At 49.8% G+C, this 57,399-nt stretch carries 54 protein-coding genes and 1 tRNA gene (1 of these 55 only partly in view); 25 read left to right on the forward strand and 30 right to left on the reverse strand.

Features of this window, described 5'->3' with window-relative positions:
• Positions 1-188: 188 nt before the first annotated feature.
• The 5 genes from V3O24_RS08600 to V3O24_RS08620 form a co-directional block, all read right to left on the reverse strand.
• On the reverse strand, positions 189-629 hold the full coding sequence (locus V3O24_RS08600) for a hypothetical protein (RefSeq protein WP_331306947.1): 441 nt from the start codon (positions 627-629) through the stop codon (positions 189-191).
• A gap of 106 nt (positions 630-735) precedes the next feature.
• Positions 736-2,631 carry an ATP-dependent zinc metalloprotease FtsH gene (ftsH, locus tag V3O24_RS08605; protein ID WP_331306948.1) on the reverse strand — a complete coding sequence of 632 codons (1,896 nt, stop codon included), beginning with the start codon at positions 2,629-2,631 and terminating at the stop codon, positions 736-738.
• Positions 2,632-2,655: 24 nt separating this feature from the next.
• The gene (hflC, locus tag V3O24_RS08610; protein WP_104423087.1) at positions 2,656-3,516 is read right to left on the reverse strand and encodes a protease modulator HflC; all 861 of its coding nucleotides are present in this window, start codon (positions 3,514-3,516) and stop codon (positions 2,656-2,658) included.
• Positions 3,513-4,673, reverse strand: coding sequence for an FtsH protease activity modulator HflK (hflK, locus tag V3O24_RS08615; RefSeq protein WP_104423088.1), 1,161 nt, complete (start codon positions 4,671-4,673; stop codon positions 3,513-3,515). Before hflK ends, hflC begins: the two co-directional genes overlap by 4 nt.
• Positions 4,674-4,709: 36 nt before the next feature.
• A complete protein-coding gene (locus V3O24_RS08620) occupies positions 4,710-5,876 on the reverse strand; it encodes a sigma-70 family RNA polymerase sigma factor (RefSeq protein WP_331306951.1) in 1,167 nt (388 codons plus the stop codon).
• Positions 5,877-5,967: 91 nt separating this feature from the next.
• Here V3O24_RS08620 and V3O24_RS08625 point away from each other — a divergent pair, with 91 nt between their 5' ends.
• Positions 5,968-6,876 (forward strand): MerR family transcriptional regulator, encoded by a 909-nt coding sequence (locus tag V3O24_RS08625; protein ID WP_104423090.1) that lies wholly within the window; start codon positions 5,968-5,970, stop codon positions 6,874-6,876.
• Between the two features lie 12 nt (positions 6,877-6,888).
• Here the strand turns inward: V3O24_RS08625 and V3O24_RS08630 are convergent, their stop codons facing one another.
• A complete protein-coding gene (locus V3O24_RS08630; protein ID WP_331306953.1) occupies positions 6,889-7,323 on the reverse strand; it encodes a helix-turn-helix domain-containing protein in 435 nt (144 codons plus the stop codon).
• A gap of 304 nt (positions 7,324-7,627) precedes the next feature.
• On the opposite strand from V3O24_RS08630, the gene tmpT reads away from it, so the two are divergent.
• The 3 genes from tmpT (at position 7,628) to V3O24_RS08645 (ending at position 10,057) form a co-directional block, all read left to right on the forward strand.
• Positions 7,628-8,269, forward strand: a complete 642-nt coding sequence (gene tmpT / locus V3O24_RS08635; RefSeq protein WP_331306955.1) for a thiopurine S-methyltransferase — start codon at positions 7,628-7,630, stop codon at positions 8,267-8,269.
• Positions 8,270-8,938: 669 nt separating this feature from the next.
• Positions 8,939-9,190 (forward strand): Fic/DOC family N-terminal domain-containing protein, encoded by a 252-nt coding sequence (locus tag V3O24_RS08640; RefSeq protein WP_331306956.1) that lies wholly within the window; start codon positions 8,939-8,941, stop codon positions 9,188-9,190.
• A gap of 150 nt (positions 9,191-9,340) precedes the next feature.
• Positions 9,341-10,057 carry a hypothetical protein gene (locus V3O24_RS08645; RefSeq protein ID WP_331306957.1) on the forward strand — a complete coding sequence of 239 codons (717 nt, stop codon included), beginning with the start codon at positions 9,341-9,343 and terminating at the stop codon, positions 10,055-10,057.
• Positions 10,058-10,140: 83 nt separating this feature from the next.
• Here V3O24_RS08645 and V3O24_RS08650 read toward each other — a convergent pair whose 3' ends face one another.
• The 11 genes from V3O24_RS08650 to V3O24_RS08700 form a co-directional block, all read right to left on the reverse strand.
• A complete protein-coding gene (locus V3O24_RS08650) occupies positions 10,141-10,392 on the reverse strand; it encodes a hypothetical protein (protein WP_331306958.1) in 252 nt (83 codons plus the stop codon).
• 233 nt (positions 10,393-10,625) lie between these two features.
• Positions 10,626-10,701, reverse strand: a tRNA-Thr gene (locus V3O24_RS08655).
• Between the two features lie 37 nt (positions 10,702-10,738).
• A complete protein-coding gene (locus tag V3O24_RS08660; protein WP_331306959.1) occupies positions 10,739-12,910 on the reverse strand; it encodes a YgiQ family radical SAM protein in 2,172 nt (723 codons plus the stop codon).
• Positions 12,910-13,719 carry a spermine synthase gene (locus tag V3O24_RS08665; RefSeq protein WP_331306960.1) on the reverse strand — a complete coding sequence of 270 codons (810 nt, stop codon included), beginning with the start codon at positions 13,717-13,719 and terminating at the stop codon, positions 12,910-12,912. Before V3O24_RS08665 ends, V3O24_RS08660 begins: the two co-directional genes overlap by 1 nt.
• A 317-nt stretch (positions 13,720-14,036) precedes the next feature.
• Positions 14,037-15,710, reverse strand: coding sequence for a formate--tetrahydrofolate ligase (locus tag V3O24_RS08670; protein ID WP_331306961.1), 1,674 nt, complete (start codon positions 15,708-15,710; stop codon positions 14,037-14,039).
• Positions 15,711-15,769: 59 nt separating this feature from the next.
• Positions 15,770-15,928, reverse strand: a complete 159-nt coding sequence (locus V3O24_RS08675; protein WP_331306962.1) for a hypothetical protein — start codon at positions 15,926-15,928, stop codon at positions 15,770-15,772.
• 116 nt (positions 15,929-16,044) lie between these two features.
• Complete coding sequence (locus tag V3O24_RS08680; protein WP_331306963.1) at positions 16,045-16,479, reverse strand: hypothetical protein; 435 nt, start codon at positions 16,477-16,479, stop codon at positions 16,045-16,047.
• On the reverse strand, positions 16,479-17,774 hold the full coding sequence (locus tag V3O24_RS08685; RefSeq protein ID WP_331306964.1) for an AAA family ATPase: 1,296 nt from the start codon (positions 17,772-17,774) through the stop codon (positions 16,479-16,481). Before V3O24_RS08685 ends, V3O24_RS08680 begins: the two co-directional genes overlap by 1 nt.
• Before the next feature lie 87 nt (positions 17,775-17,861).
• Entirely contained in the window at positions 17,862-19,115 is a 1,254-nt protein-coding gene (glyA, locus tag V3O24_RS08690; RefSeq protein WP_331306965.1) for a serine hydroxymethyltransferase, read from the reverse strand.
• A gap of 29 nt (positions 19,116-19,144) precedes the next feature.
• Positions 19,145-20,470: a glycerate kinase gene (locus tag V3O24_RS08695; RefSeq protein WP_331306966.1), complete on the reverse strand. Its 1,326-nt coding sequence runs from the start codon at positions 20,468-20,470 to the stop codon at positions 19,145-19,147.
• 27 nt (positions 20,471-20,497) lie between these two features.
• Positions 20,498-21,355 (reverse strand): NADP-dependent methylenetetrahydromethanopterin/methylenetetrahydrofolate dehydrogenase, encoded by an 858-nt coding sequence (locus V3O24_RS08700; RefSeq protein WP_104423102.1) that lies wholly within the window; start codon positions 21,353-21,355, stop codon positions 20,498-20,500.
• Positions 21,356-21,709: 354 nt separating this feature from the next.
• Here V3O24_RS08700 and V3O24_RS08705 point away from each other — a divergent pair, with 354 nt between their 5' ends.
• The 3 genes from V3O24_RS08705 to fetB all read left to right on the forward strand — a co-directional run bounded on the left by V3O24_RS08705 (position 21,710) and on the right by fetB (position 24,206).
• Positions 21,710-22,690, forward strand: a complete 981-nt coding sequence (locus tag V3O24_RS08705) for a malate dehydrogenase (protein WP_104423103.1) — start codon at positions 21,710-21,712, stop codon at positions 22,688-22,690.
• 78 nt (positions 22,691-22,768) lie between these two features.
• Positions 22,769-23,407, forward strand: a complete 639-nt coding sequence (locus tag V3O24_RS08710) for an ATP-binding cassette domain-containing protein (RefSeq protein WP_331306967.1) — start codon at positions 22,769-22,771, stop codon at positions 23,405-23,407.
• Positions 23,408-23,414: 7 nt separating this feature from the next.
• Positions 23,415-24,206, forward strand: a complete 792-nt coding sequence (gene fetB, locus V3O24_RS08715) for an iron export ABC transporter permease subunit FetB (protein WP_331306968.1) — start codon at positions 23,415-23,417, stop codon at positions 24,204-24,206.
• A 12-nt stretch (positions 24,207-24,218) separates the two neighbouring features.
• Here fetB and V3O24_RS08720 read toward each other — a convergent pair whose 3' ends face one another.
• Positions 24,219-24,347: a hypothetical protein gene (locus tag V3O24_RS08720; RefSeq protein ID WP_331306969.1), complete on the reverse strand. Its 129-nt coding sequence runs from the start codon at positions 24,345-24,347 to the stop codon at positions 24,219-24,221.
• A gap of 92 nt (positions 24,348-24,439) precedes the next feature.
• The gene (locus V3O24_RS08725; protein WP_331306970.1) at positions 24,440-25,384 is read right to left on the reverse strand and encodes a cation diffusion facilitator family transporter; all 945 of its coding nucleotides are present in this window, start codon (positions 25,382-25,384) and stop codon (positions 24,440-24,442) included.
• Positions 25,385-25,757: 373 nt separating this feature from the next.
• Between V3O24_RS08725 and V3O24_RS08730 the strand changes: the two genes are divergently transcribed.
• Together V3O24_RS08730 and V3O24_RS08735 are read left to right on the forward strand one after the other, a co-directional pair.
• A complete protein-coding gene (locus V3O24_RS08730; RefSeq protein WP_104423107.1) occupies positions 25,758-27,926 on the forward strand; it encodes a CHAT domain-containing protein in 2,169 nt (722 codons plus the stop codon).
• Between the two features lie 12 nt (positions 27,927-27,938).
• Positions 27,939-29,492 (forward strand): hypothetical protein, encoded by a 1,554-nt coding sequence (locus V3O24_RS08735; RefSeq protein ID WP_331306971.1) that lies wholly within the window; start codon positions 27,939-27,941, stop codon positions 29,490-29,492.
• A 98-nt stretch (positions 29,493-29,590) separates the two neighbouring features.
• Here V3O24_RS08735 and V3O24_RS08740 read toward each other — a convergent pair whose 3' ends face one another.
• Complete coding sequence (locus V3O24_RS08740; RefSeq protein ID WP_331306972.1) at positions 29,591-30,562, reverse strand: D-glycerate dehydrogenase; 972 nt, start codon at positions 30,560-30,562, stop codon at positions 29,591-29,593.
• Between the two features lie 272 nt (positions 30,563-30,834).
• On the reverse strand, positions 30,835-32,001 hold the full coding sequence (locus tag V3O24_RS08745) for an aminotransferase class V-fold PLP-dependent enzyme (RefSeq protein ID WP_104423110.1): 1,167 nt from the start codon (positions 31,999-32,001) through the stop codon (positions 30,835-30,837).
• Positions 32,002-32,301: 300 nt separating this feature from the next.
• On the opposite strand from V3O24_RS08745, the gene V3O24_RS08750 reads away from it, so the two are divergent.
• From V3O24_RS08750 to V3O24_RS08770, 5 genes are all read left to right on the forward strand, one after another.
• Positions 32,302-33,249, forward strand: a complete 948-nt coding sequence (locus tag V3O24_RS08750; RefSeq protein ID WP_331306973.1) for a CoA ester lyase — start codon at positions 32,302-32,304, stop codon at positions 33,247-33,249.
• A 68-nt stretch (positions 33,250-33,317) separates the two neighbouring features.
• Complete coding sequence (locus tag V3O24_RS08755; RefSeq protein WP_104423112.1) at positions 33,318-34,511, forward strand: malate--CoA ligase subunit beta; 1,194 nt, start codon at positions 33,318-33,320, stop codon at positions 34,509-34,511.
• A 1-nt stretch (position 34,512) separates the two neighbouring features.
• Complete coding sequence (sucD, locus tag V3O24_RS08760; protein WP_331306974.1) at positions 34,513-35,400, forward strand: succinate--CoA ligase subunit alpha; 888 nt, start codon at positions 34,513-34,515, stop codon at positions 35,398-35,400.
• A 108-nt stretch (positions 35,401-35,508) separates the two neighbouring features.
• Positions 35,509-36,870: a Trk system potassium transporter TrkA gene (trkA, locus tag V3O24_RS08765; protein ID WP_104423114.1), complete on the forward strand. Its 1,362-nt coding sequence runs from the start codon at positions 35,509-35,511 to the stop codon at positions 36,868-36,870.
• Positions 36,871-36,959: 89 nt separating this feature from the next.
• Positions 36,960-38,417, forward strand: a complete 1,458-nt coding sequence (locus V3O24_RS08770; protein ID WP_104423115.1) for a potassium transporter TrkG — start codon at positions 36,960-36,962, stop codon at positions 38,415-38,417.
• A 401-nt stretch (positions 38,418-38,818) separates the two neighbouring features.
• Here the strand turns inward: V3O24_RS08770 and V3O24_RS08775 are convergent, their stop codons facing one another.
• Positions 38,819-40,711, reverse strand: coding sequence for a DCC1-like thiol-disulfide oxidoreductase family protein (locus V3O24_RS08775; protein WP_331306975.1), 1,893 nt, complete (start codon positions 40,709-40,711; stop codon positions 38,819-38,821).
• Positions 40,712-40,859: 148 nt separating this feature from the next.
• Positions 40,860-40,991, reverse strand: a complete 132-nt coding sequence (locus V3O24_RS08780; protein WP_006890565.1) for a hypothetical protein — start codon at positions 40,989-40,991, stop codon at positions 40,860-40,862.
• 225 nt (positions 40,992-41,216) lie between these two features.
• On the opposite strand from V3O24_RS08780, the gene V3O24_RS08785 reads away from it, so the two are divergent.
• Entirely contained in the window at positions 41,217-41,603 is a 387-nt protein-coding gene (locus tag V3O24_RS08785; RefSeq protein ID WP_258076578.1) for a hypothetical protein, read from the forward strand.
• 20 nt (positions 41,604-41,623) lie between these two features.
• Entirely contained in the window at positions 41,624-42,052 is a 429-nt protein-coding gene (locus tag V3O24_RS08790) for a hypothetical protein (protein ID WP_104423118.1), read from the forward strand.
• 77 nt (positions 42,053-42,129) lie between these two features.
• On the opposite strand, the gene V3O24_RS08795 is transcribed toward V3O24_RS08790, so the two are convergent.
• The gene (locus V3O24_RS08795; RefSeq protein ID WP_104423119.1) at positions 42,130-42,321 is read right to left on the reverse strand and encodes a DUF2970 domain-containing protein; all 192 of its coding nucleotides are present in this window, start codon (positions 42,319-42,321) and stop codon (positions 42,130-42,132) included.
• A gap of 94 nt (positions 42,322-42,415) precedes the next feature.
• On the opposite strand from V3O24_RS08795, the gene metH reads away from it, so the two are divergent.
• The 7 genes from metH (at position 42,416) to V3O24_RS08830 (ending at position 49,889) form a co-directional block, all read left to right on the forward strand.
• Positions 42,416-46,093 (forward strand): methionine synthase, encoded by a 3,678-nt coding sequence (gene metH, locus V3O24_RS08800; RefSeq protein WP_331306976.1) that lies wholly within the window; start codon positions 42,416-42,418, stop codon positions 46,091-46,093.
• Between the two features lies 1 nt (position 46,094).
• A complete protein-coding gene (locus V3O24_RS08805) occupies positions 46,095-46,334 on the forward strand; it encodes a glutaredoxin family protein (protein ID WP_331306977.1) in 240 nt (79 codons plus the stop codon).
• Between the two features lie 138 nt (positions 46,335-46,472).
• Entirely contained in the window at positions 46,473-47,498 is a 1,026-nt protein-coding gene (locus V3O24_RS08810) for a hypothetical protein (RefSeq protein WP_331306978.1), read from the forward strand.
• A gap of 252 nt (positions 47,499-47,750) precedes the next feature.
• Positions 47,751-47,984: a hypothetical protein gene (locus V3O24_RS08815; protein ID WP_331306979.1), complete on the forward strand. Its 234-nt coding sequence runs from the start codon at positions 47,751-47,753 to the stop codon at positions 47,982-47,984.
• Complete coding sequence (locus tag V3O24_RS08820) at positions 47,981-48,343, forward strand: type II toxin-antitoxin system VapC family toxin (protein ID WP_331306980.1); 363 nt, start codon at positions 47,981-47,983, stop codon at positions 48,341-48,343. The genes V3O24_RS08815 and V3O24_RS08820 overlap by 4 nt, the downstream gene beginning before the upstream one ends.
• A gap of 76 nt (positions 48,344-48,419) precedes the next feature.
• On the forward strand, positions 48,420-48,794 hold the full coding sequence (locus tag V3O24_RS08825) for a DUF3574 domain-containing protein (protein ID WP_331306981.1): 375 nt from the start codon (positions 48,420-48,422) through the stop codon (positions 48,792-48,794).
• Between the two features lie 210 nt (positions 48,795-49,004).
• On the forward strand, positions 49,005-49,889 hold the full coding sequence (locus V3O24_RS08830) for an AraC family transcriptional regulator (protein WP_331306982.1): 885 nt from the start codon (positions 49,005-49,007) through the stop codon (positions 49,887-49,889).
• A 110-nt stretch (positions 49,890-49,999) separates the two neighbouring features.
• On the opposite strand, the gene V3O24_RS08835 is transcribed toward V3O24_RS08830, so the two are convergent.
• From V3O24_RS08835 to V3O24_RS08845, 3 genes are all read right to left on the reverse strand, one after another.
• Positions 50,000-50,314, reverse strand: coding sequence for a hypothetical protein (locus V3O24_RS08835; protein WP_331306983.1), 315 nt, complete (start codon positions 50,312-50,314; stop codon positions 50,000-50,002).
• Positions 50,315-50,687: 373 nt separating this feature from the next.
• Entirely contained in the window at positions 50,688-51,656 is a 969-nt protein-coding gene (locus tag V3O24_RS08840) for a M23 family metallopeptidase (RefSeq protein ID WP_331306984.1), read from the reverse strand.
• Positions 51,657-51,673: 17 nt separating this feature from the next.
• Positions 51,674-51,844, reverse strand: coding sequence for a hypothetical protein (locus tag V3O24_RS08845; protein ID WP_181049849.1), 171 nt, complete (start codon positions 51,842-51,844; stop codon positions 51,674-51,676).
• A 119-nt stretch (positions 51,845-51,963) separates the two neighbouring features.
• Here V3O24_RS08845 and lnt point away from each other — a divergent pair, with 119 nt between their 5' ends.
• Entirely contained in the window at positions 51,964-53,466 is a 1,503-nt protein-coding gene (gene lnt, locus V3O24_RS08850) for an apolipoprotein N-acyltransferase (RefSeq protein ID WP_331306985.1), read from the forward strand.
• Here the strand turns inward: lnt and V3O24_RS08855 are convergent.
• From V3O24_RS08855 to V3O24_RS08865, 3 genes are all read right to left on the reverse strand, one after another.
• Positions 53,453-53,701 (reverse strand): DUF1640 domain-containing protein, encoded by a 249-nt coding sequence (locus V3O24_RS08855; RefSeq protein WP_104423268.1) that lies wholly within the window; start codon positions 53,699-53,701, stop codon positions 53,453-53,455. The genes lnt and V3O24_RS08855 overlap by 14 nt on opposite strands.
• A gap of 421 nt (positions 53,702-54,122) precedes the next feature.
• The gene (locus V3O24_RS08860; protein WP_331306986.1) at positions 54,123-56,804 is read right to left on the reverse strand and encodes a GNAT family N-acetyltransferase; all 2,682 of its coding nucleotides are present in this window, start codon (positions 56,802-56,804) and stop codon (positions 54,123-54,125) included.
• Between the two features lie 75 nt (positions 56,805-56,879).
• Complete coding sequence (locus V3O24_RS08865; RefSeq protein ID WP_331306987.1) at positions 56,880-57,146, reverse strand: hypothetical protein; 267 nt, start codon at positions 57,144-57,146, stop codon at positions 56,880-56,882.
• A gap of 24 nt (positions 57,147-57,170) precedes the next feature.
• Here V3O24_RS08865 and V3O24_RS08870 point away from each other — a divergent pair, with 24 nt between their 5' ends.
• On the forward strand, positions 57,171-57,399 hold the 5' portion of the coding sequence (locus tag V3O24_RS08870) for a hypothetical protein (protein ID WP_331306988.1). Its footprint extends 119 nt past the window's final position; only the first 229 of its 348 coding nucleotides appear in the window; it begins with the start codon at positions 57,171-57,173; the stop codon falls past the right edge of the window.

Below are 57,399 nucleotides of genomic sequence, written 5' to 3' on the forward strand. Positions count from 1 at the left end.
TGATCAAGGCTGAAAAAACGTCTAAAGTCGGTATCAAGATCAAACGGTTAAAGGCCGGATGGGACAATGATTATTTACTTCGTATCATCGGAATAATTTAAGCGCGATTGCCCTGCTTATCCTGCTAAGGATTGAAATAATCGGCCTGGAATTTTTTCGTAGCTCAGGAAATTGTCCGCCAAGCCGGTCTATGTGCCTGAATCAACATCCCGGTATTCAGACATGTTGATAGCCATAATGCCGCCGTAACCCAAATTAGACAGGCCCAAATACAAGAAGAGCCAGCCGTAATCTTCATCTATGGGGATCTGGTTGACTTGGCCGTAGAATTCAATTGACCCCGTAAGCAGCAACCAAAACACGCCTACCGGGACTAAGGCGCGGTAGTTCCGGCTGAAGCTGCAAAAGCAGTACGCGCCAAATTGGCTGAGCGTTAAATAAATCAGCATTAAACGCAGGTTGCCGGCCAATGGCCCGTAAAGTTCGCTGTTGTTGTCGAAAAACAATGAACTGCCGGCGGCGGAAACAAGGCTGGCAACCAGCAGAAAAATAACGGCGACATTAAAATTAACGGCCAGCACCGTGCTCAGTACTTGCAGTTTTTTTGGATTAAAAAATTTGGCGATCATAATCATCTCCAGGGAAAAAAAGATGCCCTCCACAAATACAGAGTTTGAAGGGCATATAGAGGAGGATAGGTGAGCCGGGGGCGAGTCCGGCCTGATTCGGTTTGATTCAGGAAGCCGCGAGCCGCGAGTCTTCCGGGGTTTTACTGCCGCCGTCACCCAGCGCAATCTCGCTGACCAAGGGTTCATCGGCATCTTCAACCGGCTCGGGTGGAGCAATCATCCGCCCTTGCATCAACTCGTCGATCTGGTACTTGTCCAGCGTCTCCCAATCCAGCAGCGCATGCGCCATGTTGTGCAGAATATCGATATGGTCTTTCAGGATTTGCTCGGCGCGTTGATAGTTGGTATCGATAACATGACGGATTTCCTCGTCGATGACTTGCGCCATCTTCTCGGACATCGGCTTGGCTTGCGGCCCCATGTAGCCGCCCTCGCTATCGCCGTAATCCATAGGGCCGAGGCGATCCGACAAGCCCCATTTGGTGACCATGTTGCGCGCCAATTGCGTGGCGCGTTCAATGTCGTTGGACGCGCCGGTGGTGACTTTGTTTTTGCCGTAAATCAACGCTTCCGCAACCCTGCCGCCAAACAGGCTGGAGATTTGGCCTTCCAGCTTGTCCTTGCCGGCGCTGTATTGGTCGCGTTCCGGCAGGAACATAGTGATGCCCAATGCGCCGCCGCGAGGCATGATGCTGACTTTGTAAACCGGGTCGTGGTCGGGTACGATCCGGCCGACTATCGCATGACCGGCCTCGTGATAAGCGGTCATCAACAGGTCGTCCCGGCTCATCACCATCGTGCGTTTTTCCGCGCCCATGATCATCTTGTCGCGGGCCTTGTCGAGGTCGTTCATCGTGACCACGCGCTGATTGCTACGGGCTGCAAACAAAGCACCCTCGTTAATCAGGTTGGCGAGTTCGGCTCCCGAAAAACCCGGAGTGCCGCGCGCCAGGTCGTTGATGTTGACGTCATCGGCCAGCGGCACCTTGTCGGCATGGACTTTGAGGATTTGCTCGCGGCCCTTGATGTCGGGCAAGCCGACCTGCACCTGGCGGTCGAAGCGGCCCGGCCGCAGCAAGGCTTTGTCTAGCACATCGGCGCGGTTGGTCGCGGCGATCACGATAATGCCTTCGTTGCCGTCAAAACCGTCCATTTCGACCAGCAGCTGGTTCAGGGTTTGTTCGCGCTCGTCATTGCCGCCGCCCATGCCGCCGTTGCCGCGATGCCGACCCACCGCATCGATTTCGTCGATAAAGATAATGCACGGCGCACGTTTTTTGGCTTCCGCGAACATATCCCGCACCCTTGACGCGCCGACACCGACAAACATTTCGACAAAATCGGAACCCGAGATCGAGAAGAACGGCACCCCGGCTTCACCGGCGATTGCTCTGGCCAGCAGCGTTTTACCGGTGCCCGGCGGGCCGACCATCAACACCCCGCGCGGTATTTTGCCGCCCAGCACTTCGTACTTGCCGGGATCCTTAAGAAAATCGACCATTTCCACCACGTCCTGCTTGGCTTCTTCGACACCGGCGACATCGGAAAAACGGACCTTGACCTGATCTTCGGCCATCAGCTTGGCGCGGCTTTTGCCGAAGCCCATTTGTCCGCCCGCCCCTCCGGTTTGTTTGCGCAGAAAGTAGACCGTCAAGGCGATCAGAAACAGCATCGGCGCCCAGGAAATCAGGATCTGGGTAAAAGTCGAAGGGACCTGAGGCTTTTCCACCTTGATTTTGACGCCGTATTCCAGCAACTCGTCTATCAGGCGCGGATCGTTGGGGTTGTAAGTGTTAAAACGCTCGCCGTTGCTGCGGCGGCCTTCTATATCAGCGCCGTTGATCACCACTTCCGAGATGCTGCGACTGCGCACGCTTTCGATAAAATCCGAATAAGGCACGGCATAGCTTTCCTCATAATCCGGGGAGGTGCGGTTGACGATGCTGTATAACACGGCGCCGATCACGCAAATGCCCAGGATGCGAAAAATATATATTTTCATGACTTTCGCCTCTCCGCTGAGTCGTTAATTTTCTTTGGAAAAGTATTTGAAAAAATCGGAATCGGGTTTTAGCACCAGCGTATCCTGGGTTTTTTCAAACGCCGTCTGATAAGCCTCCAGACTGCGGTAGAAGGCGTAAAATTCGGCGTTCTTGCCGAAGCTTTTCGCATAAATATCCGCTGACCCGGCATCGCCGCGGCCGCGAATGTTTTCACCGTTGCGCCGGGCATTGGCCAGGATCACCTGTTTCTGCTTGTCGGCCTCGGCGCTGATTTGCTCGGCGGTTTCAGCGCCTTGCGAGCGGAACTCCCGGGCCACCCGTTCCCGTTCGGCGCGCATCCGTTGATAAACCGAATTGCTGACTTCCTGCGGCAAATCGATACGCTTGATACGAATATCGATCAGTTCGATGCCGAACTTGGCCGCCACCGGCGATAGTTTGTCCAGCAAGGTGCGGCGCAGTTCGCTGCGGTCTTCGGAGATCAGCTGTTTGATCGTGCGGATGCCGAACTCGCTGCGCATCGCATCCTTCATGATTTGATCGAGGCGCAAATTGGCCTGATATTCATCGCCGCCGACCGTGGTGTAAAAAAGACCCACATCACCGATTTGCCACATGGCAAACGAGTCAACAATTACATTCTTCTTTTCAGAGGTAAGAAAACGCTCGGACTTGGCGTCCAAGGTCAGCACACGCGCATCAAATGTACTGACTTTATTGATGATGGGGGTCTTAACATGGAGTCCGGGCTTAAAGTCTGACGAGACCATTTCGCCAAGACGAAACAAGATGGCTTTTTGATGTTCCAGGACATAAAAAACCGATAGATAGGCCAGTATTAACAGGATGAAACTGGCGGGTAACAAAATGTGTGTTCTGCTCATGGTTTACTCCGGCTTGGACGTAAGCTGTTGGCGGCCGTTTTTGGGCCGTGGTTCTTGTCAATTGCGGCGGCTTCGGCAGTTGCTTCCGCTTGCGGTGCTTTGCTCTCCGCCGCCGGATGCGAAACCGGATTTTGCAAAGGCATGTACAGCTGCGGTGCGCTTTGACCGGCATCGACAATGATCTTGTTGGTGCCGCTGAGCAGCTTTTCCCTGGCTTCCAGGTACAAGCGCTTACGGGTAATGGCCGGGGCTTTTTCATATTCGACCAGCAGTTGGTCGAAGCGCTCGGTTTCGCCTTTGGCTTTGGCTATTTTTTCCGCTTCGTAAGCTTCCGCTTCGAGCAGCAAACGGGACGCCGCGCCGCGCGCTTTGGGGATAATCTCGTTGCTGTAGGCTTCGGCTTCATTGATCAAGCGCTGTTTGTCTTCCCGAGCGCGGATCGCGTCTTCGAAAGCGCCTTGCACTTCTTCCGGCGGCTGGGCGTCCTGCAAATTGACGCTAGCAATAATGATGCCGGCCTTGTAGTCATCCATTGCCGCCTGAATGTCGTTTTTGATCCGGGCGACAATTTCGCTACGCCCTTCGGTCAGCACATAGTCCATGTTGCTGGCGCCGATCACCGCGCGCTCGACGCTCTCGGTCAGCTGCTTCAGCGTTGCTTCGTTGTTCTTGACGTTAAACAGATAATCACGGGCGTTATTAATCTGGTATTGCACGGCGAGATGCACATTAACGATGTTTTCATCGGTCGTCAGCATCAACGATTCTTGAGCAATGCTAGCCGCCTTGCTGCCTCGGCCGCTGTCCCGGTAGCCCACTTCGATAAAACGTTGCTGCTCGACATTGACAATCGCGACTTTCTCGATCGGCATCGGCAGATGCCAATGCGGACCCGGTTGGGTGGTTTCGCTGTAAGCGCCAAAGCGGGTGATCACGCCGCGATTACCCTCATCAACAATGTAAACGCCGCTCGCCAGCCAAATCAGCGACAAGCCGCCGCAGGCAACGCCAGCGATTTTCGGCAGCGAGAATTGATTTTTATGGCTGGTAAAATAGCCGACCGACTTTCGGTAGCATGTTTTCCAGTGTTTTTCAAACTCAAACTTCCAGTCCGGTTGCTGGGTTGGTTTGGTTGTATTGTGCTTTTCTGATGACATAACCCCTCCTCAATGTTGCTGTGGCGCGATCTGGTTTTAGTAGCTGTCATTGGGTTCAAGGAACAGCATCAGGTCGTAACCAAACTGGTTTTTAAGTTTTTTTAACGCTTCGTTTTGTATCTGCCTGACTCTCTCCCGGCTTACCTGTAGTTGATCCGCAATGGCCTGCAAGGTCATTTCCGTGTGATTTTTTAACCCGAAGCGCATAGTAAGGATCGCCGCTTCTTTGTCCGGCAACGTGGCGACCACCTGATCGATATATTGGCTCAAATTGCTGTCAATCAGCTCATCGAGCGGCAGCGCAAATTGCTGTTGCTTCATGCCGGCCATCAACGCGAGTCCTTCATCTTCCTCGGTTTCCGCATCCAGCGAATGGTTGGCTTGGTAATAGCTCCTGATAGATTTGATCTCGTCTTCGCTTAAGTCGCAGAGCTTTTTTAATTGTTCGATACTGGGCCAGCGCTCGGTTTGCAGATAAGTGATGCGCATCGCTTCAAATACCGCGCCGGCTCTTTCCGCCAACGATACCGGCAGGCGAACGATTTTTTCCTGTTTAACGATCAGCCGGGATATGGCCTGTTTTATCCAGGGCATCGCATAGGTGGAAAACTGGAAGCCGCGATAAGGATCGAAACGATCGACCGCCTTGATCAATCCGATCACGCCTTCCTGAAGCAAGTCGTCGAAACTCAGTACTGTGGTTTTGTTTTTATGCGCGACAAATGCGACCAAGCCGATATTGCCGGCAATCATTTGCTGTCTAAGCCGTTGCAATGATTGGGCGGCTTGGGCAAGCTCCAGCCGGTAACCTTTAATAGCCGGACGATGACTAACCGTGGACAAGAACAAACCGGAGGCTTCGATTAAAAAACCCGGTAAAAAATGCAGGCTGCGCAACGAAGACCAGTCGGTGGAGTTTTTCAGTAAATAGCGGAAATCTTGAACAAGATTAGGCTGTACAAAATCGGATCCTTGTACAATAATCGCGTCAACTGTTTTGTCGCTGATTATTTGGCAAATATCCAGGTCATTGTCCAAATGAGACAGGCAGTGCTTGATCAAGAACGTCAACGTTTCATCATCGGCCAACAACAGCGACAGCAGATGCTGCCTGGCCTGCTCCAGGTTTATCGCAAGCGAAAGCGGTTCGGTTTCGCTAACCAACGTGGTTGAATTCGCTGCATTGAGTACGGCTTCTGTCATGGCTTGGCCTGTTGTTATGTTTTTAGCTTGGAACTAAAATTACTGCAATGTACAATATTTGTCAAATAAAATTATATACAAAACATAAACAATGTATTCGATAAAAGCAGTCACCACTTTGACCGGACTGAGCGCCGAAACCCTGCGTGCTTGGGAGCGCCGTTATGCGGGCATCACCCCGACGCGCAGCGATAATGGCCGCCGCCTGTATTCACAGCAGGATCTGGAAAAGCTCACATTGCTTGCCCAGCTGACGCGCAACGGCCATACCATCAGCAAAATCGCCGGTTTGAATTGCGAGGCCTTGCGCGACCTGCAACAGCGGGCTCAAGGCGTGCAGAAAGACTCGCCGTCTCCGTTGCTGGATCAGATTGTTGAAGCCGTTCTGGACTATCGGATCGACCGTTGCGAGCTGTTATTGAAGCGTGCCTTGCTGGCCAGCGAGCCGCTGGATTACGCCCGCAACATTTTGTTGCCGGCCCTGGAAAAAGTAGGCGATCTTTGGCATCAAGAGAAACTGAGCATAGCCCAGGAGCACATGTTTTCCAGTTGCGTGAAACGCATCGTGTTGAGCATGGCCCACAGCTTGTACAACACGTCAAGCAGCGGCCCGGCCATGCTGTTCGCCACGCCGAGCGATGAACCGCATGAATTCGGTATTTTGCTAAGCTGCCTGCTGGCGGCCGCCCAACAGTACCGCTGCTATTATTTGGGTGCTAATCTGCCCGGCAAGGATATTGTCGAAGCTGTCCGGCATTTAAAACCCGATATTGTCGTTATCGGTATGACGAAAACGCCGCCTGAACCTGCAACCATTGAACAGCTGCAAATTGTCGTCGAGGCAAAAGAAACCGCTGATTCGGCGGTATGGATAGGGGGGAATGGCGCGGAACATTGGAGCCGGCATTCGGTGCCGCCATCACAAGGCTGCGAATTGATTACAGACATCAGCCATTTTTACAGTAAAGCTCAGCAGTGGCGGATGCTGGATAAGGTCTGATATTGCATGGCGTTAGGGCAAATAGGTTCGCACTTTTCGCTTAAGTTTGTTATTTGCTTGCCTAAACCGATTTTTACCGGCAACACGGAGGAGGCGAAGAAATTTTGGACATTCAAAATGGTTTGGCGCATTGCAGGCCGCTGCGTGACGGAGCCCATCACGCATAGAGGTCAGTTCTTTAATTTTGCTGTCCAGCTCATCCGCCTTGGCTAAAAGCAACGTTCTATTAATGTCAGGCCCTTCAGGGGTAAACATTTCACCAATCTCATCAAGCGAGAAACCGGCGCTACGTCCCAAAGATATTAAAGCCAGACGCGCTATAACATTGGCGCTGAATAGACGGCGCAAGCCAAAGCGGCCGTTTGACTGGATCAGTCCTTTTTCTTCATAAAATCGTAATGTTGAGGCTGGTAATCCAGATGCCTTTGCAACTTCCGCTATATCCATTATTTCACCCGTCGTAATTAATGCTTGACTTCAAGTTGACTTGAGCTTTTATCCTAGCTCTGAACACAACTTAGCACAACATTTAGGGTACGGTCGTTAATAACTTCCTAATATGGATCGGGTAAAATTTTTCCGTTCGCCCTGAGCCCTTCGACAAGGCCTTTCGTGCTGAACGTAGCCGAAGGGGCAGTACGAAAGGCTTGACGACAGAAGACAGTGATTTCGGGACGTTATTTTTAACCAAACCCTTAAGCCATTAAGTTGGTGGCATGTTATTTATTCTTGAAGAATTTAAGGAGTCGATATGGAAGCAAGTTTTTGGCATCAAAAATGGGAACGGGGTGATATTGGTTTTCATGAAACTGAGGTAAACCCGTTTCTAATAGAACATTTTGAAAAATTAAATCCGGCAAAGGGTAGTCGTGTATTCCTGCCGTTGTGTGGCAAGACACGTGATATTGCCTGGTTGCTTGCCTGCGGTTATCGAGTTGTTGGCGCAGAATTGAGCGAACTCGCCGTTAACGATTTATTTAAAGAACTTGGCTTGGAGCCGGAAATCTCCAAAATTGGGGAATTGGCCCGCTACAGCGCTAAAGGTATCGACATATTAGTGGGTGATATTTTTGACGTGTCTGCTGAATATCTTGGCCCCCTAAGCGCGATATACGATCGCGCGGCTTTGGTTGCCCTGCCTGCCGGCATACGAGAGCAATATGCGTCACACCTGATGAACATAACCGGCGCAGCGCCGCAGCTGCTGATCTCTTATGAATACAATCAACTGCTGATGGCTGGCCCACCGTTTTCAGTTAACGAGCACGAAGTAAAGCAACATTATGGCTCTACTTACCAATTGAAGCCTGTTGAACGCAAGAATGTTGAGGGCGGATTGAAGGGGAAAGTTGACACAATAGAGATCGCTTGGTTGCTCCAAAAAGCCAAATAAATAGCCGGAAATTAAACCATAAACACTAAATCAAACACCGTAGATTTATCACACCGCCTTTCAGTAGCCAAAATAGCCGATAAAGCTGACTTAAACGATACTGTTGGCCCTATGGACGAAAGAACATTGGACTCGATAGTCATTCAGTTCGAAAACGCGCGTGGAGGCCGTATTTATGACGAGCTTGTGTTTGGCGCGCTATAAACGCAGCGATTCATGAAATCATGGACATTATGACCGCTTATTGCGGCGCTGAGCAGGCCGGAGAGCAAGCAGACAGCCGATTGCCTTAAAGGGTTGTCGGTTTTTTGTGTATTGTTTTCGTACAGATAACCGCGCAGCAGTAATTAACGCACTTAAACACAGACAAGATAGGGGTTAGGGTGTGATTTTTTGCTTTCCCGGTTCGCATTTTGGCACACTCAAACGCTGATGTGATACAGGGTTAAGCCTGTTTTGTCTCATAGATCCGCATAGAGAAATTTCCGCAAATCAAGGCTATCAAAACAAACCCCATAAGCGGAAAAGTCAATGTGATAATGTAATAAACAAGAGCGATATAACAAAGTAGCATTGAGAACTAAAATAGCAGCCTGTGTTATTTTAGTTTTTCTATATAATCTAAATTATCAAACAAGACTGTTTTAATTTGTAGGAAAAGCCACGGCAATGAAAGATTTTCAGGCAGGTCGGATCGATCAGCAAACCCATTATAAGAGTTTTCAGCCTAACCCGATCAATCGAGGCTGGGTGCTTGATGACATGGCGTTGATTCAGTTGCTGGGACAGGCAGATCGTGAATTGGGGCGGCTGGATATGTATTCGGACTACATCCCTAATATCGATCTGTTTATCAGTATGCATGTGCTAAAGGAGTCCACACAATCGAGCAAGATCACTAACCATGTTAAGAAGGGATGAAGACATATCTACTTCTTCGTTAATAATCGTTTCAAAACGCAATCTTGCTGAATGGAACGAACGACAAAATAATAAAAAAAATGACATCTAGGCCTGATTTAAACTGCAATCCACAAATACCGCCCAATCAATAAAGGACAAAGTGAATCCATGAAAAACAAATTAATAATTGCGGCGGCCTGTGTATCGTTTGCCGGGTGTGCAAATTTAAAATATCCTGGTTGGCAGGATGTTGGTATTTTTAATTCGGTCGATGGTATGCCGTGCGTTGATTATGGAAAAGTGGAGCAATGCACCGACACAGAAAAAGATTGCAAGGAGTGGTTTAAAAAGAGAGCGACAATTGTTAATTCAAATGCTGCTGTCATGCACCGGAAGGGACGCACTGATTCATTCACTGGTAGATATTTTAGTTGCAAAGATGGGAACCCGATTTACAAAATGCCCACTTTTAGCAAAGAGGGATATACAACTGGCTCAAACACGGTGACTGGTCAGGCGTTCTTGACTCAAAAAGGTGGTGGAGTTGTTACGTGCGCCGGAAATCCTGTTGAAATGCACCCAAATACTGAGTATTTTAATCAGTTATTTAATGATGTTGCCAATGGTTACGCAGCCATAGAAAAGTTAAGCCAAGACGAAAAGAATTTACTAAAAACCAGCCAATGCGATGCTCAGGGTAATTTTGAGTTTCACAAGGTTCCATCGGGCAAGTGGGTTATTACGGTAAATGTAAGCTGGGACGTAAACTCTGTTAGGTATAATGGTTTTTATTATTATACTGACAGTCAAAAACAAGGAGGTTATCAAACGAAAGAGGTCAATGTTCAGGAGGGTGAAGTAAACAAATTTATCATTTCACAATAAATTCTTCACGGTTATTGATTAACCATCAAAATCAAAGCCGGTTTAATCACCGGCTTTTTTGCATAGGGCGCATTATACGAGGTCTATTTATTTTGGTCTTTGAAACGTTGAAATCTTTCATTTATTTCATTTGATGTTTCCAATGCATCTTTAAATAATAAGTCCAGAAAATCTGATGCATTCTCATTTGTCCTGTTTGTTCTTTTTATCGATTCTTGAACACCTTCTTTAAGGTGTTCAAGGATACTTTCTTTTCCTTCAGCATCGTGAAATTGTAAAGCTAGTAGTTGAGCTACGACGCGCTCTAAAATTTCGATTTTTTCTTGTGTGTCCATAACTTGTTTTTTTTATTTAATTAACAATGATTCGCAACAAAGCGAAGGGCATGCGTAAGTAGTACCGTCCGTTTTTTACTCTTTACTTTTTATCCTAAAATTTGGCAACCGTTGCGACGGTCTTTTTGTGTTTTATTTAATAGGTGTTTTTTTGAAATGCCTATTATAGGCCTATTAATTTTTTAGCGGACATAAAAAAGGCCTTAGATTTGCACCTAAAGCCTTGATATTCTTGGAGCTGGCGATGGGAATCGAACCCGCGACCGGCTGATTACAAATCAGCTGCTCTACCGACTGAGCTACACCAGCGAAGAAGCGCGTATTATACACAACATTTTTTTCTTGGCTAGTACTTTTTTGGCTTTCTTTTTGCCTTGTTTTTGTTGACAGGCTGCGGCTTGCTTTTTCCTGAACGGGTGCTGTCCAGTCCGGTATATTTGGTTTTAAAGCGCTGGATTTTTTCGGGCGTTTCAACCGTGCCTTTGGGCTGGAAGCTGGGGATCAAATGCTGCTTGCCGTTGCCGATCAAATCGCTGCGGCCCATGTCTTTTAACGCTTCGCGCAATAACGGCCAGTTCTTGGGGTCGTGATAACGCAGGAAGGCTTTGTGCAGGCGGCGTTGCTTGACGCTTTTGGGGATCGGGATGTCGGTTACGGTTCGGCTGACTTTATGCAGCGTGTCTTTGCCGGAGTGATACATCGCGGTGGCGATGGACATCGGCGAAGGCAAGAAGGCCTGCACTTGGTCGGCCCTGAAGCCGTTACGCTTTAGCCATAACGCCAGATTGAGCATGTCTTTATCGGTGGTGCCGGGATGGGCGGCGATAAAGTAGGGGATTAAATATTGTTCTTTTCCTGCTTCCTTGGAAAATCTGTCGAACATGTCCTTGAAGCGGTCGTAAGTGCCCATGCCCGGCTTCATCATTTTGGATAATACGCTTTGCTCGGTGTGTTCCGGGGCGATTTTAAGGTAGCCGCCGACATGGTGGGTGACCAGCTCCTTGACATATTCCGGCGATTCCACGGCCAAGTCGTAACGCAAACCGGACGCGATAAAGATTTTCTTGATGCCGGGCAATGCGCGGGCTCTGCGGTAGAGCTTGATCAGCGGGGTATGGTCGGTATTCAGGTTGGGACAAATGCCGGGATAAACGCAGGACGGTTTGCGGCAGGCGGCCTCGATTTTCGGATCTTTGCAGGCCAGCCGGTACATGTTGGCGGTAGGCCCCCCCAGGTCGGAAATATGGCCGGTAAAAGCGGGCGAGGTGTCGCGGATGGCTTCGATTTCCTTGATGATCGAATCTTCCGATCGGCTTTGGATGATGCGGCCCTCATGCTCGGTGATCGAGCAGAAAGTGCAGCCGCCAAAACAGCCGCGCATGATGTTGACCGAATGCTGGATCATTTCAAAGGCGGGCACGTTGGCGTTGCCGTAGGCTTTGTGCGGCACGCGGGAGTAGGGCAGGTCGAACACGCCGTCCATTTCCTTGGTGGTCAGCGGAATCGGGGGCGGATTGATCCACACCTGCCGGGCACCGTGCAGCTGAATCAACGGGCGCGCATTGCCGGGATTAGTCTCGCCGTGCATGACCCGCGAGGCGTGGGCATACAGTATCGGGTCGTCTTTTACCGCTTCGTAGGCGGGCAGGCGGATGACGGTTTGCGAGCGCCGGTTTCTGAGCAGCGATTTATCAAAATGAATGATTTTTTCGTCGGCATTGCCCGGATCCGGTTTTTTATCGCAAGCGGGCTCTTCTTGATAAGGATTTTGCGGTGGCATGACCGCTCCCGGATGATCGATGTCAGTGGAGTCCTTAATCGCAAAGCCTTCCGGTATTTGTTTGACGAAATGCACGGTGCCGCGTATGCCTTTCAGTTCCGATATGGTTTCGCCGTTAGCCAGACGATGGGCGATTTCGACGATCTGGCGTTCGGCATTGCCGTAAACCAGCAGGTCGGCTTTGGAATCCAGCAGCACCGATTTCCTGACCTTATCCGACCAGTAATCGTAATGCGCAATGCGTCTCAAGCTGGCTTCGATGCCGCCGATGATAATCGGCACGTCCTTGTAAGCTTCGCGGCAGCGGTGCGAGTAGACGTTAACCGCGCGGTCAGGGCGCTTGCCCGCTACGCCGTCGGGGGTGTAGGCATCGTTCGAGCGGATTTTTTTGTCCGAGGTATAGCGGTTGACCATCGAGTCCATGTTGCCGCCGGTCACGCCGAAAAACAGGTTCGGGCGGCCAAGCTTCATGAAATCCTTGGCGCTGGTCCAGTCCGGCTGGGAGATGATGCCGACCCTGAATCCCTGCGCTTCAAGCAACCGTCCAATCAGCGCCATGCCAAAGCTGGGGTGATCGATATAGGCGTCGCCGGTCACCAGGATTATGTCGCAGGCGTCCCAGCCGAGTTCGTCCATTTCAGCTTTGCTCATCGGCAGAACCGGGGCAATGCCGAAGCGCTGCGCCCAGTACAGGCGGTAGCTAAAAAGATTGGGTTCGGTTTGCAAGGCGGTAGACATTATTTTCTTATCGAGTTGTTGATGACGCTGGAATTGTGCTTGATGATGTCCCTTAAATAAGAGACAAATTCGATCTGGTAAAGCTGCTCAAGAATGATGGCCCGGGTTCGCAGGTCTTTCAGGGAATAGAGCGGAGCCCCTTCGTTGAAGGCCAGGCCGATAATATTGCCCCTGTCTTTAACCGGCAGAAATAAAATCCGCCAGTCAAAAGTCTGTCCCAGCCACAGCGCCGCTTGCTGGAATAAGGGGTTTTTAAGGCCGCCCCAAAGATTGATGACCAGCATGCCGTCTGTTTTTAACAGCATTTTGCAGGCATCGAAAAACGCATGATTACTGATTGACGGCGCCATGCCTTCATGGTCGAACGCGTCAACAAACACCAGGCTGTATTGCCCGCTTTGGCTGTCGGTTCGCTGGCGGACATATTTCGCGCCGTCATCGATGATAACCTTCAGGCGCGGGTCCAGCGGCAGGCCGAAATGGCTGCGTGCGATTTTGACCACGCTCGCCCTGTATTCGACGGCTCTCAATCGGCATTCCGGGAAATGATGCAGCAGGTACTTGGTTAATGAGCCGCCGCCCAAACCGATAATTAAAGCTTCGTCATCAAGCGTGGGCTTAAATAACATCCAGCTGGTCATGCAGCGTACATAATTCAGGTACAGTTTATCCGGGTCGGCCAACAGCATACTGCTCTGCCGGGGAAACGAGCCAAAGTGCAGCGACCTTACGCCGTCACGCTCGACAACTTCTAAAATGCCGTCATCATCGTGGCTTTCGTGGATAACGCGGCCTTCATATCTATACATAAACGCGGGGAGTTCTTAAAGGATTGGCTAAATATTATACAGCAGAATGAGGTTTGGCTGGTGTGTTGATTCGGCTGTTCGGCGAGCGTAGGGGGGAATCGGAGGTATAGCTTCGTGTTCACCGGAGTACAAGGCTTGCCTTGTATGTGTAAATTGTTCAAAGCTTCCGCTCCTCGGCAAACTGCTCCTGTGTCGCCTAAAGCGCCTACTGTTTAAGTTGCTGTGCGTACAAATGACGACAGCGGGGTGAAATTGTAGTGTTTCCGATGAGAAGGAGATAAAGCCGGGACTCAACAGATTGAACCCCGGCTTGAAGGTTAAAACAATCCGGTAATTTTACCGTTATCGTCAATATCGATACGTTCAGCCGCAGGCACTTTAGGCAGGCCCGGCATCGTCATCATGTCGCCCGCAATCGCGACAATAAAGCCGGCGCCGTTTGCCAGCCGGACATCGCTGATCTCAACAACATGCCCGGAAGGCGCGCCCTTGGCGTTCGGGTCGGTTGTAAACGACATTTGGGTTTTCGCCATGCAGATCGGGAACTTGCCGTAATCGGCATTCCATGCGGCCAGCTGTGCTTTCACTTTGGCGTTTGCGGTGACGCTGCCGGCCCCGTACAGCTTGGTTGCAATGGCTTCGATCTTTTCCCAGAGGCTCAGGTTTTCGTCGTAGACGTAATTAAACTCGGGTTCGCGGTTGTCGACGATGTCGCTGACCGCATGGGCCAATTCCTCAGCGCCCGCGCCGCCGTTCGCCCAATGCGTGGAAACCACGCATTGGGCGCCCAAGGCTTCGCATTTTTGCTTCAGCAACGCGATTTCCGCATCGGTGTCGAACGTGAAGTGATTGATGCACACCACGCAAGGTAGGCCGTAATGGTGGGTGATGTTATGCAAGTGGCGCTCAAGGTTTTCAAAACCTTTTTCCAGCGCGGCCAGATTCTCCTGGTTTAACTCTTCCTTAACCACGCCGCCGTGGAATTTAAGCGCTCTGACCGTGGCGACCAGCACCACGGCGGACGGTTTGAGCCCGGCCATGCGGCATTTAATGTCGATAAATTTCTCAGCGCCCAAATCGGCCCCGAAACCCGCTTCGGTCACCACATAATCGGCCAGCTTCAGCGCGGTTTTGGTCGCGCTTACGGTGTTGCAGCCGTGGGCGATGTTGGCGAACGGCCCGCCGTGGATAATCGCGATATTGTTTTCCAGCGTTTGCACCAGGTTCGGTTTTATCGCGTCTTTCAGCAACGCCGCCATCGAGCCTTGCGCATTCAAGTCGCGGGCGTAAACCGGCGTTACCCGGTCGGATTTATAGCCGATCACGATGCGGCCCAAGCGTTCTTTAAGATCCGCACGGCTGGTCGCCAAGCATAAAATTGCCATGACTTCGGAAGCCACCACGATGTCGTAACCGTCCTCACGCAAATAGCCGTTGGCGGGGCCGCCCATGCCGACCACGATGTTACGCAGGGCGCGGTCGTTCATATCGACAACGCGTTTCCACTGGATGCGCCGCGGATCGATGTCCAGCGCGTTGCCGTGATTGATATGGTTGTCGATCAACGCCGACAGCAGGTTATGCGCCACGCCGATCGCGTGAAAATCGCCGGTAAAATGCAGGTTGATGTCTTCCATCGGCACAACCTGCGAGTAACCGCCGCCCGCCGCTCCGCCTTTTACGCCAAAGCACGGGCCTAATGAAGGCTCGCGCAGGCACATCATGGTTTTTTTGCCGATGCGGTTCATCGCATCGCCGAGGCCCACGGTAGTCGTGGTTTTGCCTTCGCCGGCCGGGGTAGGGCTGATCGCGGTAACCAGAATCAGCTTGCCGTCTTGTTTATCGGACAGGCTGCCCACGTATTCCAGAGACATCTTGGCTTTGTAATGACCGTAAGGGTCCAGGTGTTCGGCGTCGATGCCGTATTGTTCTTTAACCAAGCCGATGATCGGTTTCATATTGGCTTGTTGGGCTATTTCTATGTCTGACATTTTTATATTTTCAAAAAAGTTGGTTGAATTTGGTTTTTAGTATTCGTAGGCGTGGGCTACTACTGATAACTCGCCCATGCCTCATCTTCTTCAGGCCGATTCCAATCGGCTGCTAATGCGTCCTCTCTTAACAAAGCGGGATTTTGTTTGGACGACATTGCCAGGCGGGCAGCTTTGACGTGCATGAACTCAATAAAATCGAATATTTCTTGCTGCATAGGCTCAGGGAGTGCGCTGATTTTTTGCGGTTATTTCTTGAATGGAATGTGTCATTAATTTTTCCTGTTCAAATCTTTAGCTGTGTAAGGTAATGCGAGAACGATATGTCAATAGATTAAATGGTTACGAAAGCCTGAATAGTGCTTACGGTAAGTTGTGCCTGTTTTTTCCTTAACATTTCAATTTTCAATTGCTGCACTTCTGGCCCGGTTCTTGGCACTCTTGATGCGACAATGTGACAGCCTTTTTTAATTCCGCGATGATCATCAATAAATCTGTCGATAGTGGCAACTAATTGGTCATAGGCTTCTTGTATATGACGGCCTTTCAATTCGACATAAATTACACTGCAAATTTTATCAGAAGCAGCGTTATCAATAATTTCAAACATGTAGTCGCAACGCTTGCTTGAATCTACAATCAAACAGCCATCGACTTTGATTTTTCTTACCACTTTTCCTGATGGATTTTTTATCGTCAGCTTTCTGTTGTTTTCATTGGCTGTTATCAATTTGTTGGTTGTTTGAGTTGCGCAATTGCCATAATCCATTATTCAGCACCGTACAAAATCTCAGTAGCCACGCTAAACGCCGTATCGAATTCATCCGAGACTGCGTCAAGCAGATTTGCGCCAATCAGACGGTTTTCCATATCGATGATGGATTCGAGCTTGCCTTTATTTAATGTATAAGCGGACACATCCTCCAAACGAATCAGCTCATCAGCAGGCAGGACTTTTCCGAGTTTCTTTAGCTTGTTTTTATCGCCATTGGCTTTGTTGTAGGCGTCTTGTCCGACCACTAAATTATTTATCGCCGTTAATATATAAGGACTATGCGTGGTTATAAAAAAGGAATGTCCGAAGGTGTTATATATCGTGGCAATAAGGCTGATAATTTGCTTTTGCGATATGGGAAACAAATGCGCTTCGGGCTCTTCTATGAAATATATTGAGGGGCTGATGTTTTCAGAAGCAAAAGGCCAAAGTTTCAGCATCAAAAGCATAGGTAACGATTCTTGTTGGCCTGATGAAGCGTTCGCCAAATTAGTCCTATTGCCATTATATAAAATCCAGTCCTGTTCTTCTGCGTAAACGTATTCACCAACAACTATATCGCTAACAAGTTTATCTACTTTTTTTCTGGTCGCTTCATTAGCGTTATCGCCTAAAAGATCATCGTGATGAAGTCGTTTCGAATTTTCATAGTGAGAACCAAATTCTTTGATGAACGGGTCTATATCGATGTTACTGGCAAGGAATGAAAAAATATTCTTTTGTAAGTTTGCAAAAAAAGACCGGCTAGCTGGAATAAAGATAGGTCTTCTGTTTATGTTACTAAATACGGAATCTTTTATTTTTTCAGAAACTGTCTGATAGAAGATCCACTCTTTTGGTAGAAGTGTGCTTCTGTATTTTTGTTCTATCTGTCGTGCATCTAATTCATCTAAAGCCAGTTTGTAAAAGTTTTTTAATTCTCTATGTAAGTCAGTCAATTCTTTGCAATAACTTAGCTTCAATGTGTATTTATTGCCTGCTCTGACTCTTACAATAGATACTTCATAATTCCCATTTGTATAAACAATTGAGAACTCTTGGTTTATCCATGAATACCGGGGGAAAATCTCTTCAAATTGAGCCAAACATTTCTTCTCAATTTCCCGTTTTGTTTCAAATTTTTCGACTGATGGAATAAAAATATCTGGAAAGAAGTTTTTAAAAAAGTAGGCAAGCTTGGCAATAACGCTTTTACCTTGGGCTTGCGCACCAATTAAGATATTAATTTTTCGTATCTCAAAATCTGCGTGATCTATGGTTAAGAAGCCATTAATTTCGATGCGTTCCATTAATCTTTCCTAAAAACGATAAGCCAAAATGTCGGGCAACGAAAAGCAGTCGCCTAAAGCGCCTACTTTTGGTGCCCGATCTACCTATTAACTATAAACCGGAAACCGCGCACAAAGATTGCAGACTTTGTCGCGGACTGCGGCAATGACGCTTTCGTCTTCTATGTTTTCCATCACGTCGCACATCATGTGTGCGATCTCAATCACTTCAGCTTCCTTAAAGCCGCGGGTGGTCGGTGCCGGCGTGCCGACACGGATGCCGCTGGTCACAAACGGCGATTGCGGGTCGTTAGGCACGGCATTTTTGTTGACGGTGATATGCGCTCTGCCTAAAGCTGCGTCGGCCGCCTTGCCGGTGATGCCTTTGGCGATTAAGGAAACCAGCATCAAATGATCGTCGGTGCCGCCGGAAACCACGTCGAAGCCGCGTTTCATGAATACTGCGGCCATCGCTTGAGCGTTTTTAATCACTTGTTGTTGATAAACGCGGAACTCGGGCTGCATGGCTTCCTTAAACGCAACGGCTTTTGCCGCGATCACATGCATCAACGGGCCGCCCTGAATGCCGGGGAAGATGTTGGAGTCGAATTTTTTCTCCAGTTCCGGGTTGCTTTTGCACAAAATCAGACCGCCGCGCGGGCCGCGCAAGGATTTGTGCGTGGTGCTGGTGACCACGTCGGCAATCGGCACGGGGTTGGGGTATAAACCTGCGGCGACCAGACCGGCGATGTGCGCCATATCGACAAACAGGTAAGCGCCCACTTTATCGGCGATGTCGCGGAAGCGTTGCCAGTCCCAGATGCGCGAGTAGGCGGAAAAGCCGGCAACCAGCACTTTGGGTTTGTGTTCCAGAGCGAGGGCTTCGACTTGTTCATAATCGATTTCGCCGGTTTCAGGATGCAAACCGTATTGCACCGCATGGTAGATTTTGCCGGAGAAGTTCGGTTTGGCGCCGTGGGTTAAATGGCCGCCGTCGGCAAGGCTTAGGCCCAGGATGGTATCGCCCGGCTGGATCAGGGCCATGAACACCGCCATGTTGGCTTGCGAGCCTGAATGCGGCTGCACGTTGGCGTAATCGGCGCCGAACAATTCCTTGGCGCGGTCGATGGCCAATTGCTCGGCCTTGTCGACAAATTCACAGCCGCCGTAGTAACGCTTGCCGGGGTAGCCTTCGGCATATTTGTTGGTCAACAGGGTGCCTTGCGCTTCCATGACCCGCGGACTGCAATAGTTTTCGGAGGCGATCAGTTCGATATGATCTTCCTGGCGTTGGCGTTCTTCTTCGAGGGCCTGGAACAATTCATCATCGAAGCCTTTGATAGTCATTGATTTTTTAAACATGGTGTTCTCCTGGATTAATATTTTTTTGTTTAAGGGGCAGGCTGGATCAGCAGTATTTGCAGATCGGCGACATTGGTGCCTGTCGCGCCGGTATTCACTAGGTCGCCGGACGCTTTTAAAGCGGTGTACGAGTCGTTGTTCTCAAGTAGCCCGGTCGGGTTTACGCCTGCCTGCGTCATGCGTTTAATCGTATCCCGGTCAACGATGCCGCCCGCCGCATCGGTGGGGCCGTCGCGGCCGTCGGTGCCGCCGCTGAGGAACGCCCAGTTGCCGGTTAAGCCTTGTTGCTCGGCTGCAATCGCAAAAGCCAAGGCCATTTCCTGATTGCGGCCGCCGCGTCCCGCGCCTTTCAATGTGACTGTGGTTTCACCGCCCGCCAGCAGAGCTATGGGTTGGTTTACGGTAAGCGCTTTTGCGTGGGTAGCCAGCTTTTCGGCTTCCTCTCTGGCTTCGCCGCATAAGTGATCGCTGTATAGTTCGGTTTTGTAGCCCAGCTTCTGTGCGGCTTGCAGCATCGCATTGACGCTGATGGTATTGCTGCCGACCAAAGTGTGTCCGGTGTTGTTGAAAATAGCGTCGCCCGGCTTGGGTGTTTCGGCAATATGGCTCAGATCGCCCTGTTCCAGATGCTGCCGGACATTGCTCGGAACCTGATCCCAAACGCCGTTGGCTTTAAGAACCTCGATCGCATCGGCGTAAGTGGTGCCGTCTGCTACGGTGGGGCCGCTGGCAATGGCGCTTAGGTCATCGCCCAACACGTCGGATAAGATAAGCGCATGCAAAGACGCAGGCGCAGCCATACGGGCCAGGCCGCCGCCTTTGAGTTGCGACAAATGTTTGCGCACGCAGTTGACCTGGTTGATGGCGGCTCCTGAGGCCAGCAGTAAATCGGTAGCAGCAATCTTTTCCTGCAAGCTAATCCGTCCGGCAGGGTAGGGGATCAGCGCCGAACCGCCGCCGCTGACCAGTACCAGCACCAGTTCATTCTGTTGCGCATTCTGTACGCGTTCGGCAATGAGTTGAGCGGCTTTAAGCCCGGCGGCATCGGGCAAGGGATGCGCTGCGCCGATCACGTCAACATTGTCGACGCTGCTTACATTCTCGTAATTGGTGACGGCTATGCCTCTGTCCGCCAGCTTTCCTGCCGGAATGATTTCCTGCGCCGCTTGCGCCATTGCGCAGGCGGCTTTGCCGAAAGCGATAAGGTGGATTTTTGAATAATCGTCGAAGAGCTTGGGCGCCAAGCAGTGTTTAACCGCCTGATAAGGATCGGCCGCCGCTATGCCCGCCTGAAAAATGCGAAGGGCGTCTTGTCTAAGTAAAACCAAATCGGTTTGATCGGGTAAAGGCTTCATGTCGGGCTCTGTGGCGGCAGGCGCTGTTTAAGCCATTTCCTTAGCCAGCGCGAAGATATTTTCGGCGTCGAAAACCTGCTTGTTGTCTTCAAACAGCTTTGCAATACAGGCGCGGTGTAAAGCTAGTTTCAGCGAGCCGAAACCGATAGCGCCCCAGATGATTTTGCCGTTGCGCAGGTTGCCTTTGTCCATCACGTCGGTACCGCCGATGCCCAATGGGGGTGTAGCGTTGGCGTCGGCGATCATTTCGATGTTGGTGTTGTGTTGCCATTGCTCGGCTGTGAGCAGTTCCACGCCGGCCGCGCCGGTTGCAAAAACAATGTTCGCGTGTTCGATGGCTTTGGCCCGCGCATCGTTATCGAAAGCTTCGACAGGGGTCAGGTTTACGCCAAAGCGTGCTTTCATGTTGTCGCAGGCTTGAACGGCGCGCTCCATTTTACGGCCGGTCAATGTGACTTCCGCGCCTTCCTTAGCCAGCATCGCCGCCGCGCGTTGTCCTACCGGGCCGGTGCCGGCCAGAACCACCGCTTTTTTACCGGCCAGGACGCCGCTGGACGCCAGTTTTGCAACGGCGGCGGCGGCCGTGGTGTTGCTGCCGTTACTGTCGAGCATGACCGAAACCTGAAAGCCGGGAAAAAAGTGTTTTTGCACAGCGCTAAATAACGCCTGACCCGCGATCATGTCGCTGCCGCCGACAAAAATGGCGGTATTTTTCTTGTCTTTGGGCGCACGGGTAAATATCGTGCCTTCCACCAGCGCCGAGATGTTGTCAGGCGTCAGTCCTCCGTGTCCGATCACATGATCCGCACCGCCGTCATAGGCTACAACAGTATCGAAAACTGATGGGTGAGTGTCTGTGTCGAATTGGAATAGCAGTTTTTTCATTAACTTACTCGTGATCGGTTGTCTGGTGTGCGTGAATGCGATTATTAAAGCGGCGTATTATATCGTGATAAACGAAACGCTGCCTTATTTAGCCTGCTTCCTGATTAAGCAGGATTTGTAATTTTGCGGTGTTTTTTTGATATGCTTGCTAGTAGAGGCTTATCTTCGTTATTATTCCGTAAAAAAGGACTTATGCTGTGGTTGTTAGGCGTTGTCGGCAATTGCTCCCGCATTGCTCTACCTCCTGCATCCATGCAGTCGTCGGGAAGGGGCGGTTGCGGTGTTTTCCGATTATCCTGGTAGCTTTATCGAATAAGCTTAGGAAAAAATATACAAACCAAAGGAAAAAAACAGATGAAATCACCCGTTCACATTGCCGTAACAGGCGCCGCAGGACAAATCAGCTATTCTTTGCTGTTCCGGTTGGCGGCCGGTGCGCTATTGGGCAAAGAGCAGCCGATCGTACTGCATTTGCTTGAAATAACGCCGGCAATGAGCGCCTTGCAAGGCGTGGTGATGGAATTAAAAGATTGCGCTTTTCCTTTGCTGCACCGTATCGAAGTGACGGACGATCCCAGAGTGGCTTTCAAGAATGTCGACTATGTATTTTTGGTTGGCGCACGGCCGAGAGGGCCGGGCATGGAGCGCAAGGATTTACTGGAAGTCAATGCGGAGATTTTTGCGGTTCAAGGCAAAGCCTTGAGCGATGTTGCAAGCAGAAAGGTAAAGGTTTTGGTGACCGGCAACCCGGCCAACACCAATGCCCTGATCGCCTTGAGTAATGCGCCGGACCTGAAGCCGGAAAATTTTTCCGCAATGACAAGGCTGGATCATAACCGGTCGCTAAGTCAGTTGGCTGAGAAATGCGGTGTTCTACCTGCCGATATAAAAAACATGATTGTTTGGGGCAATCATTCGACTACGCAGTATCCCGACATCCATCATGCCAAGGTCAAGGGGCAGGACGCCTTGTCTTTGGTCGATAACGATTGGTACGTCAATGAATTCATTCCGATCGTTCAGCAGCGGGGAGCTGAAATCATTAAAGCCAGAGGCCAATCCAGCGCAGCATCGGCTGCCAATGCTGCGATAGGCCAGATGAGAACCTGGGCTTTGGGCACCGATCCGGGCGACTGGGTCAGCATGGCGGTGTTATCGGACGGCAATTACGGTATAGAGCCCGGCTTGGTTTACTCTTTCCCGGTAACGGTAATTGACGGCGAGGTGAATGTTGTCAGAGGCCTCGATATTAACGAGTTTAGCTGGAAAAGAATGCGCATTACCGAGGCCGAATTAAAAGAAGAAAGGGATGCGGTTAAGCATTTATTGAAATAAAGGCTCCGTCAGGGGCTTTTTAGGCACACCGCCGTTCGTGGCTTCGCCGTAGCGCGTTCAATCAAACACAATCACTTCATGTCCCCTATCATTCGATTCGACCGCGTATCGGTTACCGTTCACGAAAAAACGATTCTATCCGACGTCAGTTTTGCCCTTTTACCGGGAGAAAAAGCCGTGTTATGCGGCAAATCCGGTTCCGGTAAAAGCAGCGTACTGAAAACCTTGCTCGGACTTCATCCGATAAAATCAGGCACGGTTTACTTCCAGCAACAACCGCTGACTCCGGCATCCGTCCAAACCGTTCGAAGCTGCACCGCTTATATTGGGCAAGAACCGATGCTGGCTGCCGAAAGCGTGCGCGAAGCCCTGCTGTTGCCTTTTCAATTCAAAGCGCATCGCGATCATCGCCCGACCGAAGCCCGGCTTATCGAGGTGTTGCAACGGCTGCAGCTGCCAGGCAGTATTTTAAGCCGGCAAAGCAGCCGTATTTCCGGCGGCGAAAAACAACGGATTGCACTGGCCAGGGGCCTGTTATTGGGCAAAAAACTGTACCTGCTCGACGAAGTGACCAGCGCGCTGGATACGGAAAGCAAGCAAGCCGTGTTCGATGTTTTCTCCGATCCCGAGCTGACGGTGCTTTCGGTCACTCACGACCCGGAGTGGGTGGAGCGTTGCACTATTATTTTTGAACTTGAAGCGGGTCGATTGACTTAAGGGCGTCATGGAAACACTGGATATTCAACTGCCGCAGATGGCGCTGCTCTACGGCCTCTGCTTGCTGCCCTGGTTACTGCTCTGGCTGATCGGCCTGCGTTTGAGCCGGGACATAGGCGTCAGCATCCTGCGCATGACCATCCAGTTAATGCTGGTCGGCATTTATCTGAAAATGCTGTTCGACCTGAACAATCCCTGGCTCAACGGCTTATGGATACTGGTGATGCTGATAGTCGCCGATTTAAGCATTCTGCGCCGCGCCGGACTTAAGGCGCGTTATTTTGCGCTGGCCACGTTTGCCGCGATTGCAGTCAGCATACTGTTCTCCACCACCTATCTGGTGATCCTGGTCATCCAGCCGACGCACTTTTACGACGCCCGATATATCGTGCCTTTGGCGGGAATGATTCTCGGCAACTGTTTGCAAGGCAACGTCATCGCGTTGGAGCGCTTTTATTCGGCGCTGCGCAAGAACGAAAACGAATATGCGACCTTTTTGATGCTGGGTGCGACACGCTGGGAAGCCGTGCGCCCGTATTTTCGGGATGCGGTCAAGGCTGCAATCAATCCGACCATCGCCGGCATGGCGACCATGGGCTTGGTGTCTTTGCCCGGCATGATGACAGGTCAAATTCTGGGCGGCAGCGAACCGTGGCTGGCGGTGAAATACCAAATCGCGATCATGATCTGCATTTTCACCAGCACCACCGTAGCCTGCATCATCAACCTGAAACTCAGCCTGAATATCGGCTTCGATGCGTTTGATGTGCTGAGGGATGAAGTGGTTGAGAAACCTTGATTGATCGGCTCTTCAAGCCGCGTCGCGAGCTTGTAGGCCCAAGGCTTTGGGTCCGTCCATCAGCACCGAGGCGAGATAAAGGGGCGCCAACGGATAGGCCAGATCGCCGGCGGCATCGTTGAAAAAAACTGACCAGTCCAAGCAGCCAGACGGTGCGGGGTAATGCGAAAAGAGGCTTTAACATTCAGATTTCGCTCAAAAAATGTTAGTTGATGTGATTCAATCTATTGGACTTAATGGCGGTGCTGTACAGGTTCGGTTGCAACCAGCGAACAGCATGCGTGATTGGTTGTTCCCTGTTCAACTTGCAGAGTGCTGTGATGAATGGAATACCGTTCTTTCAGTGTTTGTGCGATGCCGTCCATAAATGCATCGTCAGGGCGGCCGTCAGGCATGACCAAGTGAGCCGTCAACGCTGTTTCGGTGGTGCTCAATCCCCAAATATGCAAATCATGGACGTCGGTTACACCGTCCAATTGGCGCAGGTACATGTCAATTGCGGGCGCGTTAACCTCTTTAGGCACGGCGCTCAAGGCCAATCGCAGCGAATCGCGCAACAAGCCCCAAGTGCCTATCACGATCACGGCCACAATCGCTAAACTGATGGCCGGGTCGAGCCAGTACCAGCCGGAATGCAACATCGCCAAGCCGGCAATCACCACTGCGAGCGACACCGCGGTATCCGCCACCATATGCAGGTAAGCGCCACGAATGTTTAAATCCTTTTTGCCGCCTTTCATCAGCAGCAATGCGGACAGCCCGTTGATGACGATGCCAACCGCCGCCACAATCGATATGGTTAGACTGGCTACCGCCGGTGGTTGCGAAAAGCGGTGAACGGCTTCCCATGCAATCGCGCCACATGCCACCAAGAGTAATGCGGCGTTAGCGAGCGCCGCCAGAATGGAGGTGCTGCGCAGTCCGTAGGTGTAGCGCTGGTTCGGCTGCCTGCGCGCTAAAATAACCGCACCCCATGCCAACAGCAGGCAGAGCACGTCGGATGCATTATGCCCCGCATCGGCCATGAGAGCGGTTGAGTTGGCGATAACCCCATAGGCGAACTCAATCGCTACGAATACCAGATTCAGCAATATGGTGAAGATGAAAGTACGCCCTTGGTGATTCGGGGTAGGGTGATGGTGTCCTGCGGAATGATCGTGTTGGTGATGATGGGCCATTACTTATAAATCCTCGTCCGGCAAAATAACGTGTGATCTTGGAACGGCATAGCCTTTTCCGGTATTCCGCTCAGGTTTGTTCCAAGCTCATATCGTATAACTTTATCTTTAAATATCCATCGGGTCGATTTTTCTGGAAAAATCAGTCGATCCGCGAAAACCCAAAGTAAACGTCTGCGCCGGATAAAGAGCGGAGTTTGTGTGCTAGACTGGGAAGCATCGCCAGGGACTGTCGAATAATCACGGGAGCGGCCGGGTTTCGCAGGCTCAACAATCCAGGTATACACGCTCAAGGTGCAGTAAAAGCGAGCGAGTCTGTCAATTTTAAGCAACGTTAGATTTTTCCGCCTTGCAAAAGGCAAAGAGGATAAAAATGTCTGAGATTCGACTAAATAAAAATATTTGCACCATTGAAACCAGCATGACCGTGGGGCAAATCATAGAGATTTTGGCTAAGAAGCCATATGCCTACATTGTGTTACGCCGCCCGAAACAGGAAGCGGGTGCTTACTGGTTTTATGTGTGTCGCCCGGAACAGCTTTTATTCTGGATTAAGAATTCCGGTTCGTTTCCGAATATACCTGATGATATTGAGAAGACTCCAGTTTCATATCTAATTGATAAACTAAGGAAAAAGAATGATTCAGCAAGCCAAAGTTTACCTTTGATGGAGCTGATTCCATTTCATGAAACTGACTCGGCGCCTGTTGTAAATAAAAAAATCTCAAGCTGGAATGAAGATTTTTACCGGGGCGGGTGGAAGTCCGCTAATTTTCCAGTCTTATTACAAGGTAATAAACCGCAAGGCGTCTTTGATCCTGTTCAGGTTCAAGAAAAAAAAATGAGTAAGCAAGAAAATAGATTGTTCGGATATGTCGGAATCCCGGAAACAATTCAATCTTATCGTGGAATACCAACCTATCACGCCGCCGATACGGCAGATTCTAAATTGTTTGGTTATGAGGAGCAGGAGGGGCTGAATGCTGTAGCTGCGGCTTTTGCCGATGCAAAATCAATGCATCAAGCCTATCCCGACATTAAAGCGTCCGATGAGCATCCTGTTGCCGGCGACTCTATTGACCTGGAAGTCAGCCTTGAAGATGTTCTCAGTGCAACAACCAGCGGGATAGTCATGCTTCCGAATGAAGCGCCTGAGTTTGTATTTAAGATGCGCGTGCATTTGCTGTGTGCAGACCATTCTGAATGGCAAGACCTCGACTATAGTCAAGCCAAGGGTACGATAACATCAGCACAGTTTACAATAACAGCCCCTGATTTGACGCTCGACGCTAACGGAGATTATCCGGAACGGGAAAAATTGTTGGTTCGCGCCAATTTTTATTATGAAAACCGCTGGTGCGGTGAAGGGCGGCGATTTCTGGACTTACGGCTGGATGATTCTATCGCGCCAGTAAAGAAGATTCCCAAGCCGCCGGAAAGTGAATGGCAGAAGTGTCTTAACATTGAGCAAGGCGCCCAGCCTGCTGATTTGCTAGTGCGTATTCAGCATAAACAGGGTAATAACTATCTCTGGAGTTTTCTCTCGCCCCACCTTGAGTTTGCCGGAAGCTCCGAGGCAAGCATGGAAATACCGGACGGCGCCGAGGCTTGGGTTAAAACGCTGTTGGAACCCTATGCCGGCATTGATCTTTTTGATTTGAAGAAGGCGGAAATCAAAGGCATAGGAAAAGCTATCTACGACAGTACGCCCAAAGATTTTAAAGAAGCCTACCGGGAACTTTTCCACGCCTTAAATGCCAATTTCAATAGCATCCTGTTTATCTCGGATGAATCGTGTGTGCCTTGGGAACTTATGCATATAGCCATTGAAGGCGTGACGCCGGAATTTCTGGGTATCCGTCACGCCGTCGGGCGCTGGATTGCCAGTGAATCATCCCGTCTTGTCCAGAATATCAATGTACAAGAGTTTGTAGTGACGGGGTCGGACTATGCTAATACTCCTAAAATCAATAAACTTCCCTGGGTCAGAGATGAGCTTGATTGGCTCACGGAACACTATAGATCCCAGCGTATTGCGCTAAATTCAGCAACCATTTTGGATTTTTTAAAAAATGGTACCGCCCAAGCGGTTCATTTTGCTTGTCACGGCCAGAACTCAAACAAAAACTCTTTGCTGAATGAGTTGATCATGGAGGATTATCCTGAAAATATTACGCCTTTGGTTATTAACGGATGGGACGTTCAGAACGGGCTGGGTAAGCAGCACCCTATAATCTTTTTAAACGCCTGCCAAGCCGCGGCGGCGGGAAATGAGCTTGGACTGATTGTCGGCCTCCCCGCCGCTTTTCTGGCGGCGGGCGCCAGTGCGGTCATCTGCCCGCTTTGGAGAATTAGCGACGAACATGCAAAAGAAATTACCGAACAATTTTATCTGGCGGCTTTCGCGCAGTCCGGCAAAACCCTGGGGGAAATTCTACAAACTATTAGGGAGCAATGGGAAAGTAAGAATCACCTTACTTTCCTGGCTTATGTTCTCTATGGCGACCCGCAGGCTAAAATTAATTTTAATCCTCAACCATAAAGAGAGACCGCTATGGAAGACTTTGAATTAGAAGAAAACACAGACCCGATTGAGCTGGACGCGGGCATTACGTTGCTTGCCCCCGGCCTGGCCGGTTCCTGTCGTTATGTTGGTGCGCGCACGCACGGTACAACACGCGCGTTGACAGCTGAAAAGACCGGGTTGGATGAGGCCATCAGGGAGGCGAATCTGGAAGACCGGCATACGCTGGTCATTGAAGCGCCAACGCCCGAGCCTCAACCTGAACAAGGCGGACGCGGCGGCGTATTTGAGGATGCTGTGGGCAACAATGAAATTTTGTTGCAAGTCCCGGGGTATCAAGATGAGCGGCAGTTCCTGATGTACACCGATGAAGCCGGGATTATTTCTTTTCACTATCCTGAACCCGTCGAACCCAATCAAGCTTTGCCCAGCACTCGTTCGGTCGAAGCGGCCGTTCAGAACCAATACCGGATCACTTTGCGCAGTGGACAGGATCAAAATCCCGCCAAACCCGCATCCGATTCGCGCGGACTGTTTGGCAAAATTGGCAGCAAGATACTTAAGGTATTGGTCACCAAGGTGTTTGACAAGCAGGCAGGCAGCTCGGTGCATTGGGCTATACAGCAATGGGAAAATCGCTGCAGGGCATTTCAGGGCTTGCACGGTGGGAAAAACTTTACTGAATTGATGAGCCAGTCTCCTATGCCCTTCGATAAGTGGGATGATATTCGCGATAAAAAAGCCTTGTTGTTTATACATGGCACCAGCAGCAGCACGGCGGGTGCATTTGCCGGGCTGTTAAAATCCGATATTCCTGAAAAGCTTTATGAACAGTATGATGGACGGGTCTTGGCCTTCAACCACCACACTATGAGCATTGGCGTTGCCGAAAACGTTATGCAGTTTTACGACGCCTTCAAGGATCATCCGGGCAATTATGTTTTTGACATTATCTGCCATAGCCGCGGTGGGCTGGTGGCGCGGGCGTTGACTCATCTGCCCGATGACTTTATCGCCCAACGGCTCGATGGCCGGCAACGTCCGCCAGACGTTAACATAACGATTGACCGGATTGTCTTCGTGGCTACGCCAAATGCCGGAACCGACTTAGCCCGCCCGGAGAACCTCTCGGCAATGATTGAGCGGCTTGCCAACTTTGTTAATCAGTTCCCGGACGGTTTGGCCTCGATTAGCGGGGGCATGTTGTTGACACTGGCGTCAGCAATAGTCGATGCAGGGCTGCCTTATGTTCCGGGATTGGAAGATCAAAGTCCGGTTAGCAACTTGGTTAATGTTTTAAATAGTAAGCCGGAATACTCTGAACGCTACTACGGATTCGGGGCTGATTATGAGGTCACAGGAAATTTGCGAACCGTGGTTAAAGCGGGAGTGGATTCTGTGGTGGATCGACTGTTTAATGATAAAGCCAATGACTTAGTGGTTCCTACCTTGGGCGTTTCAAGCAATGCTTGCTTTAGCCTGGATTCCGGTCGCATCCATAATTTTAACGGTGGCGAGGTTTACCATACTAATTTCTTTTTTCAGACGGAAATAAGAAAAATACTGGAATTTTTGGCGGAATAATCGACAACGGATAATTAAATCTTGATCCGGCTAATAAAATTGGATCGGATTTTTGCACTGTGCAGGGCCGGGGCAGTCTCAACCTTGCACAGTATCTGTCAGACAACCCGGTCAGGCAGCTGGTTCCCGGCAAAGAAGGCGGCCAGATTGGCTAAAACCTTTTCGCCCATTGCGGTACGCGTCCCCAAGGTGGCGCTGCCCAAATGCGGCAGTAGCGACACATTATCCAGGGTTAGGAAGCCTTCGTGCACATTAGGCTCTCCTTCATAGACATCAAGACCCGCTCCGGCAATCCGTTTGTTTTTAAGCGCATCGATCAGCGCGGCGCTGTCAACGACATCGCCTCGGGCGGTGTTAATTAAATGCGCGGACGGCTTCATCAGGTTGATCATGTCGGCATTGATTAAATGCCGTGTTGCCTCGCCGCCGGGGCAGTGCAGCGAAACATAATCGGCTATTTGCATCAGTTCTTCGATCGAGCCGCAGCGGGTCGCGTTAAGGTCGTCGGTTACATATTCGTCGGCCGGGCTGGGTTTGAAATAGACGATTTTCATGCCGAAGCCGTGATGGGCTTTTCTTGCCATGGCTTGGGCGATACGACCAAAGCCGATCAAGCCCAAGGTGGCGCCGGTCACATCGCTGCTCAGCATGTGTGTTGGGCACCAGCCTTGCCATTGTTTGGCGCGGACCAGACGGTCGCCTTCCGCGCCGCGGCGTGCGGACATTAACAACAAGGTCATCGCAATGTCGGCGGTGCTGTGCGTCAATACGCCGGGGGTGTTGCTCACAACCAAGCCCTGCGCCTTGGCGGCGTTAATGTCGATATGGTTGTAGCCTACGCCGAAGTTGCCGAGAATTTTGCAGCGTTTGTTTTCGACGTTGATAACGTCGGCGGGAAATGAATCGCAAACGGTGGGACAAACGGCGTCGTAATTTTGCAGTGCGGATCTAAATTCGTCCGCGCTTAAAGGCCGGTCATCTTCGTTTAAGGTGACGTCGTAAAGGGCTTTGAGTTTTGCCTCGACTGAGGCGGGCCATTTGCGGGTAACAAAGACTTTGGGTTTGCTCATGGGTTATCCTCTCATTGGCGTGTGGTGGATTAAGATATATCACCACGAAGACACGAAGAGCACGAAAAAACAGAATGAAAATTACTGATTAAATATACAGGCTTTCTGTTTAAAAATAACGCCATGATGGAAAACGAAATAAAAGCTTCGTGTCCTCGGCAATTGCTCCTGCATTGCTTTACCTCCTGCATCCATGCAGTCGTTCGTGTCTTCGTGGTGAATTTTTTTACTTAAGTTGGCGTGCGGGGCGTGTTGTACACGCCCCTGCGATATTACTGCGCTGTTGAACGGTAGTATTCAATCGCCGCAGCAACACCGGAACCCGGTTTGATGTCAAAGCCGTTGTCCAACATCGCCATTTCAACGCCTGCGATACAGCCCAGCATCGAAACGTCGTTCATATCGCCGACGTGGCCGATACGGAAAGCTTTGCCGGCAAGTTCGGATAAACCGGCGCCTAAAGAAATGTCGTAGCGGCTAAAAGCGGTGCCGATCACGTCTCTGGCATCCTTGTCTGCGGGAACCACAATCGCAGTCACTGTGTCCGACTCGAAACCGGGCTGGGCGCAAATTGTTAATCCCCACGCGGCAACGGCTTTGCGGACGCCTTCGGCCAAACGGTGATGGCGTGCGTAAACATTTTCCAGGCCTTCTTCCAGCAGCATGTCTAACGCTTTGCGCAAGCCGTATAAAATAGGCAGCGCCGGTGTGTAAGGCGTGTAGCCGTCTTTGTTGGCATTCACCTGGTCTTTCAAGTCCAGGAAGCAGCGCGGGTAGGTTGATGTTTCCGTGGCTTTTAGCGCTTTTTGGCTGAATGCCAGGAATGCGCCGCCAGCAGGCATCATAAAGCCCTTTTGCGAGCCGCTGATTGCGCCGTCTACGCCCCATTCGTCCATGCGGAAGTCAAGGCTCGCAATAGAGCTGACGCCGTCAACGAATAAGAGCGCCGGATGGTTTGCCGCGTTCATGGCTTTGCGAACGCCGCCAATATCGCTGGTAACGCCGGTAGCGGTTTCGTTGTGCGTCGCCAAAACGGCCTTGATTTCGTGTTGGGTGTCTTCTTTTAAACGGGCTTCCAGCTTATCCAAAGGAATGCCTTTGCCCCAGGTTTCCTGATGAATCTCGACATCGAAGCCTAAGCGTTTTGCCATTTCAGCCCATAAATGGCTGAATTGACCGAAGCGATAGATTAAAACCTTGTCGCCAGGGTTTAAGGTGTTGGTTAACGCAACTTCCCAGCCTGCGGTACCGGTAGCAGGAAAAATAAACGCTTGCCCGGTTTCTGTTCTAAAGATTTTTTTCAGATCTTGTAAAAGAGGTGTCAACAGTTTTGGGAACGCGGGAGAACGATGGTCCTCCATGGTGACATGCATAGCGTTCAGGATTTCATTTGGCACATTGGTAGGGCCAGGAATATAAAGGTGGTTACGACCAGCCATTGCATTGCCTCTTTGAGTAGTAGTTGAGTGATAAACACGGCTTGGACATTGAAAAAGCCAATGTCCAAAAACCAGCAATAATGACATAGCCGCTAAAAATCGGCAAGGTTAGATTACGGCTCGAGCCGGAAAATACGCGGTAAAAATTGACTTTGAGGCCTCTGAAAGTAAAATGTGCGGTTAATTTACGTTCGGCTTAAGCCGTATAGGTCGGATTTACTCGACAGCCGATGGTAGTCGCAAAATGTCGGGTTACGCCAATCCGGCTTGATTTACAACAATGAAATTAGGAATGTACCAATGAGCCACACCTTATATGCAGCGTCAGTTCAACGAGTTCAACGCTGCGAATTAGCCGTTCCGGGTTCCAGCCCTGAAATGTTTGAAAAAGCGATGAGAAGTGGCGCTGATTTTATTTTTCTGGATCTTGAGGACGCGGTCGCTCCTGATGATAAATTGCAAGCCAGAAAAAACATTATTGAAGCGATTAACGACCTGGACTGGAAAGGCCACGGCGTAACCGTTTCGGTGCGCATCAACGGCCTGGACACCCAGTACATGGTGCGTGACGTGGTGGATCTGGTCGAACAGTGCGGCGCAAAAGTCGACACGATTTTGATTCCTAAAGTCGGTGTTTATGCCGATGTGTATATGGTTGAAGCGATGCTGAACCAGCTGGAAATGCAGCAGGGGCTGAAAAACAAGATCGGCATTGAAGCCTTGATTGAAACGGCATTGGGCATGGCTAATGTGGAAGATATCGCCCGCAACGGCGCATCAGGCAGTCTTGAAGCCCTGCATTTCGGTGTGGCCGATTACGCCGCAAGCAACCGCGCCAGAACCACCAATATCGGCGGTTTAAATCCTGATTATCCGGGTGATCAATGGCACGCTGCGATCAGCCGGATGACGGTCGCCTGCCGCGCCTATGGCTTGCGTCCTATTGACGGTCCTTTTGGCGACATTAAAGATCCCGAAGGTTACAAATTAGCCGCAAGACGAGCCGCGGCTTTAGGTTGCGAAGGCAAATGGGCGATCCATCCGTCGCAAGTTGAATTAGCCAATGAAATATTCACCCCGCCTGCGGCTGAAATTGAAAAAGCAAAACGCATATTGGCCGCCTTGAAAGAAGCGGCGGCGCAAGGTAAAGGCGCGGCGGCATTGGATGGTCGTTTAATCGACGCCGCATCGGAGAAAATGGCCAATAACGTGGTCAGGGCTGCTGAAGCGATCGCAGCAAAAAAATAATAGTCTTGTAGATATCGGGGCTGCGTTACGCTGACCCGAGCTACGCAACACATAAATTAGGAGATGCTGTGGATATTCATGAATATCAGGCGAAAGAAATTTTAAGCGGTTACGGCGTTAAAATCGCTGAAGGCGGTATGGCCTACAGCCCTGAAGAAGCCGTGCAACGCGCCAGAGATATTGGCGGACACATTTGGGCGGTAAAAGCGCAGATTCATTCGGGCGCACGCGGCAAGGCGGGCGGCATTAAAATCTGCAAGACCCACGATGAAGTTGAGGCGGCGGCCGAAGCGTTGCTGGGTAAAAGACTGGTCACTCATCAAACCGGCCCTGCCGGTAAAGTGTGCGGCAGACTGTACGTTGAAGCCGGAACCGACATCGCCAAGGAAATGTATTTCTGTTTCCTGGTTGACCGCAGTTCGGAGCGCATCGTCATGGTTGGTTCCGCTCAAGGCGGCATGGAAATCGAGGATTTGGCCGAAAACAATCCCGATGCGATTACCAAAATTTACATCGAACCTGCCGTAGGTTTGCAAGATTATCAGGCGCGTGAAATGGCCTTTGCCTTGGGCCTGGATCCCGAATTGTTGAGCCATGCCGTTAAAACCATCCGCGGTTGTTACCGCGCTTTGCGTGAACTCGATGCGAACATGCTTGAAATCAATCCGCTGGTGGTTACCCGCAGTAACGAGTTGGTCGCTTTGGACGCCAAAATGGGCTTTGACGACAACGCGCTGTTCCGTCAGCAAAAAATCTCCGAATTACGCGATAAAACCCAGGAAGATCCCCGTGAAATGGCGGCTGCCGACCGTGGTTTAAGCTACGTCGGCCTGGATGGAGACATCGGCTGCATGATCAACGGCGCGGGTTTGGCGATGGCGACAATGGACATGATTAAGCTGGCCGGCGGCGAGCCTGCCAACTTCCTCGACGTAGGCGGCGGCGCATCGGCCGAACGAACCGAAAAAGCGTTCCGTTTGGTATTGGCCGACAAGGGTGTAAAAGCCATGCTGGTTAATATTTTTGCCGGCATCAACCGTTGCGACTGGATTGCCGAGGGCGTTGTCGAGGCGGTCAAGAAAATCGATATGAAAATACCGCTGATCGTCAGATTGTCAGGCACCAACGTTGAAGAAGGCCGCAGGATTATCGCGGAAAGCGGCCTGCCTATCATTACCGCCGAAACCTTGGCCGAAGCGGCTGAAAAAGCGGTGCAGGCGCGCAATGAAGCGGTTGCAAAAGAAGCGGCACAGGGAGCATAAGATGGCTATTTTAATTGACGAAACAACACGCATTATTGTCCAGGGCTTTACCGGAAAAATCGGCAGTTTTCACGCCCAAGACATGATCAACTACGGCTCTAACGTCGTCGGCGGCATCACTCCCGGCAAAGGCGGCCAAACCCATTTAGGCCGGCCGGTTTTTAATACCGTAAAAGAAGCCGTTCGCGAGGTTGGGGCTGAAGCCAGTATTATCTTTGTCCCACCCGCTTTTGCTGCCGATTCGATCATGGAAGCGGCCGATGCGGGCATTAAATATTGTGTCGCGATTACCGACGGTATCCCGACTCAGGACATGATGACGGTTAAAAACTTTCTGCGCCGTTTCCCGGCAGAGCAAAGAATGATCCTGACCGGCCCCAATTGCGCAGGCACTATCAGTCCGGGTCGCGCGATGCTGGGCATTATGCCGGGGCATATCTACATGAAAGGCAATGTCGGCATCGTCGGCCGTTCAGGCACTTTAGGGTATGAGGCGGCCGACCAAATGAAACGTCTGGGTATCGGCATTTCAACCTCCGTCGGTATCGGCGGCGACCCGATCAACGGTAGTTCGCACCGCGATATTCTGGAAAAATTTGAAGCCGACCCTGAAACTAAGGTGGTGGTCATGATTGGCGAAATCGGCGGCCCGCAAGAAGTTGAAGCCGGGATTTTCGCCAAAGAACACATGAGCAAGCCGGTAGTCGCCTATATCGCCGGATTGACTGCACCGGAAGGCCGCCGCATGGGCCACGCCGGTGCGATTATTTCAGCAGCAGGCGAAAGCGCCGCCGAAAAAGTGGCCATGTTAAAAGACTTGGGCGTCACCATCTGCCCGACACCGGCGGCTATGGGCGAAACGGTGGCCGCTGTGTTGGCGAAGATGTAAACGAAAGATACGAAAAGGCAAAGGACAAAGGGCGAAAGGCACAAGGTTTTTTTACCTTTTGTCTTTCGCCCTTTGTCTGCTTTTATTTTTAATACCCATAGGGCGTAAATGAAAATACTTATTCTTGGGGCCGGCGTTACCGGATCGTCGGTTGCCGGGGCATTGGCAAGCGAGGAGAACGATATTGTAGTCGTCGATTTCAGGACGGAGTTGCTCGACGCATTAAAAGAGCGTTTCGATATTGCCACAGTCGCGGGTAATGCGGCGCATCCTAGGGTGCTCGAACAAGCCGGCGCCCGGACTGCTGATATTATTATCGCGGTTACCGACAGTGATGAGACCAACATGCTGGCGTGTGTAATCATTAATGCGCTGTACAGTCGCCCGAAAACGATTGCACGGGTACGCGCGGTCGATTACCTGAAAAATCCCCAATTGTTCGGCCCGAACGGTATTCCGGTAGATATTGTGATCAGCCCGGAACAAATTGTCATGGAGGCTATCCGCAATTTAATTGAGTTTCCCGGTGTTCAGCATATTTCCGATTTTGCCGATGGTCTGGTGCGCCTTTTTTCAGTTAAGGTGGTGGCGGACGGTTCTTTAACCGGTAAGAAAATTAAAACCCTGAAAGAGCGTTTGGTTGGCGGTAAAATTCGCGTGGTGGCGATTTTCCGGCAAGGTATTCCGTTGGCGGTGAGCGGCGACGCCGTTATTGAAACGGGTGATGAGGTGTTTTTCGTGGCGCCTCGCGAAGAAGTGCGCGGGGTCTTGAAAGAACTGAACAAGCTTGAGGCCCCGTTAAAGCGAATTATCATCGCAGGCGGCGGCCATGTCGGCAAGCGTTTGGCGCTGGCGCTGGAAAGCGATCATCAAGTGAAAATTATTGAAAAAGACCCCAAGCGTGCTCACAAAATAGCTAACGATCTTGATCACACGGTGGTGCTTCTAAGCGATTGTGCCGATGAGGCATTGTTGATTGATGAGTCTATCGACAGTACCGATTTGTTTTGTGCAATTACCGAAAATGACGGCGTCAACATTGTTTCCGCTTCCTTGGCAAAAAGTTTGGGCGCGCGGAAGGCTATCTGTTTGCTCAATCATGTCTCATACAGCAAGCTATTGCCCGGAACGGGGATTGATGTTGCGGTATTACCTAATCAGGAAACGCTCGGCAGTATTTTAAAGCATGTGCGCCGAGGCGACGTGGCGCAGGTCAGTTCCCTATGCGGCGGCACAGCCGAGGCTATCGAGGCTATTGCACACCAAAGTCAGGATCTGAATTCCGTTGTTGGTCGTAGGGTGGATGCTATCAGCTTTCCTGAAGGCATCGTGATGGGGGCGTTGATACGCAACAAGCAGGTTGTTGCGATTCATTGCGACACGGTATTTGAAGAAGGCGATCATGTAGTGATGTTTGTGATGGATAAAAAACTGGTTGTAAACATCGAGAAAAAATTCCAGCCTCTTTAGTTAAGGGCAGGCTAAGGACTAAAGGCGAAAAACCTTTGTTCTCGGTCTTTTGCCTTTAGTCTTGAACCTTTCGCTTTGAACCTAACCTCATGAATGTCATCTTTACAATCATCAATATTTTCGGCTTAGTCACCATAGGGTTCAGTGGTTTGATGGCTACTTGCTGGCTGACCTCAGCGATAGCTGATGACGGCGCTGTCACGGCTTTTTCCCAGGGGACGATGATTACCTTGTTAATGGGGGCGTTGATGTTTGTTCCGACGCTACGGATACCGAAAAAAGTGACGCGGCAAACAGGTTTTTTGATGGTGGCGATTACCTGGTCGGTAACGCCGGTTTTTTGCACTCTGCCGCTGATGATTTACCAGCCTGAATTGAGTTTTATCGACGCTTATTTCGAGACGGTTTCCGGGCTTACTACGACCGGTGCGACCATATTCAGCGGTATTGACCAGTTGCCGATGTCGATCAATTTGTGGCGACATGAGCTGAACTGGATAGCGGGTATGGGCATTATTATCTTTGCGGTTGCTATTTTACCTATTCTGGGTGTCGGCGGCATGCAGTTGTATATTGCAGAGTCGCCGGGAACTGTAAAGGAATCCGATTTGCCGCCGCGTATCGCGCAAACGGCTAAAGCTTTATGGCTGGTCTATGCGGGCATCACGCTGGCCTGCGTTGTCGCCTTGCGCTTGGCGGGCATGAATTGGTTTGATGCAATCTGCCATGCATTTTCCGCGATGAGTTTAGGCGGGTTCTCCACCCATGATAGCAGTATAGGTTTTTTTAATTCACTGTCTATCGAGATGGTATTAACTATCTTCCAGTTGCTGGCGGCGATCAATTTTGCTACTCATTTTGTGGCGCTTAGAAAACTTTCGTTCACCCCCTATGTCGATGACAGGGAAGCCAGAGGCTTTCTCGCGTTGGTGCTGGGAAGCTGCGTAGTGACGGCTGGGGTGCTGTGGCATGCAGGCACCTATCCTGATTTTTTTACCGCGTTACGTCATGCAACGTTTAATCTGGTTACTATTGCGACTGATTCCGGATTTTCCAGTCAGGACTTTAATCAATGGCCTATCTTTGTGCCGATGTGGATGTTGTTTTTAAGTTGCGTTTCGGCTTCTTCAGGTTCTACAGGCGGCGGTATCCGTATGATTCGCACGATCATCCTGATGAAACAAGCGCGCCTGGAACTGTTTAAATTTATTCATCCTTTTGCGGTTAGACCGATGAAAATCGGCAATACCGTAGTCAATAACAAAATTGTTGCTTCCGTGACCGGATTTATTTTTCTGTATTTCATCAGCATCGTCATTCTGGTATTCATGCTGCTGTTGAGCGGGTTGGATTTTATAAGCGCTTTTTCGGCGATTATCGCCTGCTTTAACAATGCCGGTCCCGGTCTTAATCAAGTGGGGCCGGCGACCAATTACGCCAGTCTGAGCGATATTCAGACCGGTATCTGTACATTCGCAATGCTTCTGGGGCGGGTGCAAATATTTTCTATTGTGATTCTGTTTGTGCCGGAATTCTGGAGAAAATAATTTGCGTCAGAATTGAGGCAGGTGATGCTGCCTTAGTAATTTACGCGGTTATAAGGCATGGGGAGTGCGGAGAATGAGGGGGAGGGTATAAAAGTCTTTAAAGCCTGTAAAAACAAAAAGCCCGGCATATAGCCGGGCTTTTTGGTACTGCGAGCGCTCTATTTACAGTTGAATAGAGCTAGAAACTTTTTGTGCAGATTTATCTGGATCGTCCAGGCAGCCAGACAAGCCAACAATCATTAACGCCATAGCTATAAGAGACAAAATTTTATTCATAAGAATATCCTCCAAAGGGGTTTGAATTATTTTTATTAATTTGCGCCATTAAATTAAAGCACATGCATTTTATATCATGACTCGAATGATGATGCAATAATAAAAACCAATAATCATTTACGCAATTAAAGCTCGTTGATATTGTCAGGTAAATCAAAAGAGATCTGTTCGTCGGTCCATTTTGCCGTTCCGATAGTGGTCCACTGTGGAGTTAAATTTTTGTGTAATTGGTCTTCAACCCAGTAAGAAGGCGCGCTGATTTTTTTTAGCTTTATGTTGAAAACGGCATTATCAAGGTTCAAGCCGATCTTTTGTCCCCAGAAAGCAGTGACTTTCATGATAAGTTTATGTAAGCGTTTATTGTCAATGTTGGGTGTAACGGCAATATTGGCCCACATCGAATGAACGCGACCCCAGTTGGGGGCAAGAAGACGACCTTGCTCATTGACAAAAGGCAGCCAACGTTCAGCGCCGTTTGAGTCGGTATAGGTCATCGCTAAAATATGGTCATAACCGGCAAAATGGTCGTGCAGATAAAGCGCATGGGGAGTAATGCCTAAAAAGGTCTGGGAGACCATTAAAACGGCATTGCTGGCTTGTGATAAGGGGCTTTGAGGGGTGTCGGCATTAAGTCTGTAAATAAGCCCGTAATGAATCGAGCTGTTTAATTGCAAAACGAGCAGCGCAATCAATATTTTTGTGAGCTTCCTGGAAAAAGCGTTCGGTTTTTGCTCGGCAAAGGTTTCAAAAAACTGATGATATAAGGTCGTGTCCGTTATGGCTTGGGGTACTGGGCAGGCGGATGAGCAGGGGATGCGCTTGCGTGTATCGGCAATAGACCGGTATTTTTTTAAGGCAAATTGATGGATTCCCGGAAGGCTTAAAAAAACACCTATCGGAAATAAATAGCGCATTTTTATGAATATCCGGCTATAGGTGTCGACGCCTGAATAAATTCGGCCCGCGCTATCCAGTGCGTATAAGTCGGTTAACAGGGTCTCGTTATTAATGGACGCAAGTTCCGGGTAATGTGCGGCATGTTCCTGAGCGTTTTTGAAGTCTATGCAATTGAATACATCAAAATGATTAAGGACCAGAACGGTACGATTACACAAAGGACACAGCTGATCATAAAATACGGTAAGAGAAGGCTGTTTTGCGGTAACCAGCCGGCCAATACAACGCCACCATTTGAAAGGGACCAGTAAGGTATAAAAGCTCAGCATCCCAAGGCCAAAAGGATAAATATTGAAGGACAAGGTGATACCGAGATGAAGCCCGCAGCCGATCAATAAATAGACGATGCGTAGCCGGCGCTTGGCGAAAAAGAAAATAAAGGTAAATTGGAAGATTAAAATCGTATAGCCAAGGATGTTTTGCAACAGTTTATTGTTCAGCAAGTAAGACATGTCGATGGCTGAAACATAATAAGGCTGTGTCGCCGGTAACCAAGTGCCCAAGCCGTTGCGCCAGTGTTCGGCAAACATCTTGTGTATGGCTGAGTCAAAGTAGAGGAAGCCGAGACAGATAGCAACCGGCAGGTAGTAGGCAAGAACTGATACGGTCGGTTTCGGGTAGTTGCTGTAATGAGTAAAAGGCGTACTCAGTTTGTATCGAAGATTGTCGAGTGAAAATGCCCTGTCTCCCGGCATAAAAAGCAGAAAAAATCCCGTCCCGATCATGAATAAATCAAAGCCGCCGTCAAAATCCCGTTGCATCGGTGTGAAATTAACAAAAATAATCCAAATGATGTAATTGCAGGTTATTGCAAATCGGTAGCGGTAGCCGGTCACAATAAAGGCGGCAATAACGCCCCAAAGGCACAAGAAGAAAGGAATCATCGGGAATTCGACGTCTATATAGGGAACGGGGTCGAAAATTAAATGATTAAAGTACAGCAGGAAAATGATTTCCTGTAGCGTGATCAAGCCGTAAAAAATCCGGAATAAGCCTATGCCGGTGGCTGGAGCTTGCTTGGAATGAAGTTCTAAGAGTTTAGCGGAGATAAGTTTATACATTTCATGATTCGGAAAATCGAGAGGATGTATAAATTATATAAGAAATGTAGGGTTAATGTATTGAAATGTGCAGACAAAACAAAGGCCGCCCCCAACTCATGATGAGCTGAAGTGAGCGGCCTAAGTTGATATTAAATCGGTTGACGGCTTATTTTTCGTCGTCTGGGTGCTCAGCAAATACCCACTTTACTAGGAAGTAGCCAGCAGCTATAACTACAACCGCGCCGACCATACCAGCTGGTTCTTTTAACATTTCGGTGATATCTAAGATCGCTCCCATGGGATGTCCTACCTATAATTTTGTATTTTTAGAAATAATGCTAAGTTACATAGCAAACGGAATGAGCATAATACTTTAGGAAAAGTTAAAGTCAAGGCTTATTGTTGCGCGGTTTGAGTGATGGGATATAAATAATGTTTCCGCTTGAAATTTATTGCTCGATAGCCAATGTGGTATAGTTTAGAATCTGTTTTTTGAGTGCTGATACATTTTAGATAAGGAATTATGATGAATAGATGCGTTAAAATATTACCACTGGTCGCAATTTTCTTTACGTTATCGGCAAATGCTGACGTCCAACTAAAAGATAATTCTGAAATTTTAGGGAAATGGAATCTTCATGACGAAGCTGTCTCGTTAACTAGCCCCAAAAAGGCTGTGACTCAGGAATGGGAATTTAAGGAGGATGGAACACTTATTTCATCGGCAACTGATGTCGCAGGACGAATCAGTGCGTTGAAGATTGCATTGAAGTATTCCATCGAAAATGGCGAAATCAAAAAACAGTCCGCTCCTGGACGAGAAAAATACGAATCTTGCAAGGTAATTGAAAAACAGGGTTCGGAGATGATTTTAAAGTGTACATATTTCTTCTTTCTAACAAAAAAATAATTTAAAAAAAGGATACAGATATGATTGGTGGCATTGTAATGATTTTAGTGGCTCTCTGGATTTATCAGTCGGCTATGAGAGCAAAAACAAGTAATGTAATGATGTGGGTCGCGATTGGTGCTGTTACATTTTTCGTTGTGCAGCTGGGATTCATCGATCTCAACCTTTATATTTTAGAGGCTATAAGAAGCGGTGAAGGCGGCAGCGATTACGAACGTGATTTAATCAGTGTCGGCGACAGAAAAAACGAAGGCGGTTTTCAGGGATTTGGCGGCGTTCTGCTGTCGGTTTACTTGGAATTAATGCCGTCAGTTGTCGGCGTTTTAGCGGCCGCGTTGATTCGGGTAAAGTTTATTACCAAAGAACCGATTACTGTCGGTAATTTATTTGGCGACGTTAAAGAAATGTTCCAAAGCATCAAGCAAAGCTTTAAAACCTCTGGTCAGTAAGACGTAATGTTAGTTAAAAAAAGCCCAAGCAGTGCTTGGGCTTTTTTTATGGTTGCGGGTTACAGCGGTTTTGATTTCTAACCGCCCAAAACGGTAGAAACAAGAAATACAAGACCGCAAATAAAAAGCACGGTAAAAATCACCCCCGCAATAATATACGTTGAAAGAGATCCCTGTTCGAAGTCCTTTTGCCGATTTTCGTCACTTTGTACCCCAATGGCGGCAGCTAGAACGCTCTTTATGATTTGAGTAATCGTTGGTTTTGACATGTTCATCTCCGGCAAAAATAGAAAAAAATGATAGTGCGTGATTGTTTTTTAAGCAATGAATATATCCAAAACCAATAACCCTTGGACCGTTCCTATGAGCAAAACAGAATTATTAAAACAGCAACTATCCCAGCGCATTTTATTTCTCGATGGCGCGATGGGTACGATGATCCAAAGCTACAAGCTGGAGGAAAAAGATTATCGCGGTGAACGTTTTGCTCAATGGGAGGTCGATCTTAAGGGAAATAACGATCTGTTATCGATAACCCAGCCGGACATCATTAAAGCCATTCATAGCGCTTATTTCGAAGTCGGCTCAGACATCGTTGAAACCAATACCTTCAACGCGACCAGTATCGCGATGGCCGATTACAAAATGGAATCGCTGGCGTATGAGATCAATGTCGCGTCGGCGCGTGTGGCCAGAGAGGCGGCTGATGAATATACCCAAGAGACCCCGGAAAAGCCGCGTTTTGTCGCCGGCGTATTAGGCCCTACCAACCGCACGGCGTCCATGTCGCCCGATGTCAACGATCCGGGTTTTCGTAATATTTCATTCGACGACTTGGTCGTAGCCTATACCGAAGCCACCAAAGGCCTGATTGACGGCGGCGCGGACATTATCCTGATTGAAACCGTTTTCGATACCCTGAATGCCAAAGCCGCCATTTTTGCGGTTGAACAGGTTTTTGAGCGGATTGGCTACAAACTGCCGGTGATGATTTCCGGCACGATTACCGACGCATCCGGCAGAACGCTGTCAGGGCAAACCGTTGCCGCCTTCTGGAATTCGCTGAAACATGTTCAGCCGATTTCTTTCGGCTTTAACTGCGCGTTGGGCGCAACCGAATTGCGCCAGCATATCGATGAATTATCGGGCATTGCCGACACCTATATTTCCGCTCACCCTAACGCAGGCTTGCCCAACGAGTTCGGCGAATATGACGAAACGCCCGAAGCGATGGCCCAAGAGTTGGCCGATTGGGCGAAAAACGGCTACCTGAATATTATCGGCGGTTGCTGCGGAACCTCGCCTGCCAATATCAAAGCGATAGTCGAGGCCGTGCAAAAATACAGCCCCAGACAAATTCCCGAGATACCCAAACAATGCCGGTTATCGGGGCTCGAACCGCTGAACATCGGCCCGGATTCGCTATTCGTCAATGTCGGCGAGCGCACCAACGTGACCGGTTCGGCGGCATTCAAACGTCTGGTTATTGAGGGCGATTTTGAAACGGCGCTGGATGTCGCCAAGCAGCAAGTCGAAAACGGCGCACAAATTATCGACATCAACATGGACGAAGGTATGCTGGACTCCAAAGAGGCGATGGTCCGCTTTTTGATGTTGATCGCGTCCGAGCCGGACATTGCCAAAGTGCCGATCATGCTGGATTCGTCCAAATGGGAGATTTTGGAAGCGGGCCTTAAATGCATCCAGGGCAAAGGCGTGGTTAATTCCATCTCGCTGAAAGAAGGCGAAGCGGCGTTCATCGAACACGCCAAACTGGTGCGCCGCTATGGCGCGGCGGTTATCGTGATGGCTTTCGACGAGGAAGGCCAAGCCGATACCAAAGCCCGGAAAATCGAAATATGCCAACGGGCTTACAAGATTCTGACCGAACAAGTCGGCTTCCCGCCCGAAGACATCATTTTCGACCCCAATATCTTCGCTGTCGCCACCGGCATCGACGAGCACAATAATTACGGCGTGGATTTCATAGAAGCCACCCGCGAGATCAAGCGCACCTTGCCTTATGCGCTGATTTCAGGCGGCGTTTCCAACGTATCGTTTTCATTTCGGGGTAATAATCCGGTGCGGGAAGCGATCCATGCCGTGTTTTTATACCATGCGATACAGGCGGGCATGGATATGGGGATCGTCAATGCCGGCCAGCTGGCGATTTACGAGGACATTCCGCGTGATTTACGCGATGCGGTTGAAGCGGTCATATTAAATACCCACGACGGCAGCGGCACCGACAAATTGCTGGAGCTCGCCGAGAAATACCGCGGCGACGGCAGCAGCTCTTCAAAAGAGCAGGATCTGGAATGGCGCAGCTGGCCGGTCAGAAAACGTCTGGAACATGCGCTGGTCAAAGGCATCACCGATTACATCGACGAAGACACCGAACAGGCGAGACTGGAAGCCGAAAGACCGCTGCACGTCATCGAAGGCCCGCTAATGGATGGTATGAACGTAGTCGGCGACTTGTTCGGCGCGGGCAAAATGTTCCTGCCGCAAGTAGTCAAGTCGGCGCGGGTCATGAAAAAGGCCGTGGCTTATTTGATGCCGTTCATGGAAGCCGACAAAGCCGCAGGCGATAGGCAAACCAACGGCAAAATCCTGATGGCGACCGTCAAAGGTGACGTGCATGACATCGGCAAGAACATCGTCGCGGTGGTGCTGCAATGCAACAACTACGATGTAATCGATATGGGCGTGATGGTGCCTGCCGAAAATATTTTGCAAACCGCGCGCTTGGAAAACGTCGACATCATCGGTTTAAGCGGCCTTATCACGCCGTCGCTGGATGAAATGGTGCATGTCGCCAAAGAAATGCAGCGCCAGGGCTTTACCATCCCGTTGATGATAGGCGGCGCAACCACTTCGCGCGCGCATACCGCGGTAAAAATCGCCCCGAATTACGACGGCCCGATTGTTTACGTGACCGATGCGTCTCGCGGCGTCGGCGTCGCCAGCAACTTGCTGAGCGCCGATTTAAAAGACGAATTCGTAAAAAGCATCAGCGAAGAATACGAGGAAGTCCGGGAACGGCACAAAGGCCGCGAGGCCAAAACCAAGCAACATCCGTTGGAAGAAGCCCGGCGCAATAAATTCAACTGGGGCAACTACGAGCCGGTTAAACCGTCGTTTCTGGGCATCAAGGTCATCGACCATTTCCCGTTGGACACGCTGGTCTGGTATATCGACTGGTCGCCGTTTTTCCAAACCTGGGAAATGGCTGGAAGCTATCCCAAAATACTCGACGACAAAGTCATCGGTGTTGAAGCCAGAAAACTGTTTGACGACGCTCAGGATATGCTGAAAAAAATCATCCGTGAAGAATGGCTCAGCGCCCGCGCCGTGGTCGGCTTCTTCCCGGCCAACAGCGACGGCGATGATATCGTGGTCTACACCGACGACAGCCGCACCGATAAAAAGGAAATCCTGCATCATTTGCGTCAGCAAAACGTCAAAGCGCCGGGCAGGCCTAACTATTGCCTGTCCGACTTTATCGCCCCGGTTGACAGCGGCAAAGCCGACTACATCGGCGCTTTCGCGGTAACGACCGGCATCGGCATAGAACAAAAACTGCAAGAGTTTGAACGGGACAATGACGATTACAGCGCGATCATGTTGAAAGCGCTGGCCGACAGGTTGGCCGAAGCGTTTGCGGAATACATGCACCAAGTGGTCAGGAAAGAGTATTGGGGCTATGCCCAAGATGAAACTCATGAGGCCGAGCAATTAATTAACGAAGCCTATCAAGGCATACGGCCGGCGCCCGGTTATCCTGCCTGCCCCGATCATACCGAGAAAGGCAAGCTGTTCGAATTGCTCAACGTGACCGAACATACCAGCATTGAACTGACCGAAAGCTATGCGATGTACCCGGCATCGGCGGTAAGCGGCTGGTATTTTTCCCATCCCGAATCGCAGTATTTTAACGTCGGCAAGATAGATAAAGACCAGCTGCAGGATTACGCCAGACGTAAAGGCATTGCCGAAGAAGTCGCCGAGCGTTGGCTGGCCGCGCATTTGCATCATTGATATGCGCTTGATACTGTTCGGCACATCCGGCTGCCATCTTTGCGAACAGGCGGAGGTTATTGTTAATGCCTGTGTGCCGGATGGGGTTGAGACTGTGGATATTGCCGAGCAGGAGCAGTGGCAGGAGCAGTATGCTGTGCGCATTCCGGTTTTATATGATCCGGAAACTAAACAGGAGCTGGGTTGGCCGTTTGATTTGGCTGAGGTTGAAGATTTTGTTTGTCGTGTAGCCCGTATGTAGCGTAGCGGAATATGGGATGATTGGAGGGTCCTCCAGACGCTTGCTATGAAGCCCATATTGAATACCAAACGGTACGCTCAGCGTACCCTACATGGCTTAGCATCAGTCAGTTAGATGCCCATAATTTGAGACTTAAAATTGAAAAGGCAAAAAAGAAATCCTGAAAAATTTGAAGCTTTTAATTTGTTTTCGGCGATGGGATATAAGCTTAATGATTCAATCGCTGAGGACAAATTCATAAAAGAAGTTCGGCGATCCCTCAAAAACAGCAAAAGTAACGATACAGCAATTTATGGAAAGCGAACAGAACTTCTATTTGCTTATATTGTTCGCGCATTAGGAAGTGTTGCGCTATTAAAACAAGAAGATTCTGGCGATGTTTATTATTTTGATGAGGAAGTAATTACCCCAGATTACAGGCTCATATTTAAAGATAGTAGTCAGCTAATGGTAGAAGTAAAAAATTTCCGCCAGAAGCAGCCTTCCGAAAAGTTTTCAATTAAAAAAAATTATTACAATAAATTAGAGAGATACGCCAAATTAAATAATGTAGAGCTTAAATTGGCAATTTATTTTTCAAATTGGAATCAGTGGGTCTTGCTTTCAATCGATGCCTTTGAAGTAGATGGAGAGTTATTTACCATCGATTTATCAAAAGCTTTAATGATGTCGGAAATGTCCATCATTGGAGACATGATGATAGGTACTAGTCCTGATTTGGAAATACATTTTCTTACTAATGAAGACGAAGCTAACGAAATCGACCATGTGGGTCAAGCCATTTTTATTAACAGAGACATCAAGATTTATTGTGCGGGCAATGAAGTTACGGACGCATCAGAGAAAGGGATGGCTTTTCATTTAATTAAATTTGGCGATTGGGTTGAGAAAGAATGTGAAGCTATTGTTAAAAATAATAAGCTTGTTGGCATGAAGTTTATTTTTACCCCTAAAGATCATACAGCAGAAAATTTTTCTATAATAGGGACGTTAAGTTCCATAATTTCAAAAATGAACCGCGAATATACTGTTAAAGATGGAAAAGTCATTGCGGTAGATATTAAGATTCCAAGCTTTGTTTTAAGTGTATTTGTTAATAAAAACTATAATGGGCAACATCTGCCTTTATGGCGATTTGACATACAGAGAAATTCAAATTCGTAAGCGAAAACACGGATTTGTAAGGATTTCCTGATATGCACTACGACAGGTTACCATCAGGGCCGTAGGATGTGCCTTCCAAGCGGGCCGGGGTTTGCAACCCCGGCCCTAACGTTTTCGCGATTTCTGAGCCAAATGGCTAAACTTAACCAACGCAAAACGTTTCGGACGGGGCAACATGCCCCGTCCGGCTGTTCGGTATGATACGCCAAGTAAAAACCAGCCATCTTGAAGTAAGATTTATAGGAGAAAACCATGCAAGCTATAGAATTCGAAACGCATCTTGAAAATGGCCTGATTCACTTACCTGTTTCTTACCAACACTGGCAAGAAGGTAAGCACGTTAAAGTCATTGTGTTAGTTGATGAAAGTGCGGATGACCGATTAGAGCAACAAAATCGGCAATCTATTAACCGCCACGCCGGAAAAGTCAGTCTGACTCAAGATCCTTTAGACTTTCAAAAGAGCATACGAGATGAATGGGCATGAGTATCGTTTTAGATACCAACGCAGTGCTCTATTTTTTAGCGGGGCGTTTAGCAGAGCCTTTGCCACAGGCTGATTTTTATGTTTCGGTGATTACCGAAATCGAATTATTGTCCTACCCATTGCTCAAGATGGAGGATGAAACTGAAATTCGCTCTTTCTTAAACGATGTAACGATTATTGATTTAACTGAAACGATTAAACAATCGGCGATTGCTCTTCGTCGCCAATATAGACTCAAATTACCCGATGCCCTGATTGCGGCAACCGCACATAATTTAAATGCAGCGTTATTTACTAATGACATTAAGTTGCTGAATATAAGCGAGTTACCTATAAAATCTTTGTTACTAAAATCATAAAATCATAAAATCATAAAATCTGTAAGGCGAATTATTTGCAGGGTGATTCGCTGCTAAGCAATCCACCGCAACTGTTATGAAAAACTATCTATTGCTATTTACTGCCTTAGCCTGTCTAGGCTGCGCACCTGCCAATCAACTGAACCGCTTTTATTTCGGCATGAATAAACCTACCGGTGGAGCCGTCAATGATCAGGAGTTTAATCGGTTTTTGCAGCAAGAAATCAGCTCGCGTTTCCCTAACGGCTTAACGCTGTTTGAAGCAAAAGGGCAATGGCAAGGTGCAAACGGCGCGATTGAACAGGAAAAAAGCCGGGTGGTGGAAATCGTTTGCGATGATACGCCGGAAAACCGCGACAAAGTCGCCGCTATCGCCGCAAAATATAAGGCATTGTTTGCACAAGAGGCGGTGATGGTCATTAAAAGCCAGCCTGAAATTGTTTTTCATTAATAATCAGAATTTAAAGCGGTCTCACGATAAAGCTGTAAGGCGGATACATGGTAGCGTTTCCGGCGAATTCGGGTGATGATTGCCGGAAACGCGGGATGCCCGCTGCCGCTTGAACCGGCTTATTGCTGCCGCCATGACGGATTCAGCAATTTCTGCCAGGCGTTGTCAGCTTCCGGGCGATAGTCTATCGATTGCCGAGGAGATATTTCGTTGAACACAACAACCGCAGAGAGCTATCGCGCCAGATTCCGCAAAGTGCTTGAGTACATCGACGCCAATCTGGACGACGAGCTTAGCGTAAAGCAACTCAGCAGTGTTGCCGCTTTCTCGAAATATCATTTCCACCGGCAGTTTGCTGAATTTTTTGGAATCGGAGTCTACAAATACGTCCAGCTATGCCGGATGAAACGGGCTTCCTATCAGCTTGCATTTCGCTGCGGCAGTCAAGTTATCGACATTGCATTGGTCAATGGTTACGAAAGCCCCGAGTCGTTCTCGCGCGCATTCAGGAAGAGCATCGGGCAATCGCCGTCCGAATTCAGAAAACAGCCGCTGTGGAATCCTTGGTGCGCAACCTATCAACCATTGACTGAACTGAGGAACCATTACATGAGGTCTGCAAAACCAGCCGAACAGGTCAAGATCATCAACTTCAACGATACAAAAATCGCCGTCTTTGAGCATCGCGGCGACCCGCGACTGGTCGGGAATTCCGTGCGTAGTTTTATAGAATGGCGAAAGCAGAATCATCTGCCGCCGAAAATCAGCGCCACTTTCAATATTCTCTACGACAACCCGGCGGACGTTGCGCGAGAGAACTATCGATTTGACATCTGCGCCGCAACCGATAAAGGTGTGGGCGATAATCAATTTGGCGTTGTGGGCAAGATAATTCCGGGTGGCCGATGCGCCGTGCTGCGGCATATCGGTTCCGACGATACGCTCGGCGAGACGGTCAGTTATCTGTACTCGGAATGGCTGCCGCAAAGCGGAGAGACGCCGCGAGATTTTCCGCTGTATTTGCAGCGCATCCGGTTCTTTCCTGATGTGCCGGAATGCGAGGCCATTACCGATGTATTCCTGCCTCTCGGCTAGCTTGTTAAAACCCGGTCTGTCGGAGGAAAAGCGCGGGAAGGTGTAATTTTTAGGGCGCAATACAGCAAATATCACTATTGCGCCCGACAAGCCTGAATAAGCTGAAACCGTTATATGAATTTACATTCCTCTTCGCCGTTTTGTTTGATTTTGCAGACTCGCGACTTAGGCGCCGGGTTTACTTGTTGCTGGATGGATTGGATCATCTTTGCGGTTGATTGGACGATGCTGTTTATTTTTATGGCTTCAGAATCGGTTGGATTTGCTGCGGGCGTTTTTAATTCCTTTGTCAGTCCTATACCGTTTGCTATCAATACAAGTGCGACTATTCCAAATAAAATGATTTTGTATAGAGCGCTTGATTTTGTTTTTGGTTTTTCATTTCTTAGTCTTTCCAGCATGTAGTCTCGGTCTGGGATGTTCATTTTCTTCACCTCGATAGGAATGTTTGTGTTGAGTTTTTAGCGGCTTAAATCCGCCGCCTTGTCCGTTTTTTCGCTTTATGTTTTAACCGCTCCCTGTTTTCGGGATGTTTCGGCTAATGGTTTTCTGTGGTTATTCGTAAGCGTATTCGGGGAATAGCTTGATTATTGATTTTAATTCAAAGCCTTACGGCATCGAATTACCTAATAAAAAACAATATTCGGATTTGCCGGGAAGTCATTATTTTTTATCGAAGTTCTCGGTCGCACTATAAGGGCTTAAAGATCAATGGTCAAGCTATCGGGTTACGCCGCCTCGAGACCGTTACGCGGCCGCACTCGGCATCGTAAGTGACTATGTTGGGTAACTGACTTTTCATTTGACGGCATTGTCCATCTGCTGGGGAGCACTCCTTTTAAGCCATGTATTGACTGCCGGTTCTTCGGCCAGTCCCTGCCGGTTGATAAAGGTAAACGGTACGGAAACCAGCTTCATATCACGATTAATCTGAACGGTGAAATGCAGATGCGGGCCGGTGGTAAAACCGGTGTTGCCCGAATAGCCGATCAATTGACCGGCGGCCACCGCCATCCCCGGATAAACCTGGGCTTTCTCCAGTTCCAAGTGGGCGTAAAGCGCCATGGAACCGTCATCGTGCAGAATCCTGATGTTGTTGGCTTCTGAGGCGTAGGCCCTATTGGCGCCGCCCTTGGAAAAATCATCCTCGGCTTCGAGCACGATACCCGATCTGGCCGCATAAACCGGGGTGCCGATCGGCATGATAATATCTACGGCATATTTGTTCTGTTCGTCGGCATGGCTGAAACTTCCGCCGAAAGCCTGGGAAATTTGGAACGGCGTATCGGGCGCTATCGGCGGCAAATAGCTTGCGCTGGAACGGTAATGCGCTAAAGGGCGGCCGATGACATAGCGGTATTGAAGCGTAAACCGCGATGGCTGATGGTCATCAACCGGATTTATTTCAAAAAGCGTGTCCGACTTTCCCGGCGCAACTACAAAGCGCCTGGGCAAGTCGGGCGTAGCCTGTATATTGTTTTGTTCGGTAAAGTCGATTTCGACTTCAACGGGGCCGGCATAGTCGTTACGGATAAAAAACCGGGGATGCCGCTTGTCGCCCGACCGTAATAACCAGACCCATTGCTTGGGTGCCGGGGCCTTAAGCTGCCTGACCTCAAGCTTTAGCTCGGTTCCGGTCGGCTTGTCGGTAAAATGCCAGGTGCCTTGCGCATCCTGAAATTTATACAGTTTTTGAGCGGCGACACTAAACGAACAGAGCGGCAGCAGTATTAAAATTGACAGCGAGGTTTTTAATCGAGTGTTCACTGAAAAAAAGCGCCGACCTACTCTTCAGGCCGGGTGGGGAAAAAAGGATCAACGATCAAAACCGGGATAAACAGCGCAATCAGTACCGCAATCGCAACAAAAGCCGGGCTAATAACCCCCGATAGCCAATAGGCTATCAGGCTTCCCCATACCATGCGCATGGGCTTGGGTACTTTAACGATTTTCAAAATATGCTCCTCAGCGTTGAGCCTTGTTGTCTCGATAACGGGCTTCACTTATTATGACAGTTAACTTCAATGCGCGTCCATTGACAAAGGCGCTCATATTCCGAATCCAAAAACAAAACATGCATTATTCAAACAGTAAGTATTGGGATTTTTGCGCCCCGGTTGCCGGTATTTTACTCACCTTATCTTTTGCCCCGTTCGATTATTCCTGGCTGGCTTTGGCCGCGATGGCGTTTTTGTTTGCCGCTTGGCGGGGTTGTTCGGCCAAACGCGCCGCCTTGCGCGGTTATTTGTTCGGCTTGGGCGCGTTCGGTTCGGGCGTATCCTGGGTGTACATCAGCATGCACGATTTTGGCGGAGCCGGCGCGCTGGAATCGAGTCTGCTGACCGCCGTGTTTGCCGCCTTTTGGGCATTGTTTCCGGCGTTGGCGGGCTATCTTTCGGTAAAAATGAAAGGGCCGGGTCAGGTCATATTGACGCCGGTTATCTGGATGCTGGTTGAATATCTTCGCGGCTATTGGGTGCTGAACGGATTTCCCTGGCTGCAACTGGCCTATTCTCAGCTGGAAACGCCGCTGGCCGGATACATACCGGTATTGGGCGCTTACGGTGCCGGATTTATCGCGGCGTTGACGGCTTCGATCGCCGTAGAAATTTGTCGGGGTAAAAAAAGGCTGTTGCTGATAACGGCGCTTACAATCTTGTGGGGAACGGGCGCTTTGTTGCAGAACCAAACATGGACGCATGAAATTGGTCAGCCGATCCGCGTTTCGATGATACAGGGCAATATAGCGCAGGATCAAAAATGGCGGCCGGAAAATAAAATCAATACCCTGTTGAAATATAAAAGGATGACCGAAGAGCATTGGGATTCCAATGTCATTATCTGGCCGGAAACCGCCATCCCCGCCTACCTGGATCAGGTTCAAGACGCTTTTTTAGCGCCTTTGGCTAACGACGCCAAGCTGCACAATACCGATTTAATCATCAGCGTTCCTGTGCAGGAAACCGCCCCGGTTAAAAACTTCAATGCCGTAATAACCTTGGGTAAAGAGCAAGGCATGTACCGCAAGACCCATTTATTGCCTTTCGGGGAATATCTGCCGCTGCAACCTTTATCGGGATTCGTGCTCGACCTGATCAATATCAGGTTGGGAAATTTTACGCCGGGAACGGCAACCCAGCCCTTGTTGAAAGCGGGCGGCTACCCGTTCATAACGCTGATCTGTTACGAAGACGTATTCGGCGATTTGAGTGTCCGGGGCCTGCCGGATGCGGCTTTCCTGGTTAACGTGACCAATGACGGCTGGTTCGGCGATTCGATAGAGCCGCATCAGCATATGCAAATGGCAAGAATGCGGGCGATCGAAACCGGCCGCTTTTTGTTGCGATCGACCAATACGGGAATGACGGGGATTGTTTCGTCGAAAGGTGAAATCGTTGGTCAAGCTCCGCTGTTTCAGGAAACAGCGCTGACCGGAACCATAAACCCGATGGGCGGCATGACGCCTTACGCGAGATGGGGCGACAGGCCGGTTATTGGGCTAATGGTTATTTTGTTGTTCGGTTTGATGGGGTACGGCAAGGTTAATGTAGGGCGTATTAGCGTTACAGCAGTTTGACCAGTGCGGCGACAATGCTAATAGCTACCGTTATGAGAGCGCCTAGTTTTATGATGAGGCGTTGTTCAAGATCGCGCATGTCACGGTGCATATCTTCTTTAGTAACTAAATCTTTGAGATTGACTTTCAATACTTCGGACAGTGCAACGGCTTCAGCTTCGGCCTGTGCAGGAGGGACACCGGCGGCTTTCAGGGTGTTGGCGAATTTCAGGGTATCAAAAGTAATCGTGGTCATGACATGCCCTCCGGTTTTAAATTTAGTATTTAGTTTATCACGCTTAACATGCGCCGCAAATCGTCGAGCTGTTGCTGGAGGTGATAAATGCAGCCAGCCAAAAAGTCTTGCGTTGGCTAATGCCTCCTCTTAGTTTAAGCATCGTAAAAACGTTAGAATTGTTGCAGCAGGTGAAGTACTAAGTCTAAACAACTACCGTCCAATTTCTCGATTTCTTGTTTTAAATCTTCTTTAGTTGTCATTGCAATGCCCCGTTATATTGGTTTCGTAGCGCGTAGGATGGGTAGAACGCAGTGAAACCCATCTCAATGATAGTAAATCATGATGGGTTTTGTTATCACTCCACCGATCCTACCGTGCTTTAAAAATCCGCGTAAATCCGCCCAATCCGCGTCATCCGTGTTCTATTTTTAAAACCTAATCACTGCCTTAAATCCTTAACCACGCGCACCACTTCATTGTCACCTGCGATAGTTTCAATGCTGAAACCCAGCTTGGCAACCAGCGACAACATCGGCTTGTTGACAGCCAGCACTTCGCCTTCGAAGAACGACAAGCCTTTGGCTTTGGCTGTCTGCAACAAGGTTTTCATCAGTTTGGTGCCGATGCCCATGCATTGGCAGTCGTCGGCAACGACCAGCGCAAATTCCACCGAATTGCCGTCCGGGTTGACCATGTAGCGGCCCACGCCCAATTCGTTCGGCATGTTTTCGTCCTCGGTGACCGCAACAAAGGCAATTTCGCGGTCGTAATCGATCTGGGTGAAGCGCACCACCATTTCCGGCGTCAGTTCCTGCAAGGCCTGCATAAAACGGAAATATTTAGTGCGTTCGGACAGACGATGGACGAAATCTTTTTCCATGCCCGCATCTTCAGGGCGGATCGGCCTGATCGTAACATTGACGCCGTTCGATAATTGATGATGCTGGATCAGTTCATGCGGATAAGGATGGATCGCCATATGCGAATAAGGCGAAAGTTGGTGCGATGTTTCGGCTTTAATACGCGCATCAACCGCCATTACGCCGTGTTCGTCGACAATCAGCGGATTAATATCCAGCTCCAGAATCTCAGGCAGCTCGCTGACCATAGTCGATACATTCAGCAGCACGTCCACCAGCGCTTGTTTATTGGCGACGGGTAACTGACGGAACGCTTCCAGGTATCTGGCCGCCTTGGTTTTGGCGATCATTTGCTCAACCATATACGCATTCAACGGCGGCAGCGCGACGGCGCTGTCCTTCAAAATTTCCACCATCGTGCCGCCTAGGCCGACGCTGATCGCCGGGCCGAATACAGGGTCCCTGACCACGCCTATCATCAGCTCGCGCCCGCTGGGGGATTTGAACATCGGTTCAACCGTCATGCCGACTTCGGTGATTTCGGGATATTTTTGCTTAATGGCCGACTCCATTTCCATGAAGTGCTGCGAAACTTCCTTAACGCTGTTGATATTAAGCCGCACGCCGCCTATATCGGATTTGTGGCTGAACTCGGCCATATTGATTTTTAACACGACCGGAAAGCGCATCGATTCAGCGGCAATCATCGCATCCTTGGCGCTGGAAACCTTGATGGTCTGGTTGACCGGGATGTGGAATGCGGCCAGGATGGCTTTGGCTTCCTGCGCGGTTAAAACCTGGCGGCCTTCCGAAAGCACCCGTTCGATAATCAAGCGCGCGCCCGTAACATCGGGTGTCGCCAATTCATCGGTAGGCGAGGGGATTTGTTTCAGCAGGATCTGGTTCTGGCTATAGCTGGCCAGGAATGAAAACGCATCGACCGCAATTTCCGGCGTACTGAAGTGAGCCACCTTGCTGTTGGCGAAAAGATTGCGGCCTTCCTGAACCCGTGCGCCGCCCGTCCATGACGCCAACACCGGTTTTTTGCTGGTTTTTGCGCCTTCAATAATGCACTCGGCGACTTGCGTCGGATTGGTCATCGCCTGGGGCGTCAAAATCACCAGTATGCCGTCGATATTTTTGTCTTTAAGGCAAATTTCCAGCGCTTTTTGGTAACGTTCGGAGGTCGCATCGCCCAGAATATCGACAGGATTGTCATGCGACCAGTGTACCGGCAACACCTCGTTTAGTGCGGCGATGCTGGCAGGGCTCAGTTCCGCCATTTGCACGCCGACGTCCTCGGCGCGGTCGGTGCTCATCACGCCGGGGCCGCCGGCGTTGGTGATGATCGCCAGACGGTCCTTTTTGACCACATAATTGTTGGCCAAAACGCGGGCCGCGGAAAACAGCTCATTGATGCTGTAAACCCGGACCACACCGGCCCTGGCAATCGCCGCATCGAATACGTTGTCGCCGCCGACCATTGCGCCGGTATGCGACATGGCCGCCTTGCAGCCCGCTTCATGACGGCCGGACTTGATCAGGATCACAGGTTTTAGCCGCGCCGCCGCTTTAAGGCCGCTCAAAAAGCGGCGGGCGTCGCGGATGCCTTCAACATACATCAAAATGCCGGTGGTTTTGCTGTCGGTCGCCAGATAATCCAGCACCTCGCCGAAATCAATGTCCGCCGCCCCGCCCATCGAAACAACCGTCGAAAAGCCGATGTCCTGGGATTTTGCCCAATCCAGAATCGCCGTACACACCGCGCCGGATTGAGACAGCAGCGCCAGATTGCCGTCCTTGATCGTGCCGTCGCCGAAGGTCGCATTAAGGTATCCGCTGGGACGGGCAACGCCCAGGCAGTTCGGGCCGATGATACGGATACTGTAGCGATGGGCGATGTCCAGCACTTCCTGTTGCAGCCGCTTGCCTTCAACGCCCAGTTCGCCAAAGCCTGCGCTGATAATGATCACGGACGTGACGCCTTTTTCTCCGCACTGGCGGACAACGCCCGGAACGCTGGGAGCCGGGGTCGAAATCACCACCAGGTCGAGATCCTCGGGAACGGCATTGAGATCGGGATAAGCTTTTAAACCTAACAAGGTTTCGCGCTTGTTGTTGACCGGATAAAGCCCGCCTTTAAAGCCCGCTTCCTGCATGTTCAGCAGCAGCCGGTAACCTACGCTTTCCTCGCGTTCGGAAGCGCCAACGATAGCAACAGATTTGGGGGTGAAAAAACGATTCAGATAATGAGGGCCCATTGATGCTCCAGAAATAACGGAAAGAAAATGCGGTTTATAGGCCAAAATTCTAGCATTGTTATCCCGTTGACCGGATTAAATTTTAATGACGGAGCCGTGTGCCGCGCCGGAAGTTGATACACTAAGCTTTTTGAATCGACGGAAAGTATTTTGAAACGTTTGAAGAACCAGCTCAGTGCGCGCCTCCTGTTCATAGCGCTTTTTAGCGTCATGATACATCAACCGGTATTTGCCCATGCCGGAGATCATAACAATAGTTGTTTTCTGAGCGTGGGTGATACCCGGTTGCGCATAAGCGGCTACCAATTCCAGCGGGAGCTGGAAGGAAAGCACTTTTGCCATTTTTTTCCCGAGTTGGGACAGATCGTGCTGGCGGTGGAACCGCTGGCGGCAGGGCGGGAAAAGACCTTGGTCACACTGGAGCTGGCGGCATTGACGTCGTGGTTTAACCCCGGCCAGGCGTTTACCGTGATCAAGCAACAGCCTGAACAGCTGCTCGGCACAGGCCTTGCCTCAATTTCGCAAAGTATCGGGCAGCGCGGCGTCTACAGGCTTAATGTTACGCTGCACGACGGTTCCGGTGACATACAGCAAC

It is taken from the genome of Methylobacter sp. Wu8 (assembly GCF_036440755.1).
GTDB lineage: Bacteria > Pseudomonadota > Gammaproteobacteria > Methylococcales > Methylomonadaceae > Methylobacter_A > Methylobacter_A tundripaludum_A.

Bases quoted from the DNA above. Each gene is read 5' to 3' on its own strand.
- V3O24_RS08660 (WP_331306959.1), bottom strand. From the start codon at position 12,910: ATGTCTACCGCCTTGCAAACCGAACCCAATCTTTTTAGCTACCGCCTG.
- V3O24_RS08705 (WP_104423103.1), top strand. From the start codon at position 21,710: ATGAAATCACCCGTTCACATTGCCGTAACAGGCGCCGCAGGACAAATC.
- V3O24_RS08650 (WP_331306958.1), bottom strand. From the start codon at position 10,392: ATGGACACACAAGAAAAAATCGAAATTTTAGAGCGCGTCGTAGCTCAA.
- ftsH (WP_331306948.1), bottom strand. From the start codon at position 2,631: ATGAAAATATATATTTTTCGCATCCTGGGCATTTGCGTGATCGGCGCC.
- V3O24_RS08785 (WP_258076578.1), top strand. From the start codon at position 41,217: ATGATGAATAGATGCGTTAAAATATTACCACTGGTCGCAATTTTCTTT.
- V3O24_RS08680 (WP_331306963.1), bottom strand. From the start codon at position 16,479: ATGGATTATGGCAATTGCGCAACTCAAACAACCAACAAATTGATAACA.
- V3O24_RS08795 (WP_104423119.1), bottom strand. From the start codon at position 42,321: ATGTCAAAACCAACGATTACTCAAATCATAAAGAGCGTTCTAGCTGCC.
- V3O24_RS08780 (WP_006890565.1), bottom strand. From the start codon at position 40,991: ATGGGAGCGATCTTAGATATCACCGAAATGTTAAAAGAACCAGCTGGT.
- V3O24_RS08620 (WP_331306951.1), bottom strand. From the start codon at position 5,876: ATGACAGAAGCCGTACTCAATGCAGCGAATTCAACCACGTTGGTTAGC.
- lnt (WP_331306985.1), top strand. From the start codon at position 51,964: ATGCATTATTCAAACAGTAAGTATTGGGATTTTTGCGCCCCGGTTGCC.
- V3O24_RS08685 (WP_331306964.1), bottom strand. From the start codon at position 17,774: ATGGAACGCATCGAAATTAATGGCTTCTTAACCATAGATCACGCAGAT.
- V3O24_RS08820 (WP_331306980.1), top strand. From the start codon at position 47,981: ATGAGTATCGTTTTAGATACCAACGCAGTGCTCTATTTTTTAGCGGGG.
- V3O24_RS08645 (WP_331306957.1), top strand. From the start codon at position 9,341: ATGAAAAACAAATTAATAATTGCGGCGGCCTGTGTATCGTTTGCCGGG.
- V3O24_RS08625 (WP_104423090.1), top strand. From the start codon at position 5,968: ATGTATTCGATAAAAGCAGTCACCACTTTGACCGGACTGAGCGCCGAA.
- V3O24_RS08670 (WP_331306961.1), bottom strand. From the start codon at position 15,710: ATGTCAGACATAGAAATAGCCCAACAAGCCAATATGAAACCGATCATC.
- V3O24_RS08805 (WP_331306977.1), top strand. From the start codon at position 46,095: ATGCGCTTGATACTGTTCGGCACATCCGGCTGCCATCTTTGCGAACAG.
- V3O24_RS08770 (WP_104423115.1), top strand. From the start codon at position 36,960: ATGAATGTCATCTTTACAATCATCAATATTTTCGGCTTAGTCACCATA.
- V3O24_RS08730 (WP_104423107.1), top strand. From the start codon at position 25,758: ATGTCTGAGATTCGACTAAATAAAAATATTTGCACCATTGAAACCAGC.
- V3O24_RS08750 (WP_331306973.1), top strand. From the start codon at position 32,302: ATGAGCCACACCTTATATGCAGCGTCAGTTCAACGAGTTCAACGCTGC.
- fetB (WP_331306968.1), top strand. From the start codon at position 23,415: ATGGAAACACTGGATATTCAACTGCCGCAGATGGCGCTGCTCTACGGC.
- V3O24_RS08745 (WP_104423110.1), bottom strand. From the start codon at position 32,001: ATGGCTGGTCGTAACCACCTTTATATTCCTGGCCCTACCAATGTGCCA.
- hflC (WP_104423087.1), bottom strand. From the start codon at position 3,516: ATGAGCAGAACACACATTTTGTTACCCGCCAGTTTCATCCTGTTAATA.
- tmpT (WP_331306955.1), top strand. From the start codon at position 7,628: ATGGAAGCAAGTTTTTGGCATCAAAAATGGGAACGGGGTGATATTGGT.
- sucD (WP_331306974.1), top strand. From the start codon at position 34,513: ATGGCTATTTTAATTGACGAAACAACACGCATTATTGTCCAGGGCTTT.
- V3O24_RS08775 (WP_331306975.1), bottom strand. From the start codon at position 40,711: ATGTATAAACTTATCTCCGCTAAACTCTTAGAACTTCATTCCAAGCAA.
- V3O24_RS08835 (WP_331306983.1), bottom strand. From the start codon at position 50,314: ATGAACATCCCAGACCGAGACTACATGCTGGAAAGACTAAGAAATGAA.
- V3O24_RS08640 (WP_331306956.1), top strand. From the start codon at position 8,939: ATGAAAGATTTTCAGGCAGGTCGGATCGATCAGCAAACCCATTATAAG.
- V3O24_RS08600 (WP_331306947.1), bottom strand. From the start codon at position 629: ATGATCGCCAAATTTTTTAATCCAAAAAAACTGCAAGTACTGAGCACG.
- hflK (WP_104423088.1), bottom strand. From the start codon at position 4,673: ATGTCATCAGAAAAGCACAATACAACCAAACCAACCCAGCAACCGGAC.
- V3O24_RS08790 (WP_104423118.1), top strand. From the start codon at position 41,624: ATGATTGGTGGCATTGTAATGATTTTAGTGGCTCTCTGGATTTATCAG.
- V3O24_RS08740 (WP_331306972.1), bottom strand. From the start codon at position 30,562: ATGAGCAAACCCAAAGTCTTTGTTACCCGCAAATGGCCCGCCTCAGTC.
- V3O24_RS08855 (WP_104423268.1), bottom strand. From the start codon at position 53,701: ATGACCACGATTACTTTTGATACCCTGAAATTCGCCAACACCCTGAAA.
- glyA (WP_331306965.1), bottom strand. From the start codon at position 19,115: ATGTTTAAAAAATCAATGACTATCAAAGGCTTCGATGATGAATTGTTC.
- V3O24_RS08865 (WP_331306987.1), bottom strand. From the start codon at position 57,146: ATGGCAAAAGTGCTTTCCTTCCAGCTCCCGCTGGAATTGGTAGCCGCT.
- V3O24_RS08630 (WP_331306953.1), bottom strand. From the start codon at position 7,323: ATGGATATAGCGGAAGTTGCAAAGGCATCTGGATTACCAGCCTCAACA.
- V3O24_RS08675 (WP_331306962.1), bottom strand. From the start codon at position 15,928: ATGCAGCAAGAAATATTCGATTTTATTGAGTTCATGCACGTCAAAGCT.
- V3O24_RS08825 (WP_331306981.1), top strand. From the start codon at position 48,420: ATGAAAAACTATCTATTGCTATTTACTGCCTTAGCCTGTCTAGGCTGC.
- V3O24_RS08860 (WP_331306986.1), bottom strand. From the start codon at position 56,804: ATGGGCCCTCATTATCTGAATCGTTTTTTCACCCCCAAATCTGTTGCT.
- V3O24_RS08700 (WP_104423102.1), bottom strand. From the start codon at position 21,355: ATGAAAAAACTGCTATTCCAATTCGACACAGACACTCACCCATCAGTT.
- V3O24_RS08665 (WP_331306960.1), bottom strand. From the start codon at position 13,719: ATGTATAGATATGAAGGCCGCGTTATCCACGAAAGCCACGATGATGAC.
- metH (WP_331306976.1), top strand. From the start codon at position 42,416: ATGAGCAAAACAGAATTATTAAAACAGCAACTATCCCAGCGCATTTTA.
- V3O24_RS08815 (WP_331306979.1), top strand. From the start codon at position 47,751: ATGCAAGCTATAGAATTCGAAACGCATCTTGAAAATGGCCTGATTCAC.
- V3O24_RS08735 (WP_331306971.1), top strand. From the start codon at position 27,939: ATGGAAGACTTTGAATTAGAAGAAAACACAGACCCGATTGAGCTGGAC.
- V3O24_RS08725 (WP_331306970.1), bottom strand. From the start codon at position 25,384: ATGGCCCATCATCACCAACACGATCATTCCGCAGGACACCATCACCCT.
- trkA (WP_104423114.1), top strand. From the start codon at position 35,509: ATGAAAATACTTATTCTTGGGGCCGGCGTTACCGGATCGTCGGTTGCC.
- V3O24_RS08695 (WP_331306966.1), bottom strand. From the start codon at position 20,470: ATGAAGCCTTTACCCGATCAAACCGATTTGGTTTTACTTAGACAAGAC.
- V3O24_RS08710 (WP_331306967.1), top strand. From the start codon at position 22,769: ATGTCCCCTATCATTCGATTCGACCGCGTATCGGTTACCGTTCACGAA.